Raw genomic sequence first — 42020 nt, 5'->3', positions numbered from 1 at the left:
CCGCCACTCGGAGGCAATCAGCTGACCCTTGCCGCTCGGGGTGGTGAACACGTTCCCCTCGAACAGAGTGCTGGTGCCCGGGTGATCCTCGGTCGGGCAAGGCCACTGCACGCTCTTGAGATCGGCCATCTTGTCGTAGCTGACCCCGGCATAGAGCGGACAGAGCGCACGCATCTCGTCCCAGATCTCTTCGGTGTTGTGGTACTCCATGGGATAACCCATGGCGGTCGCCATCAACGAGAAGATCGCCCAGTCCGGCTTCACGTTCTCGGGGGGCGTCACCGCCTTGTAGAAGCGCTGGAAGCCGCGATCCGCCGAGCTGTAGACCCCTTCGTGTTCGCCCCAGCTGGTGGCGGGCAGAATGACGTCGGCCATCTCGGCAGTCTGGGTCATGAAGATATCCTGCACGATCACCAGCTCCATCCCCGCCAGAGTACGGCGGAACTGACCCAAGTCAGCTTCGGTCTGGGCCGGATCTTCACCGAAGATGTAGAAGGCCTTGCACTTGCCCTCCTCCACCTTATGGCCAAGCTCCGTCAGGCGATAGCCGGGCTTTTGGGAGAGCGACGCCACGCCCCACGCCTTGGCGAACTTGGCGCTGATGGCGGGATCGGCCACAGACTGATAACCCGGGAACTGGTGCGGCAGCATCCCCATGTCACAGGTGCCCTGCACGTTGTTCTGACCACGCACCGGCCCGCAGCCGGTGCCGCGGCGACCGAAGTTGCCGGTCAGCAGCGCCAGACCCGCCAGCCCCTTGACCACATCCACCGCCTGACCGTACTGGGTCACCCCCATGCCCCACAGGATCATGGACGCAGGCGACTCGGCGTAGGTGCGAATAGCGGCGCGGATATCGGCGGCTTTCAGGCCAGTGATCCCCTCGACATATTCCGGGGTGTACTTGGCCACCGTCGCCTTGAAGGTCTCGAACCCTTCGGTGTAGTTGGCGACAAATGCCTTGTTGTAGAGCCCTTCGTTAATCAACACGTTGGCGAAGGCGTTAACCAGCGCCATGTTGGAACCGTTTTTGAGCGGCAGCCACTGATCGGCGATGCGGGCGGTCTCCACCATACGGGGATCACACACAATCACCTTGGCCCCGTTTGCCTTCGCCTTGAGGATATGGCGGGCCACGATGGGGTGAGAGTCAGCAGCGTTGTAACCAAATACCAGCAGGCACTTGGTCTCTTGAATTTCGGGAATGGCGTTGCTCATGGCGCCGTTACCTACAGTTGTCTCCAGACCGGAGACTGAGGGTGCGTGTCACACCCTCGCGCAGTGGTCGACGTTGTTCGTCCCAATCACCGCACGGGCAAATTTCTGCATCACATAGTTGGCTTCATTGCCGGGGCCACGGGCAGAGCCGGTGGTCATGATGGCGTCCGGGCCATATTTCGCCTTGATGGCAGAGAGACGGCTGCTGGCGAACGCGATCGCTTCGTCCCAGGAGACCGCCTCGAACTTGCCACCGCGCTCGCGGCGGATCATCGGGCTCTTGAGACGGGGGGTCAGCAGGTTGGTGTCGTTCAAAAAATCCCAACCGTAATAGCCCTTGAGGCAGAGCTGCCCCTCATTGGTCCGGCCGTTGGCGCCTTCGGCCCCCACCACCTTGTCGTTTTCAACCAGCAGGTTGATTTTGCAACCGGTGCCGCAATAGGGGCACACGGTAATGACTTTTTTCATGACTCACACTCTTGTTTGTTAACGAAAAACGGCTCGGCAAGCCCGCTCACACCCGCGCTGGCATCGCCAGCAGTGCCTCGGCACTGGCCAGCTGTTTCTGCCGGTTCAGGTTTTCAAGATGCTCCGGCGTGACCAGCCGCAGCGCCTGGGTCGGACACACCTCGACACAGGCCGGGCCCGCCTCGCGGTGACGGCAGAGATCGCACTTGAGCGCCTGCGCCTTGGTCTGCGGACGCTTGAAGAGCGAATCGGCAGCGGGTGCCACCTCTTTGAGCACCACCGCCATGGCACCGTAAGGACAGGCCACCACGCAGGACTTGCAGCCGATGCAGCGCTCCTGCAACACCTTGACGCAACCATCCTCGCTGACGATGGCATTGTTCGGGCAGGCCATGGCGCACGGCTTGTCTTCACACTGGCGGCAGAGCACCGGCGTGGTCACCTTGCTGCCCACGATCACCTTCAGGCGCGGCTGAAAGTAGCTGTCCCTGGAGACCAAATGTCCATCCTCGATGGCAAGATGCAGGCCGCCCTCCCGCTCAAGGGTCCCGCTGCAAGACCCTGACTGGTGTGAAACGGCGCAGGCCACCTCACAGGTACGACACCCAATACAGAGACTGGGATCTGCAATCACGAAGCTGTTCATAGAGAGGGATCCTAAATGGTTCGTTACACCGGGCCGCCCGCCGACAGGCAAAGAGGCGGCCAGCCCCCCACAAAGCATTTATCAGACCAAAACGGGCCAAGGGTGCGATAAAAATTTACAAGCAACTGAAAATAAAGGAGTAATCAGCAAGAGCAGCTTGCTATTTACTGCTACTGACGAGGGTGACGACGGGGTGGGAAGTGTGATCGACACGACAAAAGTGACGAGATCGACACCGGCTGACTAAGGTATTTCACCCTGCCCTTTTAGCTCGAGAGCGCAAATAACAACCAATCAATGACTAATTTATTGATCTTGGACAGATTATGCGCCGATTGCCCTTTTTACCCCCTACCCGATTGGATAGCATGCTTCAGTTGGCAACCAGCTCCGTTGGGGTCGTGTTCCTGATATAGCTACGAAATTTAAAGCAGCTAGATAGGGAAAACTATTCATAGCGTTCAATTTCAAGCTAGCAATGAACAGGATAATGGTAGAGGTAAAATGTGGTTGATAAAATTGAGTTTATTTTAAACTTACTAGAAGAATCTAGCTTTTCAGTCGAATCAAAAGCACCATTTTTAAGAGCATTCATTGGTGCTCTAGATGCAAGTAATACTTCTAGACTTCTAATTCATTCAATATCACATAATCTGTACCTTCGTGATTTAATAAATAGAAAAATTGAATTTGATATAAAAGATGGGAAGGGTCTTTTGTATGAAGATTTGGCAAGTAAGCTGTTACATATAGCAAAGACATCAAAATACTCAGTTGCTCTAAGTGCACTTATTAGCTTAAGTTTTTTGTTTTCATCTTTAAAAACAAATACGCAGCTTAGCATACTATATTTTCTTACAAATTCAGATAGAGTGGTTTTTAGACGCAAGGCATATAAACTTATGCTTGAGCACTATCATGATGATTACAAAAACATATTAATGCAATCTTGGCAAAGTTATCAAGAAATAGAATGCTGTCGTCTTATGATTGAACAGCTTGATGCCATATCATTATTACAATTTCGTCACGATTTATGCAACAAATGCAATGCAGGATGGCTTATATCAAAGCTATATATAAAGCTAGGAAAAGCACATCCTGAGCTTCTAAGCGAGTTGCGACATATTAATAGTGATGCATACTGCTATTGCTTATGGATATTGAATTTGAAATTACCCTCGGTCTCTGCAGGGGAGCTTATTGATAAATCCCATGAGCAAAGTTTTTTAATTTGGTGCTTGGGTAGATTAGCAGAGTGGGACCTTATAATGGATGTTTTTAATCTATCTAATTTAGCTCCTCAAGATATATCGTCGCCAACTTAATTATCTTCTATTTTATTAAAATTCAAAACCAACTGGAAATATATAATGAAACTAGCTGCGTTACTAATTAAAAATTTCAAAGGTATTAGTTCTGAAGTTAAAATTCTCATAGATAATGTGGTTGTTTTAATCGGCCCTAATAACTGTAGAAAATCTACTATTTTAGATGCATATGAGGCATACTGCTCTGTTGGTGCTGAACTTTCCCTTGACTATTTTCACAATCAAAATGATTCATTACCAATCTCTATAACTGGTATTTTTAACGATATCTCAACCGATGATATTGATAGTATCGGACAAGAATGGCTTATAAAAGACGATGTCGAGTTTGGAGATTGCACTAAGGTTAAATTCGTTTGGGAAAAAGCAGATGAAAAAGCCAAAAAATATAGCTTTAGTAATAAAATTAATGATTTTAAGACTGGTGGTTCTGGTGGTTTTAACTCAATCTTGAGTAGTAGACTGCCAATGCCTATACGAATAAATCCAACCGATAAAACTGATGCACTAGAACTGATAGTGAAAGAATTAATCTCTAAAAATGCTGCATCAAAAATAAAACAAGATAAGTCAAAGGTTGCCAAGATACTGGCAGAAATTGATGTCCTAGCTAAAGAGGTCGAAAGTGAATTATCAAATGATATATCCAAGATAAGCGCTAGTATCCAAGCTGAAGTAGATACAATGTTTAGTGGAATGAGCGTTGTCTTCGAAACCGGCGTAGGTAAATTTGACCCAGAGAAGGCAATTAAAGAAGGAAGCCGTTTCATATTTGAAAATAATGGAAGTTCAGCGCCGTTATCAAATCAAGGATCCGGAGTACAACGATCCTTTCTTTGGGCCGCGATAAAAACACTAAGCTCTCAAGGTCTACTTAAAAATGGCAGAACACCGATACCAGCCGAAAGACAAAAAGTATTGCTAATTGATGAGCCAGAAATAAACATGCATCCAGCAGTAATAAGATCCGCTTGCGAAGCAATATATTCCTTAGCTAGTTTAGATGGCTGGCAGGTTATCTGTACAACCCATTCTCCAATTTTTATAGACTTAACTAAAGATCACACCACTCTAATAAAAGTATCCAATACTAACTCAGACGTCCTTTATTACCAGACAGACAAATCATGTTTCTCTCCAGAGGAAAAAGATAACTTAAAAATTTTAAATCGCTGCTGTCCAACTGTTAATGAGTTTTTCTTCTATGATACATCTTTGCTTGTTGAAGGTGATACAGAATATTTGGCTTATCAAGATCAAATAAAAACTCATAATCTCTCTATGACACATTGCGTTATCAATTGTCGAGGAAAGGCTAACATTCCAACCTTCATTAAAATATTTAACCAGTTTGGTGCAAAAGCTATCGCGATCCATGATTTAGACACAAAGTACCTTGGTAATGGAAACAAAAATGCAATGTGGACTATAAACGAAAAAATCAGGCTTGCTGCTGATGAAACTCAAGGTAGAGTAAAAACCTTGGTTCATATTCCAGACTTTGAAGGATATTACCTTAATGAGACGCCCCAAAAAGACAAACCATATAACTTATTTCAACATATAACATCAGCTGATTTTTCAACAAATCCAAAATATGCACGACTAAGAACATCATTATTAGACATCGAAGCCGGCACTCATACTGGAATATATTCACATTCATCCGAACTGGAAAAACATGTACTAAAATAACAAATATTTACTAATGACCGTCGTCACGGCGGTCATGTTCCTACCCCTGAATAAATAAAGACTCCATTGCTACCCAACGCCCTCCCCTTTGCCATTCTGCACGCAATTAATTGCGTCATTACTTTATCGTCTTTTTATCACCCACCTCGATAAAAATACCGGCCCAACATATCCCCAGATAAAACAATCAGTTGCCCGCTTCAGCGCCATATAGTTCAATCGCCGGATAATTAATTCTCTTACTCAAATTGAACTTTTGATTATTTATAACTGAGCATAGTCCCGCAGAGTGTGTGTCATTATAAGCTTAATGACAGATGAACAGACTGTGTTCCATGACAAGCAGATCACTATTCCGTTAGCGCCCTTTCCCATCGCAATCCATTAATTCTCTCCCGATTAAATATCACGACTCTCCTGGTAGGTCGGGCAGCTGTGCGTTGGCAAACGTGTAAACATCAAACTGACAAGATGAACTCATGAACTGTGATAAACAACAAGCCACTCCCGGCGTTATGCTGGCGGCGATTGGCGTAGTCTATGGCGATATCGGCACCAGCCCGCTCTATACCTTGCGCGAGTGCCTGTCAGGTCAATTCGGGTTCGGCGTCGAGCCCGCCTCCATTCTCGGCTTTCTCTCGCTGATCTTCTGGCTGCTGATCCTGGTGGTGTCGGTCAAGTACCTCTCCTTTGTGATGCGGGCCGACAACGCCGGCGAGGGTGGCATTCTCACCCTGATGTCGCTGGCGACCCGCAACGCCTCCACCCGCTGGACGCCGCTGCTGATCATCCTCGGCCTGATTGGCGGCAGCTTCTTCTATGGCGAGGTGGTGATCACTCCGGCGATGTCGGTGATGTCAGCCATCGAGGGGCTGAGCATTCTCACCCCCGCCCTCGACCCCTATATCGTCACTCTCTCGGTGCTGGTGCTGACCCTGCTGTTTGCCATCCAGAAACATGGCACCGCCATGGTGGGCAAGCTGTTTGCCCCCATCATGCTGATCTGGTTTATGACGTTGGCGGTGCTGGGGCTGCGCGGCATCATCCACAACCCCGAGGTGCTGGGTGCGCTTAACCCCGTCTGGGCGGTGCGCTTCTTTATCCAGTACCAGACCACCTCCTTCTTTGCCCTCGGCGCCGTGGTGCTGGCCATCACCGGGGTGGAGGCGCTCTACGCGGATATGGGCCACTTTGGCAAAAATCCAATTCGCCTCGCCTGGTTTATCGTGGTGTTGCCCTCCCTGGTGCTTAACTACTTCGGTCAGGGGGCGCTGCTGCTAAGCAATCCCGCGGCCATTGCCAACCCCTTCTTCCTGCTCGCGCCGAAATGGGCGCTGGTGCCGCTGCTGTTGCTGGCGACCATGGCGACGGTGATCGCCTCGCAGGCGGTGATCTCCGGGGTCTTTTCGCTGACCCGGCAGGCAGTGCGCCTCGGTTATCTCTCACCCATTCGCATCGTTCACACCTCAGAGCAGGAGTCCGGCCAGATCTATATTCCGGTCATCAACTGGATGCTCTATATCTCGGTGGTGATCGTCATCATGAGCTTCGAGCACTCCAGCAATCTGGCGGCGGCCTACGGCATCGCGGTGACCGGCACCATGGTGCTCACCTCGATCCTCTCCTGCTCGGTGGCCAAGAACAGCTGGCACTGGAACAAATATCTGGTGGCCATCCTGTTTGCCGCGCTGCTCTGTATCGACGTGCCGCTGTTTGCCGCCAATCTTGCCAAGATCTTCTCCGGCGGCTGGCTGCCGCTCACCCTGGGCGCGGTGATGTTCACGGTGATGACCAGCTGGAAGAGCGAGCGCTTTCAGCTTATTCGCCGCCTGAACGAGCACGGCAACTCCCTTGAGCCGATGATCGCCTCGCTGGAGAAATCCCCGCCGACCCGGGTGGCGGGCACTGCCGTCTATATGTCGCGGGTGGTCAATGTGATCCCCCATGCGCTCCTGCACAACCTCAAGCACAACAAGGTGCTGCACGAGCGGATCATCCTGCTCACCCTGCGGGTGGAAGAGGTGCCCTACGTCCACAATGTGCGCCGGGTCTGCATCGAGCAGCTCTCCCCCACCTTCTGGCGGGTGGTGGCAAGCTACGGCTGGCGCGAGACTCCGAACGTGGAGGAGATCTTCCACCGCTGCAACGCCGAGGGGCTGAGCTGCCGGATGATGGAGACCTCGTTCTTTATGGCCCACGAGTCGCTCATCATGAAAGACCGCCCCTGGTATCTCTATCTGCGCGGCAAGCTCTTTATGCTGCTGCAGCGCAACGCCCTGCGCGCCCCGGATCAGTTCGAGATCCCGCCCAACCGGGTCATCGAGCTGGGCTCACAGGTGGATATCTGATGGCGTGTTGATAGCGCCTTAATGACATAGAAAACGTCAGCAATAGAGAGGGAGGCATTGGCCTCCCTCTCTTGTTTCCGTTAACCCCCATTACCGGCCCCTCATCCCCAGCCCTTCTCCCGCAAGGGGAGAAGGGAGCAAACCACCACGACCATATGTTGCCAACGGTGCAATTCACTTCGTTCATTGCACCCTACTCCCGGCATGCTGCCGATATGTTTGCGTTCTCGTGCGTCCGATTACGCTTCGCTAATCGAACCTACTGTTTCAACACTGACGGGCTCTATCCGAACAGACCACCGACGTAGGGTGCAACAAGCGCAGCGCCGTGCACCGCGAACATATGTTGGAGAGCGGTGCAATTCACTGCGTTCTTTGCACCCTGCTTATGCTGCGTTTTCCAAGGTGACGAACCCTCCCGGCGGCTTCGTCACAAGTGACGAACGTCACAGTTCGACAGCCACACTAGCCCTTTCACTCAACCACATAAAGATTTTTATTTATTTAAAAACAGTCACTTAAAGCGGATTTTTGCAGCAAAAACCAATCTGGCCCGTATCTTGCCAACCTGCCCCTACTTTCTCCGTTCGCGACACGACAAGGTAGGCTATGAACCGCTTCGTTATCGCTGACCCCAAGCTTTGTATCGGCTGTGGCACCTGTATGGCGGCCTGCAGCGAGGTACACAAGGCGCAAGGTTTGCAGCAAGCCCCCCGTTTAACCGTTATGCGACACGAGCAGGCGACCATGCCGGTTCAGTGCCGTCACTGTGACGATGCCCCCTGCATCAAGGTGTGCCCGGTCGAGGCAATTCGCCAGACCGGCGATTGCGTGCAACTCAACGAGTCGCTCTGCATTGGCTGCAATCTCTGCGCCGTTGCATGCCCCTTTGGCGCCATCCAGAGCGGCGGCAGCCGTCCGGTAGCCGTGGCCAACAGCTACGACACCTATATCCCCTGCTCCATCCGCTCCAGCAACCCCTCAACTTCCGCAGGCCTGCGCTGCTTTGGCGAGGATCTGCTGAGCTGGGAGCCGGGAGTGCGCAGCATCGCCGTCAAGTGCGACCTGTGCGAGTTTCGCGCCGACGGCCCCGCCTGTGTCGGAGCCTGCCCCTCCCAGGCGCTGAAGCTGGTCAATGACGGCGACACCGAACGCGCCGCCCGTATCCGTCGCCAGCAAGCGGCCGACACCAACCCGCAAGGGGCCTCCGCCTTCTCGGCGCCTGCCACGGCGCTCCCTGCATCCGATTTATCCACCACAGAGGGAGTTCGCTGATGTTGTCCCCCCTTGTAATGGCTACGCTCCTGCTCTTTTTGCTGGGCGCGGCCGCCGGTTTGCTGCTGCAAAAGCGGCCCGCACTGGCCAACCGTCTCAACAGCGGTTTTGCCCTGCTGGGCTCGCTCGCGGGTCTGGTCGCCGCCATCCAGATCTTTGCTCATGGTGCCCCCGTCGATGGCCAGCTCTGGCTGCTGGGCTCGGTGCACCTCGATATGCTCTCCGCGCTGATGCTGCTGGTGATTAGCACCGTCGGCGTCGCCGTCGCCCTCTACTCCTTTGCCTATATCCGCGAATATCAGGGCAAGGGGGATGTGGCCATCGGCGCGCTGATGAACCTCTTCCTCTTTGCCATGGTGGGCATGGTACTGGCCGACAATGCGCTCGGTTTCTTGCTCTGCTACGAGCTGGTGACCCTCACCACCTACTGGCTGGTCAAGACCAACCCGGATGCTGCCAAACAGAGCCGCCTCTACTTGGTGATGAACCATATCGGCATGGCGCTGGTGCTGATCGCCTTCTGGCTGCTCTGCCGTGAAAGCGGCTCGCTGGAGTTCGCTGCGCTGCGCGACCACCATCTGGCGGGCGCCCTGGCCTCTCTGGTGTTCCTGCTCAGCTTCTGCGGCTTTGGCCTGCGCGCCGGTTTTGTGCCGCTGCACGGCTGGCTGCCGGTGGCCGAGCCCGTTGCGCCCTCCCATATCTCGGCGCTGATGTCCGGCGTCATGGTCAAGCTGGGTCTCTTTGGCATCTTGCGGGTCAGCATCGATTTTCTCGGCGCCAGCCAGCTCTGGTGGGGCTATGTGGTGCTGATTTTCGGTGCCTGCTCGGCAGTGCTCGGGGTGCTGTTTGCGCTGGCCGAGCACGATCTCAAGCGGCTGCTCGCCTACCACACGGTGGAAAACATCGGCATCATCCTGATGGGGATGGGGATCGGCATGATCGGCATCGCCAACCAGCAACCGGCGCTGGTGGTGCTGGGGCTGCTCGGTGCGCTTTATCACCTGCTCAACCACGCCATCTTCAAGAGCCTGCTCTTTATGGGCACCGGCTCTGTGATGTTCCGCCTGCACACTCGCGACATGGACAAGATGGGGGGCCTCGCCAAGCTGATGCCCTGGACCGCGCTGGCGTTCCTCATCGGCGCCATGGCCATCTCGGCGCTGCCGCCGCTGAACGGCTTTGTCAGCGAGTGGTTTATCTATCAATCCCTGCTCTCCATGACCAAACTCGGCACCTCTGTCGTTGCGCCGCTCGCGGTAGTGATGCTGGCGGTGACCGGCGCCATGGCGGTGATGTGTTTCGTCAAGGTGTACGGCATCTGCTTCTGCGGTGCACCGCGCAGCGAGAAAGCGAGCCACGCCCGCGAAGTGCCGGGCGCTATGGTGGCAGGCACCCTGCTGCTGGCTGCGGTCTGTCTGGTGCTGGGTCTGGGCGCCCCCTGGATTGCCCCCCATATCGCCAGCTATGGCCAAGCCTTGGTAAGCGGCCAAATGAACGTGGCCACCGGCGCCACCCTGCTGCCACTCGATAGCAGCCAGGCGATCCTCTCCCCGCCCGTTATCGCCATCACCTTGCTGGGGCTGTTCCTCATCCCGTTGCTGGTACTGGCCATCTTCAAGGGGCCCAAGCTGGGTCGTCGTCACGCTGGCACCCCGTGGGCCTGTGGTTACGCCTATGAGGAGCGCATGAGCCTCACCTCCGGCGGTGTCACCCACACCTTGCGCCAACTCTGCGCGCCGCTCTATCGCCAGCAGCCGCAGCTCGATCTGGCCAGCGCCCTGCACGGGGTGAGCGATACCAGCGGGACGACCGGCTGGCTGCTGCACGGCATTGTGCTGGCGCTCTTTATCCTGATGGCTGTAGGAGTCTGATATGCCTGTTCTTGAAATGCCGAGCTGGGGCATGGTTGCCCTCGCCCTGACCCAGGCCATCGCCATGCTGGCGCTGGCGCCGCTCGCCACCGGTTTCAACCGGGTGCTGCGAGCCAAGATGCACTCCCGTCAGGGGCCGGGCCTGCTGCAGGATTACCGGGATATCGCCAAACTCCTGCGCCGTCAGGAGGTGACCCCCGAGCCTGCCGGCATCATCTTCAACCTGATGCCTGCGCTGCTCATCGCCGCCCTCTTGCTGGTAGGGATGGCGCTGCCGACCCTGACTCACGAGTCCCCCTTCCCCATCGCCGGGGATCTCATCACCGATATCTATCTGTTCGCCATCTTCCGCTTCTTCTTCTCCCTCTCAGGGCTCGACAGCGGCAGCATGTTTGCAGGGATCGGTGCTCGCCGCGAGTTGACGCTGGGCATTCTGGTGGAGCCCATTCTGGTGCTCGCCTGCTTCATCATGGCGATGATGGTGGGCAGCTCGGATCTGGGCAATATCAGCAACTATGTGGCGACCCAGCCGCTGGCCGCGCCGGTTGCCACCCTGCTGGCGGGCGCCGCCTGCGCCTTTGCGGTGTTTGTCGAGATGGGCAAGCTGCCCTTTGACTGCGCCGAAGCCGAGCAGGAGTTGCAGGAGGGGCCGCTGACCGAGTATTCCGGTGCGGGGCTAGCCCTGCTCAAGCTCTCCATCGGCCTCAAACAGCTGGTAGTGGTGCAGCTCTTTCTGGTGATTTTCCTGCCCTTCGGCAAGGCGGCCAACTGGAGTCTGCCTGCGCTCATCGGCGCGGCGCTGATCCTCGCCTGCAAGCTGCTGGTGGCCTTTTTGCTGGCCGGCATCATCGAAAACGCCATGGCCCGTACCCAGTTCGTACGCACCCACAAGCTCACCCGCTACGGGTTGGGGCTGGCCCTGCTGGCGCTGCTCGCCTATCTGGTCGGGATCTGAATCATGCCCGCCAGCACAGCAACTTTTTTCGATTTCATCATTTGTGAATGCTCATTCCCGAACATTAAAGTGAGAACTGCATGACCATCGCCATTTCGGATCGCATCGGCTGCGACTACATCCAGCAGGTGCGAGCCCAACTGCCCCACGCCATCGTCGACGAGGAGTGGCAAACCGCCGATCAGGCCACCATTACCGTCAAGCCCACCAGTCTGGTCGAAACGGCCAGCCTGATCTTCCATCAGCTGGGGGGCTGGCTTCCGCTCTCCTTTGCCAATGACGAGCGCAGCCTCAACGGCCACTTCGCCGTCTACCACGTCTTCTCCATGGAGGGCGACACCAAGTGCTGGATCACCGTAAAGGTGCTGGTGGATGCCGATACCCAGGAGTACCCCTCCATCACCCCGACCATTCCGGCGGCGGTGTGGGGCGAGCGGGAGATCCGCGACATGTACGGCCTGCGTGCCATCGGTCTGCCGGATGAGCGCCGTCTGGTACTGCCGGATGACTGGCCGGAGGATATCCACCCCCTGCGCAAGGACGCCATGGATTATCGCCAGCGCCCGATGCCCACCACCGACACCGAGACCTACCCCTTCGTCAACGAGCTGGGCAGTGATGCCAACCGCATCGTGCCGGTCGGCCCGCTGCACATCACCTCCGACGAACCGGGCCACTTTCGTCTGTTCGTCGATGGGGAAGACATCATCGATGCCGACTACCGCCTCTTCTATGTCCATCGCGGCATGGAGAAGCTGGCGGAAACTCGCATGGGCTACAACGAAGTGGCGTTTCTGACCGACCGGGTCTGCGGCATCTGCGGTTTTACCCACAGCGTCGCCTACACCACCTCGGTAGAGAACGCCATGGGTATTCCGGTGCCGGAGCGGGCCAAGATGATCCGCGCCGTGCTGCTGGAGGTGGAGCGTCTGCACAGCCATATCCTCAACATCGGCCTGTCGAGCCACTTCACCGGTTTCGACACCGGCTTCATGCAGTTCTTCCGGGTGCGGGAAAAATCCATGACCCTGGCCGAGCTGCTGACCGGCGCCCGCAAGACCTATGGCCTCAACCTGATTGGCGGGGTGCGCCGCGACATCTTTAAGGAAGATCGCATCAAGGGTGCCCAGCTGGTGCGCGAGCTGCGTGATGAGCTCAAACCCCTGGTGGCCATGCTGCTTGATACCGCCAACATCTCTTCCCGCCTGATCGGTATCGGCAAGCTCGACCCGCAAATTGCCCGCGATTTCAGCTGCGTCGGCCCCATGGTGCGGGCGAGCGGCTTCAAGCGCGACGTGCGCCGGGTCCACGACTTTGCCGGTTACCGCGAGCTGCCGATGGAGATCCAGACCAAGGCGGGTTGCGATGTACAATCCCGGGTGCTGGTGCGGATCCACGAGCTCTACGACTCCCTCGACATGATTGAGTTCGGCCTTGAGCACCTGCCGGAAGGGCCACTGCTGACCGAAGGGTTCACCTACCAGCCGGGCAAGTTTGCGCTGGGCTTTACCGAGGCGCCCCGCGGCGAGAACGTCCACTGGAGCATGACAGGAGACAACCAGAAGCTGTTCCGCTGGCGCTGCCGCGCCGCCACCTACGCCAACTGGCCAGCTCTGCGCTACATGCTGCGTGGCAATACCGTGGCGGATGCGCCGCTCATCATCGGCAGTCTGGATCCCTGCTACTCCTGTACCGACCGGGTCACCCTGGTCGACCCCAAGAAGGGCAAATCCACCGTGGTCTCCTACAAGGAGATCGAGCGCTACGGCATCGATCGCAAAAACTCTCCGCTGAAATAAGGGGTCATCATGATCAAGCTGTTCAAGACCATCCTCAAGGCTGGCACCCCGACCGCCAAGTACCCCTTCGCCCCTATTGATGTGAACCGGGATTTTCGCGGCAAACCCAAATATCAGGCGGATCAGTGCATCGCCTGCGCCGCCTGCACCAAGGCCTGCCCGGCCAATGCGCTGGTGATGGAAGTGGACATGGAGACCGGCGAACGGCGCTGGGAGATCTCCATGGCGCGCTGCATCTTCTGCGGCCGCTGCGAGGAGGTCTGCCCGACCCGCGCCATCGCGCTCTCACCCGAGTTTGAGCTGGCGGTGACCAACAAGGCGGATCTCTATGAGGAGGCCCGCTTCGCGCTGGCCCCCTGCACCCTGTGCGGCACCTACTTTGCCCCGAGCAAGCTGGTGGCACTGGTGGAGGACACCCTCAAGCAGGCGGGCACGCCGCTGACCACCCCGGAGCGACTGCACCACTGCCCCGACTGCAAACGAAAACAGAGCATGCTGAGCCAGCCTGACTCGGCCCTGATCGCACCGGTAGCCACACCGATGGCCGCACAACAGGAGTGGATGTGATGAGCAAGATCAAAGGCATAGAACCGGTTGTCGGCCATGCCCATACCCGCGCCGTGCCGCTGGCACAGGATCCCGAGATCACCAAACTCAAGAAGACCCTGCTCAAGGACATTCGCCGCTCGGCCTATGTCTACCGGGTCGATTGCGGCGGCTGCAACGCCTGCGAAATCGAGATCTTCGCCACCATCACCCCGCTGTTCGATGCCGAGCGTTTCGGCATCAAGGTGGTCGCCTCCCCCCGTCACGCCGACATCCTGCTCTTTACCGGCGCGGTGACCCGGGCGATGCGGGTTCCGGCCCTGCGCGCCTACGAGGCGGCGCCCGATCCCAAGATCTGCATCGCCTACGGCGCCTGCGGCTGTGACGGCGGCATCTTCCACGACCTCTACTGCGTCTGGGGCGGCACCGACAAAATCGTGCCAGTGGATGTCTATATCCCGGGCTGCCCTCCGACACCGGCGGCCACCATCTACGGCTTTGCCGTGGCGCTCGGCCTGCTTGAGCAGAAACTCAAAGCCACCAGCCACGAGGTGCAACCGGGTGAGCGGGTCGAGCTGCGCCACACCGGCATCCCCAATGAAATTCGGGTGATGATCGAGCGCGAAGCGCGCCGCATGGCCGGTTATCGTCAGGGGCGGATCATCGCCGACGAGTTCATGGCCCTGCTCGAAGGGGCGACCCAGCAGGATGTGGATCTGCGCATCCAGAGCTACCTCGATCAGCACGACGATCCCCGCCTCTCGGAGATCGTCAACAACCTCGCAAATGCCTGCCTCAACCGGGCGGCCGGCAAGGGAGAGGCGGTACATGGCTGACGAGGTTTTTTTCTACCGCCTCTCGCGCAAGTTCGTTGACGAGCAGTTCGACGTGCCGGAAGAGGCAAAGGAGGTGATGTACTACAGCCTCGCCATCGGCCATCACCTCGGCATCGTCGATTGCCTGCGAGCAGACCTGGTCTGCTCGCTGATCGGTTATCGCGACTGGGTGGCCAAGCTGTCAGAGGGCAGCGAAGCGCGCCGCAAGATGGAGGGATTTCTCACCTTTGGCGAGATCACCATCTATCGCGAGCACTGCCATATGCTGGCCTGCGCCTTCGACCGGCTGCGCAAAGCCGACAATCTGCTCGATGAGCAGGAGCTGGGCTGGACCAACACCTTTATGGATCAGCTGACCGCCCTCTTTAACGACCCCCATATGTACCTGATGGTAAGGAGCCGCTGATGGGCTGCAATCTCGTGTTGACCGTGGGCAATGCCATGATGGGGGACGACGGTGCCGGCCCCTATCTCGCCGACAAGCTGCAGGCCGCCCCCCTGCCCGGCTGGATCCATATCGACGGCGGCATCGCGCCGGAAAATGAGGTCTACAAGGTGCGGGAGCTGCAACCGGAGCGAGTGGTGCTGGTGGATGCCGCCGAGATCGGCGAGAAGGCGGGTACCCTGCAGGTGATCCCCCCCGAGACCATCGCCGAGATGTTTATCTTCTCGACCCACAATATGCCGCTCAATTTCCTGATCGACGAGCTCAAGACCTTTGTCCCAGAGGTGATCTTTGTCGGGGTACAACCGGCCATCGTAGCGTTCTCCTTCCCGATGACCGAGATGGTGAGCGAGGCGATGGATTATCTTTATCAGCATCTTGATGCCGCCAAGGATCCCGGTCTGTTAATAGATAAACTGGATCAGTGGAATATTGCCAACGCCAAGCGGTGATTATTTATCGAGTTGTTAACGACCGTTATTGACCAACGGTTCCGGCAATGTGATCGAGGCCCGATGTTAAATTAAAAACATCGGGCTAATTGTGCTGAACTTGATATAAAACAAGGTTCTTTGATTTTTTCAAAAAATCGCTAACTCTCGATTTTTTATGACAAAAAAAGCGTTGCCAGTCACAGAAATTTGCCACAAAATGGCGACCGTTACGGAAGTTGATGGGGTCTGGTGGCCTCCTCGGTCTTCAAAACCGATGTGAGCCGAGAAGGCTTTGGCAGGTTCGATTCCTGCCTCTTCCGCCAAATTTATCTATTGAACAAATACTCTCTCGCTGTATTTATCAGCCTGAATGTTATTTCCATTGTTTGTTCAATACGTTTGAAATAATACCTTAGTAAAGGTGCTTGCCGCTTGCCAATATAATCCGAACTCAGGTTATCTCGCTGACCAAAAATTAATTAATCAGCATTGATGCAGCATTAATTTATACCCGCTCATTGATGCACCCAGTTTGCACTCATCCGCAAATCGTCAGCACTGCCATAACCCGTCAGCTCGGCCTCTCTATCGGCAAACCGGTGCGCATCCCGAACCCACGCACTGCACTGGTAATCCCATGCCGAACTCGTCTCACGCGCCAGCCATCCCCCATCGCCAGCCCGCATCAGGTACGGCTGCCGACGATTCACAGCCAGATTCTCAGCAACAGCCCGGCCAGCAACAAACGCGCCGTCTGCCGCAAGTGGAACAGCTGCTGCAACAACCTTTTCTCGCCGGGTTTATCGAGGCGCTAAGCCGCCCGCTGGTAACTCAGGCGGTGCGCGACACCCTGAGCGAGCTGCGCCAGAGCGAAGATTTTCGCCAGCATGGCGTCGCCCCCGAGCAGATCGAGGCGCTGATTGCCAAACGCTGCCAACAGCAGTTGCGCCAGCGTCAGACCCGGGTGATCAACGCCACCGGCACCCTGGTGCATACCAATCTGGGGCGTTCGCCGCTCTGTAGCGAACTGTGGGACGAGGTGCGCGACCTCAACACCGGCTACAACAATCTGGAGCTGGATCTCGCCACCGGCAAGCGCGGCGGGCGCAAGGGGCTGATCGCACCCCTGCTCCGTTGCCTCACCCAGGCCGAAGATTCACTGGTGGTCAACAACAACGCCGCCTCCCTCTTCTTGCTGCTGCAGGAGGTGGCCAAGGGGCGCGAGGTGATCGTCTCGCGCGGTGAGCAGATCCAGATTGGCGGCGGCTTTCGCATTCCCGACATTCTGGCGCTCTCCGGCGCCAAACTGGTGGAGGTGGGCACCACCAATATCACTACCGCCAAAGATTACCTCGATGCCATCACCGATCAGACCGCGCTGGTACTGATGGTGCACAAGTCCAATTTCGCCATTCGCGGCTTTACCGAATCCCCCGATATTGGCGAGGTGGCCCGCGCCCTGCCCGAACACGTGGTGCTGGCGGTGGATCAGGGCTCAGGCTTGACCACCGAGGAGTTTGCGCCGGACGAAACCTCGGTGCGCCAGTACATCAAGGCGGGGGCGGATCTGGTCTGCTACTCAGGCGACAAGCTCTTGGGGGGGCCGCAATCGGGCATCATCAGTGGCCGCAGCGACCTTATCAAGCGGCTGGAAAAGCACCCCATGATGCGCACCTTCCGCCCGAGCCGCATCGTCTACTCCCTGCTCGAACGCCTGCTCATCCACAAGCTCAACAAGTCCCCCATCGGCGAGGGTATCGCCCAGCGCACCCTGAGTAACCCGGCCGCCATGCAAACGAGAGCCTCCCTGCTGATGGAAGCCCTGCCCGGCTGCTTTGTGCCGGTCCCCGCCCAACTGGTGGTGGGCGGCGGCACCCTGCCGGACGAGTTCTATCCGGCGCCCGCGCTGGAGTGCACCGACCCGCGTCCGGCCCAGCAGCTGCTCGATGATTTGCGCGAACTGCCGGTGCCGGTCATCGCCACCGTGCGCCAGCAGAAGGTGCTGCTCAATATGGCGACCCTGCTGCCGACCGAGATGGAACTGCTGATCGCCCAACTCAGGGAATTGCTGCTGCCCGCCCCGTTCAATGCAACAAATGCAACCGAGGAGCCCTGATTCCATGACCCCCTATCGCGCCGTTATCGGTCTTGCCGGCCACGTGGATCACGGCAAGACCCTGCTGATCAAGGCCCTCACCGGCATCACCACGGCCCGCGCCCACGAGCAGGCCATCGGCATGACCCAGGATCTCGGCTTTGCCCACTTTGACGACGGTCAGGGCAACACCATAGGCGTCATCGACGTGCCCGGCCACGAGCGCTATATCCGCAACATGGTGGCAGGGCTCTGGAGTCTGGATCTGGTGCTGCTGGTGATTGCCGCCGACGAGGGGTGGATGCCGATGACCGGCGATCACCTGCGCCTGCTCAAGGCGATGGGGGTGCCGCGCCTCTTGGTCTGCATCAACAAGTGCGATCTGGTCTCCCCTGACGAGCTTTTGCTGTTGGAAGAGAGTCTGCTGGAGCGGGTGATGGACGAGAGCGGCATGGTGCCCGATATCGTCAGCGTCAGCGCCAAAACCGGCGCTAATATGGCTGCCCTGCACACCGCCATCGTGCGCCAGCTTGCCGAACTGCCAGCCTCACACGCTGCCCGCGAGCAGGGTGCCCCGCGACTGTATGTGGACAGGGTCTTTACCGCCAACGGTACCGGCACAGTCCTTACCGGCACCTTGCAGCAGGGCAGCCTCAAGGTGGGGGACAAGCTGCGCCTCTACCCTGCCGATCGGGAGGTGCAGGTGCGCTCCCTGCAGGCCTATCACCAGAGCGTCGACGAGATTGGCGCCGTCTGCCGGGTGGCGGTGGGCCTGAAAAAAGTGCCCCACAAGGAGGTGGCACGTGGTCACTGTCTTACCAGCACTGTCGGCCAGTGCGAGGCGGCAACCCACCTTATCGTGCGACTCAACGCCGAGAGCCTGAGTAACAAGACACTGCGCCCCTCTCTGCACAACAAGGAGGTCGAAGTGGCCCTTGGCAGCTGGCATGGCCGAGCCCGTTGTGTGCCGATAAAAGAGCTGCCCATCAAGGATACCCGGCTGGCGCGGCTGATCTTTACCAGCCCCATCCCCTGTTTCTTTGGCCAGCCGCTCGCCATCATTCGCCACGGCAGCAGCGAACTGCTGCACGGCGCCCGCATCGTCTGGTGCGGCGACATCCACCCCGCCAGACGCAAGGCGCTGCACACCCTGCTCGGTGAGCTGCCTGATGAGCTCGAGCACTACAACCCAGCCACCCTGCAGCTTGGCCTCAATGGCTATGTGCTGGCCAGCCGCTTTAACCAGCGGCCAGAGCAGGTTACCCCCCTCGGTGAGTGGCTGCTGGATAACTGCTGGCTGGCCCAAAGCCGCGACCAGCTGCTCGCCACGCTGGCCAGCGAACCGCTCAGCGCCGCAGAGCTGGCGACCCGCTTTGGCATCTCCCTGCCGGTCATTCAGGCCCTGCTCCAGCAGCTCAAGAGCGAGCAGCTTGTTCGCCTGCACCATGACAAGTGGCAGCCGGGCAGCGGCGAGTCGGAAGATGATCTGGGGGAAGAGGCGCAGCTGGTGCTCAAGGTGGTGCGAGATCAAGGCAAGGAGGGTTACGAGCCCGGTAAACTGGGCCCCGGCGGCGTGGAGCTGGATCCCTTTATCACCCGCAAGCTGCCCGCAGCCCTGCAGCAGGGCTTGCAACAAAAAGGCGCGTTGCAAAAGCAGCTGCGCAACCTGGCGCGACTCAAGTATCTGGTGCAGCTCGATGGCCCCATCTACTACGACGCCGAGCTTTACAACCAGATGGTCGCCGAAGTGCTGGCGGGCCAGCAGGTGGGAGATCTGATCGACATGGCATCCCTCAAGGAGATCACCGGCTTGTCGCGTAAATACGCCATTCCGTTCTGCCTGCGCATGGAGATGGATGGCTGGGTGCGGCGCGAGGAGAACGAGCGCCGAGTGCTGCGTCTGCCGCAGACTCAAGATGAGATGGAGCCGGCATGAGCGCCACCATCGCCCCCTCTGGCTCTGCCAATCCGGTGGCCAACCGGCTGCGCCGCGAATTTCATATCGACGGCATAGTTCAGGGGGTCGGCTTTCGCCCCTTCGTCTATGGGCTGGCGCTGCGCCACGGCCTTGCCGGTTATGTGTTGAACGATGCCAACGGCGTCACCATCGGTGCCGAAGGATCGCCTGAGCAGCTGGCCAGCTTTGCCCGCGAACTGCGGGAACTGGCGCCGCCACTTAGCCGCATCGATCATTTCAGCGAGCGGGAACTGCCCTTCGCTCATGATCCCGACTTCGATGGCCAATTTCATGGCCAGTTTCGAATTAAAGCGAGCCAGCAGCAGAGCGCGGCCACGGTCGCCATCTCGCCGGATCAGGGAATGTGCGAGGCATGCGCCCGGGATGTGGCCAGCCCCAACGATCGCCACCATCGCTACCCTTTTACCAACTGCACCCACTGCGGCCCGCGCTACACCATTATCCGCCGCCTCCCCTACGACCGCCCCCATACCGCCATGGCGGGCTTTGCCATGTGCCGGCGCTGTGCGGCGGCCTATGAAAACCCGCTGAACAGACGCTACCACGCCCAGCCGGTGAGCTGCCCCGAGTGCGGGCCCCATCTCAGCTGGCGAAATGGCCGTGGCGATGCCTTGGCCGAGCGCGAGGATGCCTTGCAAGCAGCTGCCCGCGCCCTGCAAGCGGGCAAGCTTATCGCGGTCAAGGGGATAGGGGGTTATCACCTGATGTGTGATGCCCGCAATGAACAGAGTGTTGCCAGATTGAGAATGCTCAAGCGGCGCGCGCGCAAGCCGCTGGCGGTGATGATGGGCTCCCTTGCCGAGGCCAAATTGCATGTCACCGGCAGCGAAGACGAGTGGAAGCAGCTCACCTCTCAGGCCAGACCCATCACTTTGCTGCGCAAGCGCAAAAACGATGATCGGCTCTCAGAATCCCAACTGACAACCGCGCCGCTGGCCGAGGGGATCGCCCCCGGCATCCCCTACCTTGGCATCATGCTCCCCTACACCCCGCTCCATCAGCTACTGTTGGATGCCTGCGCCATGCCGCTGGTGGCCACCAGCGCCAATGGTCGCGGCAGCCCAATCCTCATCGAGTGCGAGGCGGTGGTCAGGGAACTCGGCAGCGAGATTGACGGCATCCTGGATCACAACCGCCCAATCCAGCACCCGTGCGACGACAGTCTGGTGCAGTGGGTCGGTGGGCGACGCCAGACTTTGCGGCTGGCCCGGGGCTATGCCCCCTGCACTCCCAGCCTGCAAGAGGCGGTCAAGGCGCCGCTCTTGGCTGTCGGGGCGCAACAGAAGAACCAGCTGGCGCTCGCCTTCAGCCGCCAGCGCATCTACAGCCCCTATATCGGCGATCTGCACAGCCTGCCAATGCAGGAGCACTTCGAGCAGACCCTGGCGACCTTTCGCGATCTCTACGATCTCAAACCCGAAGTTCTGGTCTCGGATCGCCACTCGGGCTATCTCAGCCATCAGTGGGCCAAACGCTATTGCCAGGATCAGGGCGCAACCCATCTCGAGGTGCAGCACCATCACGCCCACCTGCTGGGGGTGATGGCCGAGCACAACATCACGGGCCCGGTGCTGGGGGTTGCCTTTGACGGCACCGGCCTTGGCGATGACGGCACCCTCTGGGGCGGCGAGCTGCTGATCGCAGACGTTCAGGGCTTCGAGCGGGTTGCCCACCTAAAACCCTTCAAGCTGATCGGCGGCGAAGCGGCCATCCGCGAGCCGGTACGTCAGCTACTGGGGCTGCTGTTTGAATCGCACAGCCCTGAGCAGATCAGCACCCTCGATATTCCGGCGATCAAGCAACTGCCACTTAAGCGGATCAGCAACCTGCACCAGCTCTGGCAGCTGGGTCGCAACGCCCCCTACACCAGCTCCATCGGTCGGCTGTTCGATGCGGTGGCAGCGATCTTGGGAGTGATCGACACCCCCGATTACGAGGGCGAAGCGGGGCTATTGCTGGAGGCGGCTGCCTCGCGGCTAGCCCCCGATGAACAGCCCTTCCCCCTCGCCTTTGATCTCAGCCAATCAGCGGAAGGGCCGCTGCAGATCCAGTGGGCCGCGCTGCTCAATACCCTTGTCAGCGAGCAGCGCAAAGGCACCTCCACCGCCAGCCTGGCCGCCGGTTTTATCCGCACCATCAGCAATCTGGTCATCGCCCTGGCCGAGCGTTTCCCCGGCTATCCGGTGGCGCTGGGGGGCGGCGTCTTTCAAAACCGGGTGCTGATGGACCAGCTTGTTCCCGCTCTCGAAGCGGCCGGTCGGCAGGTATTGACCAGCGAAACCCTGCCGCTCAATGACGGTGGCATCGCCGCCGGTCAGCTCTGGTTTGCCATCCACCATCTTGCCACGCATCAGCCTGTCACAACCGGTTGTGCCACCTTGTCGGAGTCCTGAAATTCATGTGTCTATCCATTCCCTCTCAGGTGGTGCAGCTGCACCCCGAAGATAACTGCGTCACCGTCGATACCCTGGGGGTGCAGCGACGCGTCAGCTGCATGCTGCTCGAAGAGCCCCTCCAGGTGGGCGACTATGTGCTGCTCCATATCGGCTTTGTGATGAGCAAGATTGACGAAGAGGAGGCGCAGGCCAGCCTCGAGAGCTTCCGCCAGATGGTGGCCCTGATGCCCAAACAGGATATCTTGCCATGTTGACCTTGAATGATCTGTTTCAGGGCTTTCGCCAGCCCGAGGTGATCCGCGCCCTCGCCGCCCAGATCACCGAACTGGCCAAAGATCTGCCCGAACCGCTGCGGGTGATGGAGGTGTGTGGCGGCCATACCCACACCATCATGAAGTACGGCCTGCACCAGCTGCTGCCGGCCAGCATCGAGTTTGTCCACGGCCCCGGCTGCCCGGTTTGCATCATGCCAAAAGAGCGCATCGATCAGGCCATCGAGCTGGCGAGCCAGCCCAACGTCATTCTGGTGACGTTGGGGGACATGATCCGGGTGCCGGGATCCAAAGGCACGCTGGCCCAGCAGCGGGCCAAGGGGAGCGATATTCGCCCGGTCTATGACCCCCTCGACGCCTTGCGCATCGCCAAAGAGAATCCGGAGAAAACCGTGGTCTTCTTCGCCATCGGTTTCGAGACCTCTACCCCAATGACAGCGGCACTCTTGGCTGCTGCGGAAGCTGAGGGGATTGAGAACCTGCTGTTTCATATCAACCATGTGCTGGTTCCCCCCGCCATTCATGCGGTGATGGCCGACGGCGTTGCCAAGGTGAACGCCTTTATCGGCCCCTCCCACGTCAGCGTCATCACCGGCGCCGATATCTACCTGCCCATTGTCGATCGCTATCAGGTGCCGGTAGTGGTGAGCGGCTTCGAGCCGGTGGATGTGATGGAGGCACTCTTGATGATGGTGCGCCAGAAGGTGGAGGGTCGCTACGCGCTGGAGGTGCAATACAGCCGCGCCGTCACCGCCAGCGGTAATAAAGCCGCCCAGCGGCTGGTCGAGCGCTTTTTCGAGACCCGCGAGCACTTTCGCTGGCGAGGTCTGGGGGATATCAACGCCTCCGCCCTGCGCCTGCGCGATGCGTTTGCCAAGCGCGATGCGGAGCGCCACTTCGCGCTCAATCAGACTCCCATCGATGACCACAAGGCGTGCCAGTGCGCCGATATCCTGCGCGGCCTGGCCAAGCCGAACCAGTGCAAAGTCTTTGGCCGGGGCTGCACCCCGACCCAGCCCATGGGCAGCTGCATGGTCAGCTCCGAAGGGGCCTGCAATGCCTACTACCGATATATGGGGATCCAATGAGAGAAATTCAGTTAAGCCACGGCGGCGGCGGCGTCGAGATGAATCAGCTGATCAACCAGCTCTTCTTTCGCCACTTTGGCAACGAGATCCTGCTGCGCGGTGAAGATGCCGCCCTGCTGCCGATAGAGGGCCCCGTTGCCTTTACCACCGACAGCTTTACCGTCTCGCCGCTCTTCTTCGAGGGGGGTGATATCGGCAAGCTGGCTATCGCCGGCACGGTCAACGATCTCGCCATGATGGGGGCCAAACCCGAGTATCTGAGCTGCAGCTTTATTATCGAGGAGGGCTTCCCCTACGCCGATCTCGCCCGCATCGTCGAGTCGATGGCAACAGAGCTTGCCAAGAGCGGCGCCCGCATCGTCTGCGGCGACACCAAGGTGGTGCCCAAGGGGGCCGCCGACAAGATCTTTATCAACACCAGCGGGGTCGGCACCTTCCCGCTGCCTGAGCAGAGCCGGGGCATCTCGGTACGCAACCTCAAGGCCGGTGACGCCATTCTGGTGTCGCGGGATATCGGCAGCCACGGCGCCTGCATCCTGATGGCCCGTGACGCCCTGCAACTGGGATCTGATCTCAAGAGCGATTGCACCACCCTCTGGCCGCTAGTAGAAGCGCTGCTAAAAGCGGGCATTACCCCTCACGCCCTGCGCGACGCCACCCGCGGTGGCCTTGCCGCCGTGCTGAATGAATGGAGCAGCGCCTCCCTGGTGGCCATCGAGCTGGAGGAGTCCGCCATTCCGGTGTGCGATCCGGTGCGCGGCCTGTGCGAACTCTACGGTTTCGAGCCCCATGATCTCGCCAACGAGGGGACCATGGTGCTGGCCCTGCCTGCCGAACAGGCGCAGGACGCGCTGGGCATCTTGCGGCAATTCAACTCCGCCGCCAGCCAGATCGGCGTGGTGCAGGCAAGCGATCGCCACAAGGTGATCCTCAACAACCCCTGGGGCAGCCGCCGCTATCTGGAGCTACCGCAAGGGGAGCTGCTGCCGCGGATCTGTTGAGCGGCCATGCCGTTCCGTCAATTACAGGGAGGAGTCACTGCTCCTCTCCATATCGGTTAAGGAGCCACCATGCACGAAATGTCTCTGGCCATGGCCGCCATCGATCTGGCGGCTGAACAGGCCACCCAGCGGGGCTTTACCAGGGTGACAGCCCTCTGGCTCGAGGTCGGCAGCTTCTCCTGCGTCGACCCGGACACCATTGCCTTCTGTTTCGAGGCGGCCGCCAAGGGCACCGCCGTCGAGGGGGCCCAGCTGCACTTTCAGCACCAGGCGGCAGAGGCCTGGTGTTACGACTGCAACCAGACGGTCACCCTCACCGAGCGCGGGCAGGCCTGTCCCGAGTGTGGCGGATACAAATTACGAGTCGCGCAGGGTGATAGCCTGCGCATCACCGACATCGAGGTAAGTTGATATGTGTAGCGTATGCGGATGCGGCCAGGCGCGGATCGCCGGCCATGAGCACGATCATGAGCATCATCACGAGCATGAACATCACCATGAACATGGTCATGAGCACGACCATCATCATGCTCATGACGCCCATCACCATCATGACCACGAGCAGAGCGCACCACGCACCCTGATCATTCACCACCACTACCACCATCAGGGAGATGTCCATCACCACTACCACGGGGTACGGGCTCCCATAAGCCATGAGGGGCATGATCAGCTGCATGAGCACCACCATGATCACCCCCACGACCATCATCATGATCATACGCACTCTCATGACCACGGCCATTCCCACGCGCATCCCCATGATCACAGCCATGACCACCAGCAGGGTGATCTGCACTATGGCAAAGGGGAAGCGGGGTTGTCGGTGCCCGGCATGGGGCAGCGTCAGCTGATCGCCATCGAGATGGATGTGCTGGCCAAGAACAATGCCTTGGCGGCCCATAACCGCGAACACTTCGACGAGGCGGCCCAGCTGGTGCTCAATCTGGTGTCGAGCCCGGGTTCAGGCAAGACCACCCTGCTGTGCGAAACCCTGCGCCAGCTGGCCGACAAACGCCCCTGCGCCGTGATTGAAGGGGATCAGCAGACCAGCGCCGATGCGGATCGCATCCGTGCCACCGGCGTCCCTGCCGTGCAGATCAACACCGGCAAGGGCTGCCATCTGGATGCCAAGATGGTTCACGACGCCTGTCACCAGCTGCCCGCCAATGAAGGGGGCATCCTCTTTATCGAGAACGTGGGCAATCTGGTCTGCCCCGCCAGCTTCGATCTCGGCGAGAAGTACAAGGTGGCGATCCTCTCCGTCACCGAGGGGGAAGAGAAGCCGCTGAAATACCCGGACATGTTCGCCGCCGCCCAGCTGATGGTGATCAACAAGATCGATCTGCTGCCCTACGTCAGCTTTGACGTGGCACGCTGCATCGAGAACGCCAAACGGGTCAACCCCTATATCCAGGTGATCCAGGTCAGCGCCACCACCGGCGAAGGGATGGATGCCTGGCTGAACTGGCTGGCCAGTGCCTGAACCAGTTAAACGCCGCTGATAAGGGTAGAAAACAAGAGAGGGAGGCTGATGCCTCCCTCTCTTTTATCTGCTATCTGCGCGTTTTGCCAACGATTCTCTCTGTACAGAATGGCCAGCGTTTTATACTCGCGCCCCCTAACCCTGGCCCTCTCCCCAGGGAGAGGGAACCGGTTTGTGGATGCTGGCAATAAGTTCGAAGTACGCGCACTGCGAGCATAACAACCAGCTTGAGCCCCCAAGCATGGGAAGAGTAACCGTCTGCTCCCTTCTCCCCTTGCGGGAGAAGGGCTGGGGATGAGGGGGAACTAACCCTCAGGCCGCATTTTCAGCCAATACACCAGTCACGGGCTGCACCTCCCCAAAGCGCAGCACCCGATGGCAGATCTGGCGCAGTAGCGCCTGCTGGTGACTGAAGATCACCATGCCAAGCCCGCGCAGCTCGCACTCAACCATCAACTCCTGCCAGATATGACGCTGAATTTGCGGATCCAGCTGGGCGGTCACCTCGTCGGCAATCAGCAGTCGGGTGCGGGGATCGAGGGCGCGCAGCAGCGCGATGCGGGCCAGCTCGCCACCGGATAGCTGACCGGGTTTGCGACCAAGCCACTCAGGTTTGACCATAAAGCGGGCCAGCATGGCGTCATCGGGGCGCCATACATCCCAGAGCGCCTGCCCGGTGGTGCGATAGGGATTGAAGGTGAGCTCCGGGTGCTGGGGCACCAGCTGGATGGGGTTATAACCTTTTACCTGTTCAGGCACCGGCTGCCCATCCAGCCGCATTTCCCCGCTTCCCCGAACCGGTTGCCAACCCGCCAATACTCGCCCCAGCGTGGTTTTGCCATAACCGCTCGGTGCGGAGATGCCGAGCCGCTCGCCCGCTTTCACCGTCAGCGATAACCCCTGCCAGAGGGGACGTTCCCCCTGGGCGATAGTGAGATTTCGTACTTCCAACATCAGGAAACCTCCGGCACAGAGAAAAGCGCATTGAATTCCGGCAGCGCCTGCCAGTGGGCACGGAGCATCTCGCTCCCCTGCCCTTGCCGCAGATGGTGGCTGCTCAGGGTATCGCTCACTTGGCCCTTATGGAGCGCGACTATGCGATCGGCAAAGCGGGCCGCCAGCGCCAGATCGTGGGTCACCCAGAGGATGCCGCTGCCCTGATTGGCCAATTCACGCAACTGGCTGAGCAGCTGGCAGGCCAGCCCCTCGTCGAGCCAGGCGGTGATCTCGTCCGCCAGAATGTAGCGGGCACCACCAAGGGCCGCAGTGCAGGCCAGAATGCGCTTGGCCATGCCACCGGAGAGCTGGCGCGGGAATCTGTCCAGGGTGGTCGCGGGCAGCTGGTAGCGCAGCAACTGCTCGCCGAGCCGCTCGCGAGAACCGCTCTGACCGCAGAGGCGCGCCGCGCGGCCAAGCTGGCGCTCCACCGTCAGCAGCGGATTGAGGGCGCTTACCCCCTGCGGCACATAGCAGAGGGTGTGGCCGCGCAGGCTGGCCCGGCTGGCATCGCACAGTGGCGTGCCATCGAGGGAGATGCTGCCGCGCATTCGCAGATTGTCCGGCAGCAGGGTCAGGGCGCTTTGCAGCAGCAGGCTCTTGCCCTCGCCGCTCCCCCCCACCAGCGCCACTATCTCCCCAGTCGCCAGTTGCAGGCTGATATCGGTCAGCAAAGGCTGCCAGCTGCGCCGTCCCAGCCAGGAGTAGTGGGCCGCCTCTATGGTCACCTGATCAAAACTCAGCATGGTTCACTCCTGTGCCACAGCAGCTGTTGCAGAGCGCGGGTAGCCTGATCAAACAGCAGAACCAGCAGCAACAGCATCAGTCCCGGGAAGAGGGCCAGCCACCAACCGCCACCGGCCAGATAACGCAGGGCATCGGCCAGCAGCAGGCCCAGCGAGGCCTCGTGGGCCGCCAGACCAAAGCCGAGAAAGCTCAAGGCCGCGCTGTGTAGTACCGCATGGGGAAACATCAGCAAGGTGCCGATAAACCACTGGGGCAACAGCCCCGGCAGCAGGTGGATGCGCCAGCGACGCAGCGCACCCATCCCCTGACAGCGGGCCAGCACCACGTAGTCGCTGCAGGCGATCCGCCGCGCCTCGGCGCAGAGAATGAGCGCCAGCTTGGGCCAGTGGGTGAGCGCCACCGCGAGGATCACCCCGCGCATGCCGCCCCCCACGGTAAAGCAGATCAAAATCAGCAGCAGCATATGGGGCAGCGCCAGCATGGCGTCGATCACCATTCGCACCGCCGCATCACATCTGGGGTGAATGAGCGACACGCTGGCCGCCACCATGGCCAGCAGGCCACTGCAGAGAGCCGTGCTGATGCCAAGCTCCAGACTGGTGAGGGTGCCCTGAAAAGCCCGCAACCAGAGATCCCGCCCCATCTGATCGGTACCGAACCAGTGGGTCAGCGAGGGAGGTTGCTGGCGCGCCAGCAGATCCATCGGCACATCCTGATGAGAGAGGCTCCAGCCGTAAGTGGCCAGCAGTGCCAATCCGATCAGGGCAAAACCCAGCCGCAGTATGGAGGGAAACGGATTAAACAGCATGCTCGCCCTCCCAACCCCGATTGATGCGGGCCAGCAGCAAACTGGCCACCGTGTTGCCAATAAAGACCAGCAGGGTGCAAAAGAGCACGATTCCCATCAGCAGGGGAATATCGCCCCTGAGCCCCGCATCCACGGTGGCCTGGCCGAGCCCCGGGTAGGAGAAGACCTTTTCGGCCAAGAGCGATCCGCCAATCAGCTCACCAAGGGAGGCAAACTGCAGGCAGAGCGCCGGGGTCAGGGCGTGGCGCAGCACGTGAAAACGCAGCATGGGCCAGCCGCCATCCCCCTGAGCGCGGGCGTAGCGGATAAAGTCGCTCTCCAGCACCTCGGCCACCCGCCCCCGGGTATGCAGGGCAATGTTGCCCAGCCCGAGCAGGGCGAGCGTGGTCACCGGCAGCAACAGATGGCGCGCTCGCATAGCCCAATCTGCCTCATCGGCGGAGAGGCCCGGCATCCAGGCGCAGCAGACTGGCAGTAGTGGCCAATGCACCGCAAACAGGGCGAGCAGCAAGAGGCCGACCCAGAAGGTGGGCAGGGAGGCGAGCAGATAGGCAAAACGGCAAATCAGGCGATCGGGCCAACGATTGAGATAGCGACCGGCGCAGAGGCCAAGCAGAATGCCGAAAAAGCCGGAGAGCAGCCATGCCCCCGTCAGCAGCAGGAAGGAGGCTGCAAAACGCTGGCCTATTACCTCACCCACCGGTGCGTTATAGAGCATGGAGTAGCCAAGATCCCCCTGCAGCACCTGGCTAAACCAGTGCCAGTAACGCAGCCAGAGCGGTTGATCCAGCCCCCAGCGGGCGGCGATGCGGGCGTACTGTTCCGGTGGCACATGGAGCAGATCGTTGCCGATATAGGCCTTGATGGGGTCGATGGGGGAGTAACTCAGCAGCACAAAGGTGGCGACCGAGACCAGACAGAGCAGCCCTGCCAGACGCAGCAGGGCTTTTAGCAACAGATAACCTGAATGACTCAAAGGCGAACTTAACGGCACGTCCACCGCCAATCCTGCAGGTTGTTGAGCAGGGACCAGCTACCGTGGATTTCCGGCGCCCCCTTGCCAAGATCGATGCAACGGTTGGCGAGATAGATGTGCTGCACATTGAGCAGCCAGGCCCAGGCGGCATCTCCCTGCACTCCGGCGCCGGTCTTGCCATCCCACTCCACCTGCTGCCAGAACGGCACGGCCGCCTGCCAGTTTGGAGCATCCAGCGCCTGCTTGAGGTGGCCATCCACCACAGGGTTGCTGTAGTAGCCCGGATTGTAGAACTCCACGCCACCGGAGCCGCTCTGGTAGTGGTGATAGAGCTCCATGGGATCCAGACTCCCCCACCCCATCAGCACCGGATTGGCGTGCATCTCCCGCTCCACCTGCTCCCAGCTGCCAGACTTGAGGCTCACCTCAAGGCCAATGGGTTTGAGCATGGCCCGCACCGCTTCCGCCAAATCCCGGCGGGTGCTGTCGCCACTGGTGTACCAGAGGGTAAAGGCGGCGCGCAGATTGCCCTTGTGGCGAATGCCGTCACTGCCCATCTTCCAACCCGCCTCGTCGAGCAGGGCATTGGCGTGGGCGACATCCCCATCCTTGAAGGCGGTGGCTTTGTTCAGCCAAGGCAAGCCTTCTACCGCACTGTAGGCGGGGATAGCGTGCCCTTCCAGTAGCTGATCGGCCAGTAGCTTGCGGTCGATGGCGTAGTTGATGGCGCGGCGTACCGCCACATCCGAGGTCACGTCGTTGCCGATGGGATAACCCTTGGCATCCTTGCCGCCCGCAGGCGGAATGGGAAAGACGATACCGCGGTTCTCCACACTCGGCCGCACCCACAGCTTGAGGGAAGCAGGCACGGTGGGCGCCAGCGACGGGGCAATGCGCACCACATCGAGCTGGCTACTCTGGGCGGCGGCATAGGCGCTCTCTTCATCGATAAAGACAAAGACCAGCCGTTTGAAATCGTTGTTGCCGCCGGCGTAATAGGGGTTCGCCTCCACCACCAGCTGTTGACCTGGCAGGAAGCTTACCAGCCGGTAAGGGCCGGCACCGACCGGTTTTTGGGCATAGGCTTTTGCGTCGTAATCCTGCTTCGACACTATCCCCAAAGATCCCAGCACGTTGACAAAGGTACTCTGGGGGGCACTCAGGGTGATGGCCACCTCGGTGGGCGAGAGCACCTTGGCCGAGACAAAGTTGCCCATGTCGATCTTGCCTCCCCCCTTGGCCGCGCTGTTGTAGGTAAAGGCCACATCCTCGGCGGTGAGCGGCGCGCCGTTGGAGAATTTCAGGCCAGGCTTGAGGGTAATGAGCCATCCCTTGCCATCCTTGTTCGGGGTCACAGCCTGGGTGAGCACATTCTGCCAACTGAGATCGGCACTATCGCCAGCAATCTGTTTGAGCAGCGGGCTGTGCAGCAGCAGGTAGCTGCCGTGGCTCCAGCCAAGCAGAGGGTCAAACCCTTCGGTGGGTTCGGCTCCGATGGCGAGCTTGAGTTCGGCAGGCACAGGTTGGGCGGCGGCCAGCCCCGCGTGAGAGGCAGTGCCCAGCAGCAGGGTCAACAGGGCGGTAGCGCCGGATCTAGCGTAATGGCGAAGGGAATTGCGAGAAACAGTCATGGGGATCCTTCTTGTTTTGTACCACTCACGGATCATCACTCAAAAAAGAGGCGGAATGCGTGTCTGAACATGGGAGTGAGGGGCCAAAATGGCCCCCTATTCTAAACTTGATTTCGCGTGAAACCTAGCGACTATGCCGGTTGACCGCGCCGGGCACCGAATAGCCGTCTGCGCCCCAGATCCACGCCGCCAGCCCCTTGCTGCACCGGCAAGGAGAGCAGCATCTTGAGGGTGCTGCCCACCAGTGCGCGCCCCTCCCCGGCCCCGAGATGGGGAGCGAGCGGCGACATCAGGGAGCAGGCCAGCAACTGACCACTTTCGGGCAGTTCACCCACCATAAAGGTCATGTTGCCGCAGGGGAGCTGCAGGGCGAGCCGATCGCTGCTGCTTCGCACCGGCCAGAGTTGATCCGGCCCCGGCAGCACCACCACGCTCAACATCCAAGGGGTGAGCACGCAGCCGAGCCACTGACCTTCAAACAGCACGCACTCCGCAACGATGGGCATGGTGGCGTGATAGAAGGGCAACGCCTGCATCTCTTCGCGAGCGATCCGCTCGTACTGGGCTACCAGCAGAGGCGCGGGATCGCTGGCAAAACCGGCAAATTCCTGCGCCGTCTCCGGTACTCTCTCCAGCACTCTCTCAACCTCGCTTAAATGGGACTGCGCCATAGGCCCTCCCGCGCTTGTTCAGCTTTCTCCTGCTCAGAGAGCGGGATGGCGGGGGCGCCGACACTGGCCAGCAGGGTCAAAATCCGATCCGTCGCCTCCCCCATTGCGGCCGCCACCACAGGGGTGAGCCCGATACGCGGTTCGAGGGATTCGGGCTCGACCCCGATCAGGGTGAGCCGCTTGGGCGACTCCCCCGTCATATGCAGCGCCGAGAGCACATCCGCCAGCCCCAGCTGATGGGGGGAGATCTTGCGGCCAAACAGGGTCGGGATCTCCTCATCTTTCAGAGTCACTACGGTGCCCGGCGGATTACCGCTACTCACCGCATCCGCCAAAATGATGTGATCGCGACTGGCCATCGCCTCCAGCAGCTCCATGCCAGCCGTACCGCCATCGAGCAGCTCGATGCCTGGGGCGAAACGGTATTCCCGCCCCAGTCCCTCGACGATGCGAACCCCCACCGCCTCATCGCTCAAGAGCAGGTTGCCGACGCCCAGGATCAGGATGTTCATCACAACACCTTCACCTGAGTTGTTTCGCCATTCTGGGTATCCACCACATGCACCGCACAGGACATGCAGGGATCGAACGAGTGGATGGTGCGCACCACCTCCAGCGGTTTGGCGGGATCCGCCACCGGGGTGCCCACCAGAGATTGCTCGTAGGGGCCGGGTTCATCGTTGAAGTTGCGCGGGCCCGAGTTCCAGGTCGATGGCACCACCGCCTGATAGTTCTCGATCTTGCCGCCCTTGATGACGATCCAGTGGGAGAGCATGCCGCGTGGTGCCTCTTCAAAGCCCACTCCGCGAAACTCCTTGTCCGCCGGGATCTCCGCCTTGATATAGGCGGTGGTATCCCCCTTGCCGATGTTGTCCACCAGCGCCTTCCACTGATGGGACAGGGTGTCTTTCAGCACACAGCAACGCACCGCACGGCCGATGATGCGGCCCATGGTGGAGTGCAGCTGCTCGGTCTTGATGGCCGAGCCGGTGAGCGCCTTGTAGATGCCATTCAGCTGATCGAAGTGCGCCACCGTCTCCGGGTGTTTGGCGGCAAGCTTGACCAAGAGGTCTGCGAGCGGCCCCACCTCCACCACCTTGCCGTAGAAGGTGGGGGATTTGACCCAGGAGTATTTGCCGTCATCCTGCCAGCCGGTGTAGTCGGGCTCGGTCTTGCCCTCCCAAGGCTTGAGGGGAGCGTCATCCTTGTACCAGGCGTGCTTGTTGCTCTCGGCGATGCCCTCCATCAGCCAGCTATCCTGATGGCTCTCGATGGGGCGATATCCCGCCAGATTGCCATTCTCGATGTAGCCGCCCGGCATCAGGAAGCTGCCGCCGTTGGCGTCGGTGGGGAGCTCCGGCACGCTCAGGTAGTGTTTGGCCCCCTGCCCCAGGTTCAGCCACTCGGGGTAGTGGGCGGCGATGATGGCGGCATCCACCTTGTAGACCTGCTCGATAAACTCGCCAAGCCGGTCGATAAAGCTCTTCACGTAGAGCAGCCGTTCCAGGTTGAGCACGCTCGGTGCATCCAGATTGATGGGGTTGGCCACGCCGCCCACCGCCAGATTCTGGATGTGCGGGCTCTTGCCACCGAGGATGGCGACAATGCGGTTGGCATCGCGCTGGCACTCCAGTGCCTGCAGGTAGTGGGCCACGGCGATGAGGTTCACCTCCGGGCTCAGTTTCATCTCCTTGTGACCCCAGTAGCCGTTGGCAAAGATGCCAAGCTGGCCGCTCGCCACCAGGGCGCGGATCTTGTCCTGCACCTTGGTCAGTTCATCGGCACTGTTGAGGGACCAGGTCGATACCCCCTTGAGCATGTCTGCCGCTTTTTGCGGATTGGCCTCAAGGGCCGCGGTGATGTCCACCCAGTCCAGCGCGGAGAGCTGGTAGAAGTGGACGATGTGATCGTGGATGTTGTGGGCCGCGATGATGAGGTTGCGGATGTACTGGGCGTTGACCGGCACCTTGGCACCGATGGCGTTCTCCACCGCCCGCACCGAGGCGATGGCGTGAATGGAGGTACATACCCCGCAGATCCGCTGCACGATCATCCAGGCATCGCGCGGGTCGTTGCCCTTGACGATCTCCTCCATCCCGCGCCACATGGTGCCGGACGACCAGGCTTTGGTCACTTTGCCGCCTTCGATTTCGCAGTCGATACGCAGGTGCCCCTCAATGCGGGTGATGGGGTCTATGGTGATACGTTGGCTCATACGTTGGCTTTCCCTCGGGCCTGATAATCTTGGTGAACACGTTCAAGTGATGGCAGTACCGGCAAGAGCCGGATCAACAGCAAATAGGCACACACCTCGATGGCAACAAAGCCCAGAGAGATCAGCACCTCCTCCGCAGAGGGGAAGTAGTGGTAGCCATTGCCGGGGTTGAAGGCGAGCAGGGAGTAATCCAGCCGCCAGAGGGCGGCGCCCAGCAGCATGCTGAGGGCCCCCAGGAACAACATGCGCGAATCCCGGCGGCTCTTGTCCCAGTGGAACACCAGCAGCGGGAAGATCATCAGCGCAATCTCGCTCCAGAACATGATGGAGAAGCGATTGAACTCGGAGAGATACTCCGACTTGTCGTGGATGACGATCTCGGCAAAGCGCAGCGCCACAAACAGGATCAGGAAGATATCGATCACCTGGGTCAGCTTGTAGAAGAGCGACTTCTCATTGGGGCCCCGCCCCGCCAGTCCCGCCTGCACCAGAGAGCCCTCAAATACCACGATAGAGAAGCCCATGATGAAGGCGGTCAGCAGCGAAAAGACCGGCAGCAACTCGTAGCTTTGCCAGAGCGGATGGATCTTCTCTCCCGCGACGATCATCAACGAGCCCATGGAGGATTGGTGCATGGTGGGCAGCAGGGCCCCCAGCGCCAGCACGAAGAACATGATCTTGTTGAGGCGAATGAGGGACGCCTTCCAGCCGAACTTCTCCAGCAATACCGGCGCAAACTCCAGCGCCATCACCCCGATATAGATGGTCATGCAGACCGCCGTCTCGAACAGCACCGAGGAGGTGTTGAAGTGACCGGGCAGGTAGAAGTACGGCAGGTTCCAGTAACGCCCCACGTCGATGGTGATGGAGAGGCCACCGAGCGAGTAGCCAAACAGGCTCGCCAACAGGGCCGGTCGCACCAGCGGGTGATACTCGCCCCGGTTGAACACATAAACCGCCCAGGCCAGCGCCCAGCCGCCACAGGCGAAGCCGGTACCGATCAATAGATCGAACGAGATCCAGAGTCCCCAGGGATAACCGCCATTCAGATCGGTGACCGAACCCAGCCCGAAGACGAGGCGTTTTAAAATCAACATGCCGCACAGCACGGCAAAGGGGGCCAGCACCAGCACAGGCCAGCTGACCAGCTTGCCGCCGAGGGGATACGCCTTGTGATTACTCATGATCCTTGCCTCCCTTTGTGGTGCCCTGATCCTTGATCTGCACACTCCCCTGATCATGGCCATCATCGTGATGGTGATCGCGACCATTCTTGGTGTTGCGGCGAATGAGCACCGAGAGGCCGGTCAGCACCACCATGGGCAGCACCATCCCCTTGTAGAGGGTGTGCTGGATATGCTCGGAGCGGGCACCGGAGGAGAGCTCCGGCAAGTCGGGCATGTCGAGCTTGGTATAGGGCACCCCGGCCAGCACCAGCACCTGGGTGCCGCCCCCCTCCTTCTCGCCATAGACGTAAGGCTGGTAGTTGGGCACTTCGTGCAGGTAGGGGTCGTTTGCAGAGAGGGTCTGGCGCGGATAGGCATATTCGCTGCCCGGGGTCGCCAGCAGGCGACGCTTGGCCTCGGCCATCAGCTCCTCGCGGGTGCCGAAGATGACGGCGCCGGTAGGGCACACCTCGACGCAGCCGGGCAACTTGCCCTGATCGATCCGCTCCAGCCCTTTCTGGTTGCAGAGCTCGCACTTGTGGATCGCCCCCAGCGGATTGTCGTAGTCATATTTGGGCACATCGAACGGGCAACCCACCATGCAGTAGCGACAGCCGGTGCAGACGCTCGGGTCGTAGTGAACGATGCCGGTCTTGGGATCTTTTTTAAGCGCCTGCACCGGACAGACAGAGACGCAGTTGGGATCGACACAGTGCATGCACTGCTTCTTGATGTAGGCGTAGCCATCCACCAGCTGATCCTTGTGCTCGCCAGTGCCGCTCTTCCACACCTGAATGATGTTGTTGGTGTAGGGGGTCAGCTTGTCGTTGTTGGACCAGGTTTGCGCCCCGGCTGGATTGACCGGGTTGCCGTTGAGGCGCTGACACTCTGCCACACAGGCCTGACAGCCGACGCAGAGGGTAGAGTCGTAGAGCATGCCGAGTGACCTGGGAATGGGCGGCTTGTTCTTGGCCGCCGCCAGTGCGGTGCCGGGTACGGCTGTGCCCGCCGCCAGTGCACCGACGGAGGCGAATTTGAGGAAGTTTCGTCTGTTCACGGTTACTCCTCCCGTGATGGGTGCTGCCCGGCTTCGTGGCGCTTCTGCTGGCGACCGAGTTCACGCACCGTCATCAGACTCACCCCTACCAGCACCCCGAGGGCGCCACCGATAAGGCCAGTCGCGGTGGGCGAGGTATAGCCCCCCTCCTGAATTTTCACATCGGGTTTATCCACCCGCGGGGTCGGGTTCTCGACCTTGGCGAGCTGGAAGATCCCCTTGCTAAAACCGACCCCCTGCTCGTTGCAGCCATAACAGGGGTGACCGATACCGACCGGCCAGATGCCGCCGCCCACATCGCAGAACTCCAGGGTCGAGCAGTTGCCGTAGGTCTCCGGCCCTTTGCAGCCCAGGTGGTAGAGACACCAGCCCTGCCGGTGGCCCTCATCGCCAAACTCCTTGGCAAAACGCCCTGCATCGAAGTGCGGACGGCGCTCGCAGTTCTCGTGGATCAGCCGCTCATAGGCAAACAGCGGACGCTTCTTGCTATCCAGCGCCGGCAGCTTGCCGTAGGTGATGTAGTAGGCAACCGTGGTGAGGAAGTTGTGGGGATTGGGCGGGCATCCCGGGATATTGATGATCGGGGTGCCGATATTGCCGAGCGCCTCTTCCAGACTGACGGCACCGGTCGGGTTGCCGCCGCTGGCAGGCACACCGCCCCAGGCGGCGCAGGAGCCGATGGCGATGACGGCAGCGGCATCACTGGCGGCACGGCGAATATGGTCGACGATAGGCTCACCGGCCACCATGCAGTAGACACCACCATCTTTGAGCGGAATGGAGCCATCCACTACCAGCACATACTTGCCTTTATAGCGCTTGATGGCGTTGTGCTTGTTCTCTTCCGCCTGATGACCAAAGGCCGCCGAGAGTACCTCGTGGTACTCCAGCGAAATGGTGTTGAGGATCAGGTTCTCGATGGTGGGGTGGGTGGCGCGCAGCAGCGATTCGGTACAACCGGTGCACTCCTGCGCCCCAATCCAGATCACCGGCGGCCGTTCGGGGCTGGTGAGCGCAGTGGCCATCTTGGCGACGGCATGCTGACTTAATCCCAGGGTTGCGGCCATCCCGGCACACAATTTCATAAAATCACGGCGATTAATCCCATGAGCCGATAAAAAATTATCCTCGACCATTCTACTTATTCCCGTAGTGAGCACTTGTTTGATAAATGCTTAATAGCGGAAATGCTAAGGACTCACCCACCCTGCAGTATTGATCTCCATCAATTTCGACCAGCTTCCCCCTATTTTCATAGCGAGCCACATCACAAATGAAATTAATTACCCCCAAAGAGATATTTAGCAACTCCGTAAATTTTATGAACTTAATTGGATATTAAATAATTAATCACCGCATATCCTCTCTTTCACTGTAAGCCAAATTAACATGATTGAAATCTTGGCTATACCGCTCATTTCACAATACTGATGCCCACCCATAAATGATCCATTGAATATATCTTTACTCATTCCATTGCATATTCCATACAGTCATCCACGGAACAACCTCCTGACTTGCCTCTCCACACCAGAACTGTCTCACGGCCAGCTACCACCGGTAGCAAGCACGGCCTGCACGGCACGATTTACCTGCTGTCGCTTGGTTTCAGTTTGCATTTTACCTGCGCTTCAGTGCGACACGTTCTACTGCGAGCCCACACAGTACAACCCCGCTTGGCCTCCCTGATGTTTAACACCGCTTAATGAAAAGATGCCGCCGAGGTATGCATATCAGTATGACCTCCCCCACTCTTTATTGTCTTGAATGCTGGTGAGTAAAATATCGCGCTCACGGATATGTTTACGCATCATCGTGAATCTGCATTCAAATTAATGGTAAGAGAAAAGGCAAGGTGGAAGGCTGTCTGCAACATAGACATCATATTTAACTTGCGATGCATTCGCTCATCCGGTTACAGATGTTACCGCCCACCTTCACACTATTTACCTTCACGTCACCCCGCTTAATTAACCAGAGCGTAAATATCCATCTCCATCGATATAGATGATAATTATTCTTGTTCAACTGCAGCAAAAAGAAATGAGCGGGGATGACGATGAACATGACAAACGATAAGGGTGTTAATCATCAGCCAAGCAGTGGCTCCAGCCACTACCTTGCCTGATCGAACTCGAACTCGTTGACAGCCCTGCTCACCTTGTGAAATGCAGCCCGCAGCGGCCGCCGTTGCAGAGAGATGCCTACCCCTGACTGCCTCTGATAACCACGCCATGGAGCCTTGATTCTGGCTGGCCCTACGGACACTAGCCAAGTGCGGGAATTGAACAAAAAAACGAGAAAAATCAAGATAGATAGCCAATTAAAATGACATAATTGACTATAGTTCAATCGAACGTTTGAAAAACGTGACCACTTCACATGGACCCAGCGCAATGACCACTGAACGGGAACTGTTGATCCGCTCACTGTTTGATGAGTACATCGAGCTGTATTCATCACGGGATGATCGGCTCACCACGCGGTTTAGCGACAATTTCAGCGGTTTTGCCGGCAGCAGTGATGTTCTGGTTACCGATAGGGATGAGTGGATACGGATAACCCGCCGCGATTTTGCCCAGATCCCGGACAGGATCCGCCTGGAAATACTCGATGTGACCCTGCAAGATCTGGCCGCGGATGTGGTGGCTGTCACCGCCTTCTTCCATATCCATCTACCGAAATCAGAACCTATCCTCTCCCGCAGAACCGCCAGGCTGGTGCTGATTTTTCGACACGAAGCCATGGCGTGGAAAATTGCTCACAGCAGTATCTCCATCCCTTACAGTGCGGCTCGGGAAAGCGAAATTTACCCGATGACCAGTCTGGAGGAGCGCCAACATGAGCTGGAGCTCATTATCGAGCTCAGAACCAAGGAGCTGGCGGAAGCGAACCGGAAACTGGAAGCGCTCAGCAATACCGACGGGCTAACCAATATCGGCAACCGTCGTCTGTTCGACAACTCATTGAACCAGGCCTGGGAGCACTGTATTCAGACAGAGATGCCGATTGCGCTCATCATGCTCGACATCGATCATTTCAAGCAGTTCAACGACCTCTATGGCCACGTTGCCGGTGACGAGTGCCTTCGATTGCTAGCCCATACCCTGGCGCTATCCGGGCGCCGCTCGGGGGAGTTGGTGGCTCGCTACGGCGGAGAGGAATTTGTCATCCTGTTGCCACATGTCGAGCGTCAATCCGCCTATGAAATTGCCCAACATATCCAGCGGCTGATTTTTGCACTCGCGCAGCCACACGCACAAAATGCCACCGGTCTGGTGACCGTTAGCATGGGTGTTGCCTGCCTCAGACCATCGAGTTACTGGCAGCCCTCTGAACTGGTAAAACTGGCTGATGCTGCGCTCTACACCGCCAAATCATCCGGCCGTAACTGCATCAGAGTGGCGGAGTCACCCAGCCTCCCGCAACCAGTCTGCCCATAAGTCCCTCATACACCCCCATTCTCCCCGTGGGGAACCACTGCGCGCTAACCATGCACGGCAAGGCTCAACGCATCCCATCGCAACATGCCTTCCCACTGATCCAGTGTGCTTTGATAGGTATCTGCCGCGTTGTAATGGACCATGGCATGCAGGCGGGCATGATGGCCCAGTCGCTTGACCACGTCGGGCATGGCATTGAGGCTGGCCAGCACCCGCGCCAGATCGCCGGGATCGTTTGGCTGATATTTGCGGCAATTCACGTCATCGGTGAGGTGTCGATCCCACCAGGCCCCATCGGCCGGGATCACTACGCATAATCCTGCCGCCATGGCCTCCAGAATGGAGAGGCCAAAGGGCTCCTGATGACTGGTGGAGACAAAAATGCCGCATTGTGATCGGATCTCGTCAAGATTGGCGGGGTTGGCATACCAGTGCGTGTCTGGCAGCTGTGGCTGAGGCTGGCTGCAAGGTTGCAGCGTGCCCTTGGGCTGCAGATAGCACACCATCAGCTCGGGGCGAGCGTCAGGGATCAGTTGATGGGCGGCCAGCATGGTCTCCAGTCCCTTCCAGCGCAGCAACGAGGCCGCCCACAAAATACGGGGCCCCCCCAAGGTCACTTTGGGCCAATCAATCTCGCTCAAACCATTGGTAAATGGCTGCCAGTGTGACGGGAACTCGGTCTCACCAAGCCGGGCCAGCAATGCCACCAGGGAGCTTCGCGTCGACTCCAGATAAAACACAAAACTCGCCCGCTGCAGGGCTCTGGCAGAGAGCCCCGAGCACCCCACAGGGCCATGGATTAGCTGAACCACCCGGCACCGCAACCAGCGGGCCGCCCAGTAACAGCAGAGATCCACTCCCGGCCCGGACGCCGCCACCAGGCAATTCACCTGCCCCAGACGCAACACCAGCCAGAGGATCAGCAGGGTTTGCCACCCCTGTTTGAGCAGATAACCGATGCCGGACTCCCGCCCCTTCAATATGTGGGGCAACCAAAGGGGATGATGCTGACAACGGGGCCAGGAGTCGGGATCCTGGGTCAGCACATGGCATGTGAGCCCGGGCATCCGTTTGGCCAACTCATCGAGCAGCACTTCGGTCGCAACCTTGGAGCCACCGCGAAACGGGATGGGATCCACGACGATGACCTTTCCAAACACCGGCTCAGTTTGCATGCTCATCTTGCTGCTCCCTTACTCTGGTACCTTGCGGCGGCCAAACCCCAACTGCACTTTTTGCGCCACTCTTGCCATCCCACTCGCCAGCATATTGCGCCCTCTGGCAAGGAGTCGTTGCCCCGCCCAGTAAATGAGTTGTCGGAAGGGTGTGGAGGCCGTGACGTGCCACTGACCAGCCAGCGCGGCGTCCCACACCGCCGTGACCCCGTCAACGTAGCGCGCCACCGTGAACAACTGTGCGGCACGCAACTGAGCGGCCCGCCCCATTTCACATCGGCGCTGCGGATTACTCAATTGCCGCCAGTGATCAGCCATCTCGGCCCAATCCCCCGGGGTCGCCAGCAAGCCGGTCACCCCCTCTTCCACCACTTCGGGGATGCCGCCCACCCGATAGGCACTGACCGGGAGCCCCAACCTGCCCGCCTCCGCCAACGTCAGACCAAACACCTCCTCACGGGCTCCGGAGACCAGCAGATCCACCCCGCCTCGCAAGATAGCGGCACTGTCCGGCCGCTCGCCCAAAAAGTGGACCCGCTCGGCCACCCCGAGCTCGACAGCCAACGCCATCAATGCTTCCCGCTCCGGGCCGCTGCCAATGATCAGCAACTGGGCCTCCTCCCCCGATGCCATCAGGGCAGCCAGCGAGCGGATCAGCAGATCAATCCCCTTGCGTTTGATCAATGAGCCGACGGTTGCGATGATCATATCCCCCGGGGGCAAGCCCAGCATGCCGACGACCGGCCAGTGAGCACCGCCATTCAGGCGAGCTGCATCCACCCCGTTGGGTATCCGGATCAACCGCTCGGCCGTGCAGCCATCCTGGCGCCAACCGGTCAACACCGGCTCGCTCACCCCGATCAGCACGCTTGCCTGATGAACCCGCAGGCTGAATCTGTCTCTTGGCTGGTAACGGGCATGGAGGTGGCACACCAGCGGTACCTGCAACGCC

36 protein-coding genes and 1 tRNA gene are annotated in these 42020 nt (G+C 59.2%); 21 read left to right on the top strand and 16 right to left on the bottom strand.

The features are described from left to right. The coding region (gene fdhF / locus L972_RS02855) for a formate dehydrogenase subunit alpha (RefSeq protein ID WP_081990679.1) at window positions 1-1686 on the bottom strand (1686 nt) is incomplete at its 3' end. 46 nt (window positions 1687-1732) lie between these two features. Next, complete coding sequence (locus tag L972_RS02845) at window positions 1733-2332, bottom strand: 4Fe-4S dicluster domain-containing protein (protein WP_047435276.1); 600 nt, start codon at window positions 2330-2332, stop codon at window positions 1733-1735. Window positions 2333-2838: 506 nt separating this feature from the next. Between L972_RS02845 and L972_RS21270 the strand changes: the two genes are divergently transcribed. From L972_RS21270 to hypA, 19 genes are all read left to right on the top strand, one after another. After that, window positions 2839-3660 (top strand): hypothetical protein, encoded by an 822-nt coding sequence (locus L972_RS21270; RefSeq protein WP_139714670.1) that lies wholly within the window; start codon window positions 2839-2841, stop codon window positions 3658-3660. A gap of 45 nt (window positions 3661-3705) precedes the next feature. Beyond that, a complete protein-coding gene (locus tag L972_RS20510; protein ID WP_081990678.1) occupies window positions 3706-5358 on the top strand; it encodes an ATP-dependent nuclease in 1653 nt (550 codons plus the stop codon). Between the two features lie 479 nt (window positions 5359-5837). Beyond that, a complete protein-coding gene (gene kup, locus L972_RS02840) occupies window positions 5838-7706 on the top strand; it encodes a low affinity potassium transporter Kup (RefSeq protein WP_047435273.1) in 1869 nt (622 codons plus the stop codon). 609 nt (window positions 7707-8315) lie between these two features. Beyond that, on the top strand, window positions 8316-8981 hold the full coding sequence (locus L972_RS02835) for a 4Fe-4S dicluster domain-containing protein (RefSeq protein WP_047435270.1): 666 nt from the start codon (window positions 8316-8318) through the stop codon (window positions 8979-8981). Beyond that, window positions 8981-10852 carry a hydrogenase 4 subunit B gene (gene hyfB / locus L972_RS02830; protein WP_047435267.1) on the top strand — a complete coding sequence of 624 codons (1872 nt, stop codon included), beginning with the start codon at window positions 8981-8983 and terminating at the stop codon, window positions 10850-10852. Before L972_RS02835 ends, hyfB begins: the two co-directional genes overlap by 1 nt. Before the next feature lies 1 nt (window position 10853). Further along, window positions 10854-11807 (top strand): respiratory chain complex I subunit 1 family protein, encoded by a 954-nt coding sequence (locus L972_RS02825; RefSeq protein WP_047435264.1) that lies wholly within the window; start codon window positions 10854-10856, stop codon window positions 11805-11807. Window positions 11808-11887: 80 nt separating this feature from the next. Beyond that, window positions 11888-13606, top strand: a complete 1719-nt coding sequence (locus L972_RS02820; protein WP_017784116.1) for a hydrogenase large subunit — start codon at window positions 11888-11890, stop codon at window positions 13604-13606. A gap of 9 nt (window positions 13607-13615) precedes the next feature. After that, on the top strand, window positions 13616-14173 hold the full coding sequence (locus L972_RS02815) for a formate hydrogenlyase complex iron-sulfur subunit (RefSeq protein WP_047435261.1): 558 nt from the start codon (window positions 13616-13618) through the stop codon (window positions 14171-14173). Then, window positions 14173-14988 carry an NADH-quinone oxidoreductase subunit B family protein gene (locus L972_RS02810; RefSeq protein ID WP_005333324.1) on the top strand — a complete coding sequence of 272 codons (816 nt, stop codon included), beginning with the start codon at window positions 14173-14175 and terminating at the stop codon, window positions 14986-14988. Before L972_RS02815 ends, L972_RS02810 begins: the two co-directional genes overlap by 1 nt. Continuing rightward, a complete protein-coding gene (locus L972_RS02805; RefSeq protein WP_047435257.1) occupies window positions 14981-15394 on the top strand; it encodes a formate hydrogenlyase maturation HycH family protein in 414 nt (137 codons plus the stop codon). The genes L972_RS02810 and L972_RS02805 overlap by 8 nt, the downstream gene beginning before the upstream one ends. Further along, the gene (gene hycI, locus L972_RS02800; protein WP_047435255.1) at window positions 15394-15885 is read left to right on the top strand and encodes a hydrogenase maturation peptidase HycI; all 492 of its coding nucleotides are present in this window, start codon (window positions 15394-15396) and stop codon (window positions 15883-15885) included. Before L972_RS02805 ends, hycI begins: the two co-directional genes overlap by 1 nt. Window positions 15886-16098: 213 nt before the next feature. After that, window positions 16099-16190: transfer RNA gene (locus tag L972_RS21265), tRNA-Sec, on the top strand. Window positions 16191-16504: 314 nt separating this feature from the next. Continuing rightward, entirely contained in the window at window positions 16505-17983 is a 1479-nt protein-coding gene (gene selA, locus L972_RS02795; RefSeq protein ID WP_047435252.1) for an L-seryl-tRNA(Sec) selenium transferase, read from the top strand. Window positions 17984-17987: 4 nt separating this feature from the next. Beyond that, a complete protein-coding gene (gene selB / locus L972_RS02790) occupies window positions 17988-19898 on the top strand; it encodes a selenocysteine-specific translation elongation factor (protein WP_047435249.1) in 1911 nt (636 codons plus the stop codon). Continuing rightward, the gene (gene hypF / locus L972_RS02785; RefSeq protein WP_047435245.1) at window positions 19895-22333 is read left to right on the top strand and encodes a carbamoyltransferase HypF; all 2439 of its coding nucleotides are present in this window, start codon (window positions 19895-19897) and stop codon (window positions 22331-22333) included. The genes selB and hypF overlap by 4 nt, the downstream gene beginning before the upstream one ends. A gap of 5 nt (window positions 22334-22338) precedes the next feature. Continuing rightward, window positions 22339-22590: a HypC/HybG/HupF family hydrogenase formation chaperone gene (locus L972_RS02780; RefSeq protein WP_040065728.1), complete on the top strand. Its 252-nt coding sequence runs from the start codon at window positions 22339-22341 to the stop codon at window positions 22588-22590. Next, window positions 22584-23696 (top strand): hydrogenase formation protein HypD, encoded by a 1113-nt coding sequence (gene hypD / locus L972_RS02775; protein ID WP_047435240.1) that lies wholly within the window; start codon window positions 22584-22586, stop codon window positions 23694-23696. Before L972_RS02780 ends, hypD begins: the two co-directional genes overlap by 7 nt. Then, window positions 23693-24697, top strand: coding sequence for a hydrogenase expression/formation protein HypE (hypE, locus tag L972_RS02770; RefSeq protein WP_047435238.1), 1005 nt, complete (start codon window positions 23693-23695; stop codon window positions 24695-24697). The genes hypD and hypE overlap by 4 nt, the downstream gene beginning before the upstream one ends. Window positions 24698-24766: 69 nt before the next feature. Continuing rightward, complete coding sequence (gene hypA / locus L972_RS02765) at window positions 24767-25108, top strand: hydrogenase maturation nickel metallochaperone HypA (protein WP_045526958.1); 342 nt, start codon at window positions 24767-24769, stop codon at window positions 25106-25108. Here hypA and L972_RS21610 read toward each other — a convergent pair. After that, window positions 25086-25472, bottom strand: a complete 387-nt coding sequence (locus L972_RS21610; RefSeq protein ID WP_197058084.1) for a hypothetical protein — start codon at window positions 25470-25472, stop codon at window positions 25086-25088. The two genes, hypA and L972_RS21610, sit on opposite strands and share 23 nt — an antisense overlap. Here L972_RS21610 and hypB point away from each other — a divergent pair. Beyond that, a complete protein-coding gene (gene hypB, locus L972_RS02760) occupies window positions 25371-26183 on the top strand; it encodes a hydrogenase nickel incorporation protein HypB (protein WP_197058083.1) in 813 nt (270 codons plus the stop codon). The genes L972_RS21610 and hypB overlap by 102 nt on opposite strands. 312 nt (window positions 26184-26495) lie before the next feature. Here hypB and L972_RS02755 read toward each other — a convergent pair whose 3' ends face one another. From L972_RS02755 to hybO, 11 genes are all read right to left on the bottom strand, one after another. Further along, the gene (locus tag L972_RS02755; RefSeq protein WP_047435229.1) at window positions 26496-27137 is read right to left on the bottom strand and encodes an ATP-binding cassette domain-containing protein; all 642 of its coding nucleotides are present in this window, start codon (window positions 27135-27137) and stop codon (window positions 26496-26498) included. After that, entirely contained in the window at window positions 27137-27925 is a 789-nt protein-coding gene (locus tag L972_RS02750) for an ATP-binding cassette domain-containing protein (protein WP_047435226.1), read from the bottom strand. Before L972_RS02750 ends, L972_RS02755 begins: the two co-directional genes overlap by 1 nt. Next, a complete protein-coding gene (locus L972_RS02745; RefSeq protein WP_047435224.1) occupies window positions 27919-28734 on the bottom strand; it encodes an ABC transporter permease in 816 nt (271 codons plus the stop codon). The genes L972_RS02750 and L972_RS02745 overlap by 7 nt, the downstream gene beginning before the upstream one ends. Then, window positions 28724-29734 (bottom strand): ABC transporter permease, encoded by a 1011-nt coding sequence (locus tag L972_RS02740; protein ID WP_047435222.1) that lies wholly within the window; start codon window positions 29732-29734, stop codon window positions 28724-28726. The genes L972_RS02745 and L972_RS02740 overlap by 11 nt, the downstream gene beginning before the upstream one ends. Then, window positions 29719-31341, bottom strand: a complete 1623-nt coding sequence (locus L972_RS02735; RefSeq protein ID WP_047435219.1) for an ABC transporter substrate-binding protein — start codon at window positions 31339-31341, stop codon at window positions 29719-29721. The genes L972_RS02740 and L972_RS02735 overlap by 16 nt, the downstream gene beginning before the upstream one ends. Window positions 31342-31472: 131 nt before the next feature. Next, on the bottom strand, window positions 31473-32012 hold the full coding sequence (gene hybE / locus L972_RS02730; RefSeq protein WP_047435215.1) for a hydrogenase-2 assembly chaperone: 540 nt from the start codon (window positions 32010-32012) through the stop codon (window positions 31473-31475). Continuing rightward, the gene (locus tag L972_RS02725; RefSeq protein WP_047435212.1) at window positions 31994-32524 is read right to left on the bottom strand and encodes a HyaD/HybD family hydrogenase maturation endopeptidase; all 531 of its coding nucleotides are present in this window, start codon (window positions 32522-32524) and stop codon (window positions 31994-31996) included. The genes hybE and L972_RS02725 overlap by 19 nt, the downstream gene beginning before the upstream one ends. After that, window positions 32524-34227 carry a hydrogenase 2 large subunit gene (gene hybC / locus L972_RS02720; protein WP_047435209.1) on the bottom strand — a complete coding sequence of 568 codons (1704 nt, stop codon included), beginning with the start codon at window positions 34225-34227 and terminating at the stop codon, window positions 32524-32526. Before hybC ends, L972_RS02725 begins: the two co-directional genes overlap by 1 nt. Beyond that, window positions 34224-35411 (bottom strand): Ni/Fe-hydrogenase cytochrome b subunit, encoded by a 1188-nt coding sequence (hybB, locus tag L972_RS02715; protein ID WP_021230238.1) that lies wholly within the window; start codon window positions 35409-35411, stop codon window positions 34224-34226. The genes hybC and hybB overlap by 4 nt, the downstream gene beginning before the upstream one ends. Beyond that, window positions 35404-36450 (bottom strand): hydrogenase 2 operon protein HybA, encoded by a 1047-nt coding sequence (hybA, locus tag L972_RS02710; protein ID WP_047435206.1) that lies wholly within the window; start codon window positions 36448-36450, stop codon window positions 35404-35406. The genes hybB and hybA overlap by 8 nt, the downstream gene beginning before the upstream one ends. Window positions 36451-36452: 2 nt before the next feature. Continuing rightward, window positions 36453-37586, bottom strand: a complete 1134-nt coding sequence (gene hybO, locus L972_RS02705) for a hydrogenase 2 small subunit (protein ID WP_047435203.1) — start codon at window positions 37584-37586, stop codon at window positions 36453-36455. A 1260-nt stretch (window positions 37587-38846) separates the two neighbouring features. Between hybO and L972_RS02700 the strand changes: the two genes are divergently transcribed. Then, window positions 38847-39893: a GGDEF domain-containing protein gene (locus L972_RS02700; RefSeq protein ID WP_047435200.1), complete on the top strand. Its 1047-nt coding sequence runs from the start codon at window positions 38847-38849 to the stop codon at window positions 39891-39893. Between the two features lie 44 nt (window positions 39894-39937). Here L972_RS02700 and L972_RS02695 read toward each other — a convergent pair whose 3' ends face one another. Together L972_RS02695 and L972_RS02690 are read right to left on the bottom strand one after the other, a co-directional pair. After that, on the bottom strand, window positions 39938-41074 hold the full coding sequence (locus L972_RS02695) for a glycosyltransferase family 4 protein (RefSeq protein ID WP_047435197.1): 1137 nt from the start codon (window positions 41072-41074) through the stop codon (window positions 39938-39940). A gap of 12 nt (window positions 41075-41086) precedes the next feature. Next, window positions 41087-42020, bottom strand: a 934-nt coding sequence (locus L972_RS02690) for a glycosyltransferase family 4 protein (protein WP_231560892.1), incomplete at its 5' end; no start/stop codon positions are given.

Source organism: Aeromonas sp. ZOR0001, assembly GCF_000801015.1.
GTDB lineage: Bacteria > Pseudomonadota > Gammaproteobacteria > Enterobacterales > Aeromonadaceae > Aeromonas > Aeromonas veronii.
This window is presented reverse-complemented; position numbering and strand designations above follow the sequence as displayed.

Excerpts from the sequence above, each read along its gene's own strand:
- hypF (WP_047435245.1), top strand. The coding sequence starts at position 19,895 with ATGAGCGCCACCATCGCCCCCTCTGGCTCTGCCAATCCGGTGGCCAAC.
- L972_RS02805 (WP_047435257.1), top strand. The coding sequence starts at position 14,981 with ATGGCTGACGAGGTTTTTTTCTACCGCCTCTCGCGCAAGTTCGTTGAC.
- L972_RS02810 (WP_005333324.1), top strand. The coding sequence starts at position 14,173 with ATGAGCAAGATCAAAGGCATAGAACCGGTTGTCGGCCATGCCCATACC.
- selB (WP_047435249.1), top strand. The coding sequence starts at position 17,988 with ATGACCCCCTATCGCGCCGTTATCGGTCTTGCCGGCCACGTGGATCAC.
- hybO (WP_047435203.1), bottom strand. The coding sequence starts at position 37,586 with ATGGTCGAGGATAATTTTTTATCGGCTCATGGGATTAATCGCCGTGAT.
- hyfB (WP_047435267.1), top strand. The coding sequence starts at position 8,981 with ATGTTGTCCCCCCTTGTAATGGCTACGCTCCTGCTCTTTTTGCTGGGC.
- L972_RS02755 (WP_047435229.1), bottom strand. The coding sequence starts at position 27,137 with ATGTTGGAAGTACGAAATCTCACTATCGCCCAGGGGGAACGTCCCCTC.
- L972_RS02695 (WP_047435197.1), bottom strand. The coding sequence starts at position 41,074 with ATGAGCATGCAAACTGAGCCGGTGTTTGGAAAGGTCATCGTCGTGGAT.
- hypD (WP_047435240.1), top strand. The coding sequence starts at position 22,584 with ATGTTGACCTTGAATGATCTGTTTCAGGGCTTTCGCCAGCCCGAGGTG.
- L972_RS20510 (WP_081990678.1), top strand. The coding sequence starts at position 3,706 with ATGAAACTAGCTGCGTTACTAATTAAAAATTTCAAAGGTATTAGTTCT.
- hybE (WP_047435215.1), bottom strand. The coding sequence starts at position 32,012 with ATGGCGCAGTCCCATTTAAGCGAGGTTGAGAGAGTGCTGGAGAGAGTA.
- L972_RS02820 (WP_017784116.1), top strand. The coding sequence starts at position 11,888 with ATGACCATCGCCATTTCGGATCGCATCGGCTGCGACTACATCCAGCAG.
- L972_RS02745 (WP_047435224.1), bottom strand. The coding sequence starts at position 28,734 with ATGCTGTTTAATCCGTTTCCCTCCATACTGCGGCTGGGTTTTGCCCTG.
- L972_RS02780 (WP_040065728.1), top strand. The coding sequence starts at position 22,339 with ATGTGTCTATCCATTCCCTCTCAGGTGGTGCAGCTGCACCCCGAAGAT.
- L972_RS02735 (WP_047435219.1), bottom strand. The coding sequence starts at position 31,341 with ATGACTGTTTCTCGCAATTCCCTTCGCCATTACGCTAGATCCGGCGCT.
- hybC (WP_047435209.1), bottom strand. The coding sequence starts at position 34,227 with ATGAGCCAACGTATCACCATAGACCCCATCACCCGCATTGAGGGGCAC.
- L972_RS02815 (WP_047435261.1), top strand. The coding sequence starts at position 13,616 with ATGATCAAGCTGTTCAAGACCATCCTCAAGGCTGGCACCCCGACCGCC.
- L972_RS21610 (WP_197058084.1), bottom strand. The coding sequence starts at position 25,472 with ATGGCTGTGATCATGGGGATGCGCGTGGGAATGGCCGTGGTCATGAGA.
- hybB (WP_021230238.1), bottom strand. The coding sequence starts at position 35,411 with ATGAGTAATCACAAGGCGTATCCCCTCGGCGGCAAGCTGGTCAGCTGG.
- L972_RS02700 (WP_047435200.1), top strand. The coding sequence starts at position 38,847 with ATGACCACTGAACGGGAACTGTTGATCCGCTCACTGTTTGATGAGTAC.
- hycI (WP_047435255.1), top strand. The coding sequence starts at position 15,394 with ATGGGCTGCAATCTCGTGTTGACCGTGGGCAATGCCATGATGGGGGAC.
- selA (WP_047435252.1), top strand. The coding sequence starts at position 16,505 with ATGCCGAACTCGTCTCACGCGCCAGCCATCCCCCATCGCCAGCCCGCA.
- hypA (WP_045526958.1), top strand. The coding sequence starts at position 24,767 with ATGCACGAAATGTCTCTGGCCATGGCCGCCATCGATCTGGCGGCTGAA.
- L972_RS02845 (WP_047435276.1), bottom strand. The coding sequence starts at position 2,332 with ATGAACAGCTTCGTGATTGCAGATCCCAGTCTCTGTATTGGGTGTCGT.
- L972_RS02835 (WP_047435270.1), top strand. The coding sequence starts at position 8,316 with ATGAACCGCTTCGTTATCGCTGACCCCAAGCTTTGTATCGGCTGTGGC.
- L972_RS02725 (WP_047435212.1), bottom strand. The coding sequence starts at position 32,524 with ATGAACATCCTGATCCTGGGCGTCGGCAACCTGCTCTTGAGCGATGAG.
- L972_RS02750 (WP_047435226.1), bottom strand. The coding sequence starts at position 27,925 with ATGCTGAGTTTTGATCAGGTGACCATAGAGGCGGCCCACTACTCCTGG.
- hypE (WP_047435238.1), top strand. The coding sequence starts at position 23,693 with ATGAGAGAAATTCAGTTAAGCCACGGCGGCGGCGGCGTCGAGATGAAT.
- L972_RS02825 (WP_047435264.1), top strand. The coding sequence starts at position 10,854 with ATGCCTGTTCTTGAAATGCCGAGCTGGGGCATGGTTGCCCTCGCCCTG.
- kup (WP_047435273.1), top strand. The coding sequence starts at position 5,838 with ATGAACTGTGATAAACAACAAGCCACTCCCGGCGTTATGCTGGCGGCG.